At 38.5% G+C, this 56,452-nt stretch carries 66 protein-coding genes, 1 tRNA gene, 1 other RNA gene, 1 pseudogene and 1 riboswitch (1 of these 70 only partly in view); of the genes and pseudogenes, 6 read left to right on the top strand and 63 right to left on the bottom strand.

Annotation, left to right across the window (positions count from 1 at the left end):
- From RR45_RS00870 to RR45_RS00765, 27 genes and pseudogenes are all read right to left on the bottom strand, one after another.
- A protein-coding gene (locus tag RR45_RS00870; RefSeq protein WP_031366184.1) for a hypothetical protein crosses the window boundary here: on the bottom strand, positions 1-368 show its 5' portion. Its footprint begins 64 nt before the window's first position; 368 of the gene's 432 nt are visible here — the first part of the coding sequence; the start codon lies at positions 366-368; its stop codon lies off the left edge, out of view.
- A 760-nt stretch (positions 369-1,128) separates the two neighbouring features.
- A tRNA-Ser gene (locus tag RR45_RS11100) sits at positions 1,129-1,213 on the bottom strand.
- Between the two features lie 244 nt (positions 1,214-1,457).
- Complete coding sequence (locus tag RR45_RS00865; RefSeq protein WP_031366185.1) at positions 1,458-1,883, bottom strand: RinA family protein; 426 nt, start codon at positions 1,881-1,883, stop codon at positions 1,458-1,460.
- Between the two features lie 49 nt (positions 1,884-1,932).
- Complete coding sequence (locus tag RR45_RS00860) at positions 1,933-2,268, bottom strand: hypothetical protein (protein ID WP_072353541.1); 336 nt, start codon at positions 2,266-2,268, stop codon at positions 1,933-1,935.
- Positions 2,269-2,305: 37 nt separating this feature from the next.
- Complete coding sequence (locus tag RR45_RS00855; protein WP_072353540.1) at positions 2,306-2,686, bottom strand: hypothetical protein; 381 nt, start codon at positions 2,684-2,686, stop codon at positions 2,306-2,308.
- A gap of 56 nt (positions 2,687-2,742) precedes the next feature.
- The gene (locus tag RR45_RS11095; protein WP_167362582.1) at positions 2,743-2,916 is read right to left on the bottom strand and encodes a hypothetical protein; all 174 of its coding nucleotides are present in this window, start codon (positions 2,914-2,916) and stop codon (positions 2,743-2,745) included.
- Positions 2,916-3,191, bottom strand: coding sequence for a hypothetical protein (locus RR45_RS00850; RefSeq protein WP_031366187.1), 276 nt, complete (start codon positions 3,189-3,191; stop codon positions 2,916-2,918). The genes RR45_RS11095 and RR45_RS00850 overlap by 1 nt, the downstream gene beginning before the upstream one ends.
- A 109-nt stretch (positions 3,192-3,300) precedes the next feature.
- Positions 3,301-3,495 carry a hypothetical protein gene (locus tag RR45_RS00845; RefSeq protein ID WP_143188731.1) on the bottom strand — a complete coding sequence of 65 codons (195 nt, stop codon included), beginning with the start codon at positions 3,493-3,495 and terminating at the stop codon, positions 3,301-3,303.
- Positions 3,496-3,504: 9 nt separating this feature from the next.
- Positions 3,505-3,837 (bottom strand): hypothetical protein, encoded by a 333-nt coding sequence (locus RR45_RS00840; protein ID WP_031366189.1) that lies wholly within the window; start codon positions 3,835-3,837, stop codon positions 3,505-3,507.
- Positions 3,834-4,316, bottom strand: a complete 483-nt coding sequence (locus tag RR45_RS00835) for a hypothetical protein (RefSeq protein WP_031366190.1) — start codon at positions 4,314-4,316, stop codon at positions 3,834-3,836. Before RR45_RS00835 ends, RR45_RS00840 begins: the two co-directional genes overlap by 4 nt.
- A complete protein-coding gene (locus tag RR45_RS11480; RefSeq protein ID WP_279625291.1) occupies positions 4,313-4,441 on the bottom strand; it encodes a hypothetical protein in 129 nt (42 codons plus the stop codon). Before RR45_RS11480 ends, RR45_RS00835 begins: the two co-directional genes overlap by 4 nt.
- Entirely contained in the window at positions 4,438-4,713 is a 276-nt protein-coding gene (locus tag RR45_RS00830) for a hypothetical protein (protein ID WP_031366191.1), read from the bottom strand. The genes RR45_RS11480 and RR45_RS00830 overlap by 4 nt, the downstream gene beginning before the upstream one ends.
- Positions 4,710-5,108 carry a RusA family crossover junction endodeoxyribonuclease gene (locus RR45_RS00825; RefSeq protein ID WP_031366192.1) on the bottom strand — a complete coding sequence of 133 codons (399 nt, stop codon included), beginning with the start codon at positions 5,106-5,108 and terminating at the stop codon, positions 4,710-4,712. The genes RR45_RS00830 and RR45_RS00825 overlap by 4 nt, the downstream gene beginning before the upstream one ends.
- Before the next feature lie 27 nt (positions 5,109-5,135).
- A complete protein-coding gene (locus tag RR45_RS00820; protein WP_031366193.1) occupies positions 5,136-5,903 on the bottom strand; it encodes a hypothetical protein in 768 nt (255 codons plus the stop codon).
- Positions 5,900-6,733, bottom strand: coding sequence for a phage replisome organizer N-terminal domain-containing protein (locus RR45_RS11090; protein WP_072353539.1), 834 nt, complete (start codon positions 6,731-6,733; stop codon positions 5,900-5,902). Before RR45_RS11090 ends, RR45_RS00820 begins: the two co-directional genes overlap by 4 nt.
- Positions 6,723-6,896: a hypothetical protein gene (locus RR45_RS11085; RefSeq protein WP_167362581.1), complete on the bottom strand. Its 174-nt coding sequence runs from the start codon at positions 6,894-6,896 to the stop codon at positions 6,723-6,725. The genes RR45_RS11090 and RR45_RS11085 overlap by 11 nt, the downstream gene beginning before the upstream one ends.
- Before the next feature lie 10 nt (positions 6,897-6,906).
- Positions 6,907-7,362, bottom strand: a complete 456-nt coding sequence (gene ssb / locus RR45_RS00810; protein ID WP_031366195.1) for a single-stranded DNA-binding protein — start codon at positions 7,360-7,362, stop codon at positions 6,907-6,909.
- On the bottom strand, positions 7,359-8,360 hold the full coding sequence (locus RR45_RS00805) for a DUF1351 domain-containing protein (protein WP_031366196.1): 1,002 nt from the start codon (positions 8,358-8,360) through the stop codon (positions 7,359-7,361). Before RR45_RS00805 ends, ssb begins: the two co-directional genes overlap by 4 nt.
- Complete coding sequence (gene bet / locus RR45_RS00800; protein ID WP_031366197.1) at positions 8,360-9,133, bottom strand: phage recombination protein Bet; 774 nt, start codon at positions 9,131-9,133, stop codon at positions 8,360-8,362. Before bet ends, RR45_RS00805 begins: the two co-directional genes overlap by 1 nt.
- Positions 9,133-9,318, bottom strand: a complete 186-nt coding sequence (locus RR45_RS00795) for a hypothetical protein (RefSeq protein ID WP_031366198.1) — start codon at positions 9,316-9,318, stop codon at positions 9,133-9,135. Before RR45_RS00795 ends, bet begins: the two co-directional genes overlap by 1 nt.
- Positions 9,308-9,811, bottom strand: coding sequence for a hypothetical protein (locus RR45_RS00790; protein WP_031366199.1), 504 nt, complete (start codon positions 9,809-9,811; stop codon positions 9,308-9,310). The genes RR45_RS00795 and RR45_RS00790 overlap by 11 nt, the downstream gene beginning before the upstream one ends.
- Positions 9,805-10,149 carry a hypothetical protein gene (locus RR45_RS00785; protein ID WP_031366200.1) on the bottom strand — a complete coding sequence of 115 codons (345 nt, stop codon included), beginning with the start codon at positions 10,147-10,149 and terminating at the stop codon, positions 9,805-9,807. The genes RR45_RS00790 and RR45_RS00785 overlap by 7 nt, the downstream gene beginning before the upstream one ends.
- Complete coding sequence (locus tag RR45_RS00780; protein ID WP_031366201.1) at positions 10,146-10,406, bottom strand: hypothetical protein; 261 nt, start codon at positions 10,404-10,406, stop codon at positions 10,146-10,148. The genes RR45_RS00785 and RR45_RS00780 overlap by 4 nt, the downstream gene beginning before the upstream one ends.
- Positions 10,403-10,576 carry a hypothetical protein gene (locus RR45_RS11080; RefSeq protein ID WP_167362580.1) on the bottom strand — a complete coding sequence of 58 codons (174 nt, stop codon included), beginning with the start codon at positions 10,574-10,576 and terminating at the stop codon, positions 10,403-10,405. The genes RR45_RS00780 and RR45_RS11080 overlap by 4 nt, the downstream gene beginning before the upstream one ends.
- 87 nt (positions 10,577-10,663) lie before the next feature.
- Positions 10,664-10,942, bottom strand: coding sequence for a helix-turn-helix domain-containing protein (locus tag RR45_RS00775; protein WP_031366202.1), 279 nt, complete (start codon positions 10,940-10,942; stop codon positions 10,664-10,666).
- A 75-nt stretch (positions 10,943-11,017) separates the two neighbouring features.
- Positions 11,018-11,752 (bottom strand): annotated as a pseudogene (locus RR45_RS00770) (phage antirepressor KilAC domain-containing protein).
- 12 nt (positions 11,753-11,764) lie between these two features.
- Entirely contained in the window at positions 11,765-12,004 is a 240-nt protein-coding gene (locus tag RR45_RS00765; protein WP_031366203.1) for a helix-turn-helix domain-containing protein, read from the bottom strand.
- A gap of 171 nt (positions 12,005-12,175) precedes the next feature.
- Between RR45_RS00765 and RR45_RS00760 the strand changes: the two genes are divergently transcribed.
- The 3 genes from RR45_RS00760 (at position 12,176) to RR45_RS00750 (ending at position 14,753) form a co-directional block, all read left to right on the top strand.
- A complete protein-coding gene (locus RR45_RS00760; RefSeq protein ID WP_031366204.1) occupies positions 12,176-12,898 on the top strand; it encodes a LexA family transcriptional regulator in 723 nt (240 codons plus the stop codon).
- A 99-nt stretch (positions 12,899-12,997) separates the two neighbouring features.
- A complete protein-coding gene (locus RR45_RS00755; protein WP_031366205.1) occupies positions 12,998-13,549 on the top strand; it encodes an Ltp family lipoprotein in 552 nt (183 codons plus the stop codon).
- Positions 13,550-13,670: 121 nt separating this feature from the next.
- Positions 13,671-14,753, top strand: coding sequence for a tyrosine-type recombinase/integrase (locus tag RR45_RS00750; RefSeq protein ID WP_031366206.1), 1,083 nt, complete (start codon positions 13,671-13,673; stop codon positions 14,751-14,753).
- Between the two features lie 129 nt (positions 14,754-14,882).
- Here RR45_RS00750 and ssrA read toward each other — a convergent pair.
- Positions 14,883-15,235, bottom strand: a transfer-messenger RNA (tmRNA) gene (gene ssrA, locus RR45_RS00745).
- Between the two features lie 86 nt (positions 15,236-15,321).
- Positions 15,322-15,945, bottom strand: coding sequence for a YigZ family protein (locus tag RR45_RS00740; RefSeq protein ID WP_031366207.1), 624 nt, complete (start codon positions 15,943-15,945; stop codon positions 15,322-15,324).
- Between the two features lie 43 nt (positions 15,946-15,988).
- Between RR45_RS00740 and RR45_RS00735 the strand changes: the two genes are divergently transcribed.
- Positions 15,989-17,263: an ATP-dependent helicase ComFA gene (locus RR45_RS00735; RefSeq protein WP_031366208.1), complete on the top strand. Its 1,275-nt coding sequence runs from the start codon at positions 15,989-15,991 to the stop codon at positions 17,261-17,263.
- Positions 17,260-17,907: a ComF family protein gene (locus RR45_RS00730; protein WP_031366209.1), complete on the top strand. Its 648-nt coding sequence runs from the start codon at positions 17,260-17,262 to the stop codon at positions 17,905-17,907. Before RR45_RS00735 ends, RR45_RS00730 begins: the two co-directional genes overlap by 4 nt.
- Positions 17,908-17,909: 2 nt before the next feature.
- On the opposite strand, the gene RR45_RS00725 is transcribed toward RR45_RS00730, so the two are convergent.
- The 20 genes from RR45_RS00725 to RR45_RS00630 all read right to left on the bottom strand — a co-directional run bounded on the left by RR45_RS00725 (position 17,910) and on the right by RR45_RS00630 (position 39,720).
- Complete coding sequence (locus RR45_RS00725; protein WP_031366210.1) at positions 17,910-18,311, bottom strand: diacylglycerol kinase family protein; 402 nt, start codon at positions 18,309-18,311, stop codon at positions 17,910-17,912.
- Complete coding sequence (gene ybeY, locus RR45_RS00720; protein ID WP_072353538.1) at positions 18,295-18,786, bottom strand: rRNA maturation RNase YbeY; 492 nt, start codon at positions 18,784-18,786, stop codon at positions 18,295-18,297. The genes RR45_RS00725 and ybeY overlap by 17 nt, the downstream gene beginning before the upstream one ends.
- 42 nt (positions 18,787-18,828) lie before the next feature.
- The gene (locus RR45_RS00715; RefSeq protein WP_031366212.1) at positions 18,829-19,299 is read right to left on the bottom strand and encodes an HIT family protein; all 471 of its coding nucleotides are present in this window, start codon (positions 19,297-19,299) and stop codon (positions 18,829-18,831) included.
- Positions 19,292-20,278 (bottom strand): PhoH family protein, encoded by a 987-nt coding sequence (locus RR45_RS00710; protein ID WP_031366213.1) that lies wholly within the window; start codon positions 20,276-20,278, stop codon positions 19,292-19,294. Before RR45_RS00710 ends, RR45_RS00715 begins: the two co-directional genes overlap by 8 nt.
- Positions 20,275-20,451 carry a hypothetical protein gene (locus tag RR45_RS11075; protein WP_003137484.1) on the bottom strand — a complete coding sequence of 59 codons (177 nt, stop codon included), beginning with the start codon at positions 20,449-20,451 and terminating at the stop codon, positions 20,275-20,277. Before RR45_RS11075 ends, RR45_RS00710 begins: the two co-directional genes overlap by 4 nt.
- Positions 20,452-20,537: 86 nt before the next feature.
- The gene (obgE, locus tag RR45_RS00700) at positions 20,538-21,857 is read right to left on the bottom strand and encodes a GTPase ObgE (RefSeq protein ID WP_096823124.1); all 1,320 of its coding nucleotides are present in this window, start codon (positions 21,855-21,857) and stop codon (positions 20,538-20,540) included.
- Between the two features lie 192 nt (positions 21,858-22,049).
- Positions 22,050-22,973: an ATP-binding cassette domain-containing protein gene (locus tag RR45_RS00695; protein WP_031366215.1), complete on the bottom strand. Its 924-nt coding sequence runs from the start codon at positions 22,971-22,973 to the stop codon at positions 22,050-22,052.
- A 2-nt stretch (positions 22,974-22,975) separates the two neighbouring features.
- Positions 22,976-24,034, bottom strand: coding sequence for an ABC transporter ATP-binding protein (locus tag RR45_RS00690; protein WP_031366216.1), 1,059 nt, complete (start codon positions 24,032-24,034; stop codon positions 22,976-22,978).
- A gap of 16 nt (positions 24,035-24,050) precedes the next feature.
- A complete protein-coding gene (gene oppC, locus RR45_RS00685) occupies positions 24,051-24,971 on the bottom strand; it encodes an oligopeptide ABC transporter permease OppC (RefSeq protein WP_031366217.1) in 921 nt (306 codons plus the stop codon).
- A 1-nt stretch (position 24,972) separates the two neighbouring features.
- Positions 24,973-26,499 (bottom strand): ABC transporter permease, encoded by a 1,527-nt coding sequence (locus RR45_RS00680; RefSeq protein WP_072353537.1) that lies wholly within the window; start codon positions 26,497-26,499, stop codon positions 24,973-24,975.
- 317 nt (positions 26,500-26,816) lie between these two features.
- Positions 26,817-28,793: a peptide ABC transporter substrate-binding protein gene (locus RR45_RS00675; protein ID WP_031366219.1), complete on the bottom strand. Its 1,977-nt coding sequence runs from the start codon at positions 28,791-28,793 to the stop codon at positions 26,817-26,819.
- A gap of 226 nt (positions 28,794-29,019) precedes the next feature.
- Positions 29,020-30,090, bottom strand: a complete 1,071-nt coding sequence (locus RR45_RS00670) for a cell division protein FtsQ/DivIB (RefSeq protein ID WP_072353536.1) — start codon at positions 30,088-30,090, stop codon at positions 29,020-29,022.
- A complete protein-coding gene (gene murG, locus RR45_RS00665; RefSeq protein ID WP_031366221.1) occupies positions 30,080-31,186 on the bottom strand; it encodes an undecaprenyldiphospho-muramoylpentapeptide beta-N-acetylglucosaminyltransferase in 1,107 nt (368 codons plus the stop codon). Before murG ends, RR45_RS00670 begins: the two co-directional genes overlap by 11 nt.
- 2 nt (positions 31,187-31,188) lie before the next feature.
- A complete protein-coding gene (gene murD, locus RR45_RS00660; protein ID WP_031366222.1) occupies positions 31,189-32,547 on the bottom strand; it encodes a UDP-N-acetylmuramoyl-L-alanine--D-glutamate ligase in 1,359 nt (452 codons plus the stop codon).
- 308 nt (positions 32,548-32,855) lie between these two features.
- Positions 32,856-33,197 (bottom strand): P-II family nitrogen regulator, encoded by a 342-nt coding sequence (locus RR45_RS00655; protein ID WP_031366223.1) that lies wholly within the window; start codon positions 33,195-33,197, stop codon positions 32,856-32,858.
- A 139-nt stretch (positions 33,198-33,336) separates the two neighbouring features.
- A complete protein-coding gene (locus RR45_RS00650; protein ID WP_031366224.1) occupies positions 33,337-34,575 on the bottom strand; it encodes an ammonium transporter in 1,239 nt (412 codons plus the stop codon).
- A 358-nt stretch (positions 34,576-34,933) separates the two neighbouring features.
- Positions 34,934-36,430, bottom strand: coding sequence for a HAMP domain-containing sensor histidine kinase (locus RR45_RS00645; protein WP_031366225.1), 1,497 nt, complete (start codon positions 36,428-36,430; stop codon positions 34,934-34,936).
- Between the two features lie 354 nt (positions 36,431-36,784).
- Entirely contained in the window at positions 36,785-37,477 is a 693-nt protein-coding gene (locus tag RR45_RS00640; RefSeq protein WP_003139754.1) for a response regulator transcription factor, read from the bottom strand.
- A gap of 80 nt (positions 37,478-37,557) precedes the next feature.
- Positions 37,558-38,979, bottom strand: coding sequence for an NADP-dependent phosphogluconate dehydrogenase (gndA, locus tag RR45_RS00635; protein ID WP_031366226.1), 1,422 nt, complete (start codon positions 38,977-38,979; stop codon positions 37,558-37,560).
- A 201-nt stretch (positions 38,980-39,180) separates the two neighbouring features.
- Positions 39,181-39,720 (bottom strand): YceD family protein, encoded by a 540-nt coding sequence (locus RR45_RS00630; RefSeq protein WP_031366227.1) that lies wholly within the window; start codon positions 39,718-39,720, stop codon positions 39,181-39,183.
- Positions 39,721-40,045: 325 nt separating this feature from the next.
- Here RR45_RS00630 and RR45_RS00625 point away from each other — a divergent pair, with 325 nt between their 5' ends.
- Positions 40,046-40,828, top strand: coding sequence for an ABC transporter ATP-binding protein (locus RR45_RS00625; RefSeq protein WP_031366228.1), 783 nt, complete (start codon positions 40,046-40,048; stop codon positions 40,826-40,828).
- Positions 40,829-40,903: 75 nt separating this feature from the next.
- Here RR45_RS00625 and rpsN read toward each other — a convergent pair whose 3' ends face one another.
- The 14 genes from rpsN to RR45_RS00555 form a co-directional block, all read right to left on the bottom strand.
- Positions 40,904-41,173 carry a 30S ribosomal protein S14 gene (gene rpsN, locus RR45_RS00620; RefSeq protein ID WP_031366229.1) on the bottom strand — a complete coding sequence of 90 codons (270 nt, stop codon included), beginning with the start codon at positions 41,171-41,173 and terminating at the stop codon, positions 40,904-40,906.
- A 99-nt stretch (positions 41,174-41,272) separates the two neighbouring features.
- Positions 41,273-42,205, bottom strand: coding sequence for a manganese-dependent inorganic pyrophosphatase (locus RR45_RS00615; protein WP_031366230.1), 933 nt, complete (start codon positions 42,203-42,205; stop codon positions 41,273-41,275).
- 187 nt (positions 42,206-42,392) lie between these two features.
- Positions 42,393-43,418 (bottom strand): hypothetical protein, encoded by a 1,026-nt coding sequence (locus RR45_RS00610; RefSeq protein WP_031366231.1) that lies wholly within the window; start codon positions 43,416-43,418, stop codon positions 42,393-42,395.
- Positions 43,419-43,513: 95 nt separating this feature from the next.
- Positions 43,514-43,975, bottom strand: a complete 462-nt coding sequence (locus tag RR45_RS00605; protein WP_072353534.1) for a YiiX/YebB-like N1pC/P60 family cysteine hydrolase — start codon at positions 43,973-43,975, stop codon at positions 43,514-43,516.
- Positions 43,972-44,343 carry a hypothetical protein gene (locus tag RR45_RS00600; protein ID WP_143188730.1) on the bottom strand — a complete coding sequence of 124 codons (372 nt, stop codon included), beginning with the start codon at positions 44,341-44,343 and terminating at the stop codon, positions 43,972-43,974. The genes RR45_RS00605 and RR45_RS00600 overlap by 4 nt, the downstream gene beginning before the upstream one ends.
- Before the next feature lie 102 nt (positions 44,344-44,445).
- Positions 44,446-44,754, bottom strand: coding sequence for a hypothetical protein (locus RR45_RS00595; RefSeq protein WP_031366232.1), 309 nt, complete (start codon positions 44,752-44,754; stop codon positions 44,446-44,448).
- Between the two features lie 15 nt (positions 44,755-44,769).
- The gene (locus RR45_RS00590; RefSeq protein ID WP_031366233.1) at positions 44,770-45,288 is read right to left on the bottom strand and encodes a hypothetical protein; all 519 of its coding nucleotides are present in this window, start codon (positions 45,286-45,288) and stop codon (positions 44,770-44,772) included.
- 489 nt (positions 45,289-45,777) lie between these two features.
- A complete protein-coding gene (locus tag RR45_RS00585; RefSeq protein WP_031366234.1) occupies positions 45,778-46,644 on the bottom strand; it encodes an Rgg family transcriptional regulator in 867 nt (288 codons plus the stop codon).
- A 181-nt stretch (positions 46,645-46,825) separates the two neighbouring features.
- On the bottom strand, positions 46,826-49,402 hold the full coding sequence (gene mgtA, locus RR45_RS00580; protein ID WP_072353532.1) for a magnesium-translocating P-type ATPase: 2,577 nt from the start codon (positions 49,400-49,402) through the stop codon (positions 46,826-46,828).
- A gap of 318 nt (positions 49,403-49,720) precedes the next feature.
- Positions 49,721-49,887, bottom strand: a riboswitch (M-box (ykoK) riboswitch).
- A gap of 189 nt (positions 49,888-50,076) precedes the next feature.
- Complete coding sequence (locus RR45_RS00575; protein WP_072353531.1) at positions 50,077-50,835, bottom strand: tyrosine-protein phosphatase; 759 nt, start codon at positions 50,833-50,835, stop codon at positions 50,077-50,079.
- 193 nt (positions 50,836-51,028) lie between these two features.
- Positions 51,029-51,763: a response regulator transcription factor gene (locus RR45_RS00570; protein WP_072353561.1), complete on the bottom strand. Its 735-nt coding sequence runs from the start codon at positions 51,761-51,763 to the stop codon at positions 51,029-51,031.
- 415 nt (positions 51,764-52,178) lie between these two features.
- The gene (locus RR45_RS00565) at positions 52,179-54,044 is read right to left on the bottom strand and encodes an ABC transporter ATP-binding protein (RefSeq protein WP_031366238.1); all 1,866 of its coding nucleotides are present in this window, start codon (positions 54,042-54,044) and stop codon (positions 52,179-52,181) included.
- Positions 54,044-55,816, bottom strand: coding sequence for an ABC transporter ATP-binding protein (locus RR45_RS00560; RefSeq protein ID WP_031366239.1), 1,773 nt, complete (start codon positions 55,814-55,816; stop codon positions 54,044-54,046). Before RR45_RS00560 ends, RR45_RS00565 begins: the two co-directional genes overlap by 1 nt.
- 88 nt (positions 55,817-55,904) lie before the next feature.
- Positions 55,905-56,360: a MarR family winged helix-turn-helix transcriptional regulator gene (locus RR45_RS00555; RefSeq protein WP_031366240.1), complete on the bottom strand. Its 456-nt coding sequence runs from the start codon at positions 56,358-56,360 to the stop codon at positions 55,905-55,907.
- Positions 56,361-56,452 lie beyond the last annotated feature (92 nt).

The raw sequence follows: 56,452 nt of genomic DNA, 5'->3' as shown, positions 1-56,452 counted from the left end.
TATTTTTGTGGCACTTTGTAAAAAAACGAACGATATGAAATTAAAGGAGATTCATCTCTATCATCTTCTATAATATTTAACTGGCAATCATTCCACCAACTAACTGCCAAATGATGATATCCAAGAGCGATACCGACAGCATAGTGGAACCCGTTGGTTTCTTTTAAACGAATGTATTTTTTTAAATCTTTTTCATATCTAAAAACCATCACCGTTTTTATAGATGCTGAACTGTCTATATTTAAAATTTTATGTTTTATGCATTTAAATTGAGGAGAATTGATGTAGTTTTCTAACCCGATGAAAATGACATCCCTAGTCCCATTTAAAAATTCTTTTATTACAGAATCATCTACAATTGATACCATGCCTATCCTATATCCTTTCCTTATCGTTTATTCCTCTCGTGCCTAACTCCAACATAAAAACCTATAACATAAATAGCAGCTCTAAACACTATATCAACAATACGTTCCATACCTATCCCAAACCTTTCCACACAAAAAGCCACAGCGCATGCTATGACTTGATTATTTACTCACGCTTATACCAACTAAGCTACTGACAACACAGGAATCGAACCTGCACTTACAAACGCGTCTGCATTCATAAGCTACTGCCCAGCAATGTCAACGGCTACTGATGATCAATCAGAAACTTAGCTCCCGGACTTTTGGCCTTAAGTCACGTACGGAGTACCACGATAGACCAACAATGACAGCTATTGTGTCAAAGATGTTTTTAGAGGAGCTACCTCAAGGCATCACTATCATAACCTTAACTGACAATCTCCGAATCGAACGGATATCAGGTAATTTCAGCCTGAATGTACCAACTTGTCAACTGTGGACTAACCACAATGTAAGCAGTTTTAAATAACTATTAATCAGACCAAGATTAATAACTGACACCTCTGGACTAGAACCAGAACGAGCTACCTGCACACATATCCCGTGCGATGTCTACTGTGGACTAACCGCAATGATAAATGCCAACCTGAAAACATTTTAGCGACTAGAAACTTGTGTAGCTGTTAGGCTACTTTGAGTTCTTGTTTAGCAATTAATTTAAAGGCGACAAATAGTACTGCAAACCAAATACACAAACTTACGGCAATTACTGCCTACAAGGAAAGAAAGAGAATCGAACTCTTAAACGAAATTCGCCATTGACTTAGCAGGTCAATTAGTCTTACCAATAGACAAGTCTTTCCGTGCGCTAGTCTTTCCTAGCAGTCAAAAATCACAATAAACCTAGCTTTGCTTTTAGTGTGGTTCAAGATCGCACATATTATGTACGCAGGACATGCCTGCAAGAATCATGCGGTAATACGTGATTAATGTGTGTGATTGAATATCTATCCGCAATCATCATAATACTAGTATATCTTGATTTTTAGTGGTCAGTGCGTCGTTTTCATTCCTTTTTCGCATCGTTTTTATTACGATTTGACCCACTCAATTCAAGCAATGCAATATGAACGGCTCAATATCCCGCTTAAACTGATAAAATATCCGCTTAGCTTGTTTCTGTGATATGTCTATATCCTTTAAATCAAGCTCCATCATGACACGATACCAAGGTAATCCAGTATAACCACTCAGCTTTAGTTTGATAACTTCCTTTTCAACATCTCTAAGTGGCTCATACCACATACTGAAGATATAAGCCACTTCTTTAAGGCTGCTAAACTCTGCGTCGTTATCTAAATCTTCCTTGCTAATTACATGACTTTCTTGCTCTGAGCCACCAGAATAACTTGTCCTGATACCTAGATTATCCACCTTTTGACGATACAGATATCTGCTTTCGATAGATTTAATCTTGGCATCTATCCTACCATTTACATAGTCTGCTATCACTCTGTCTAACTTATCTGCCACGATACCCCTTTCTAACCATCTACAATCCCATTCTGTTCAGCCGTAAATGTCATTCAAACCCTCCAATCGCTGCGAGTGCATCAATAGCATCTTTATGAATATCATGGTTTCTTTCAACATGATACGTTTCTAGTTCATCACGTTCAGTTCTCCACTTAATGCTTATCAGTGCCATTTTCGCAGTGTTGAGCTGTTCTTGGAGTTTTTCAACCGAAAGTTCGTCGGTGTCTGAAGAACATCCATCCCCTCCAATCGCTGCGAGTGCTTTTTCTAAATCAGGCAAAATCCAGTCTGTTTGAATAGTTACTAAATGCCCATCATGTTTAATCGTTCCAATAACATGCTCGATATACTTTTTCGCTTTGATTAATTCTTCTGTTTTCATCTCTACTCACTTTCTAAACCCTTGCAATTCCACGGGTTTAAATATCAAATGGGTCATAATCTGGGTCGTTTTCGCTTGACCAACAATCCATAGCCTCCCACCCGTCAGTATGGCAAAATCCACACGTATCACAAGTTAAACTATGGTCACATTCATGACATTGCATACAATCGCAATCAATCAATTTACCGCACGTTTCACACTTGATGTCATCATCATCGTCACCAAAGGCTCTAGCAATTGCATCTCTGAACGTTTTGATTGCTATTCCAAGTCCATATCCGATATTATTAATATCTTCTAAAGAGATGTCTTTCGCTATTTTCTTCTTGACCATTTTCTTATGCCTAGATTTCGAGAATCCACAAGGCGCATCCCTTGTCACGATTTCATTTTTAATTTGATTTCTAAATACCATACCTTCTCACTTTCTAAACCTTGCTATTTCAATATTTCTTGATGTCACGAAAATAGTCATTCATCATGCTTACTTTTCTTAACCATTTCAAACGAAAACATCAGAGAAATTCCTACAATCGCCCAAATTAAACTAATTTTGTTATTGATAAAGTAGTCAATTCCTCCAACGATTACCATTCCTAAGATTATATAAAAAGCAAAATTAATAATAGAAAATTTCTTTTTCATTATCCACCCCACAATACATTCTGCTCAGAAATTAGTTTCTCTCTGTGGTCTCTAATCACTTTTAAGACTTCGCTAGTCAACTCTTTCGGTACTGTATAATCATAATTTACAGTACCGCCATAAGCTGGTATTCTGAAAATTATGCCCCTCTCAACTGAGATTTTACCCAAAATATTGATTCTACATCTACTAAATGTCATGAAATCTAAAAATTTTTCTATTTCAGAAATATCTTTATTAATTTCATTTACTCGCTTTAATTTTTCTTGGTTCATTATACTTAAATCCTCTCAAAACGCCACACACGCCACTTTAGTAATCAGGTACATATTTATACCAAAACAATCTTAAAGTGCCGTCAGCGTTAAATCTCGACCTTACAGACTATAATTTACGCATAATCTTTTTATTTACGTTGCGTTCTATGCCAATTGTCGTCTTAAAATCTTTTGCTGAAACTTTATCAGCTTCAACTAAATTTCTAATTTCATACAAGCAAAATTCTTCATATGTCAAATTTTTACCAGGTTGTAAGTTGTGCAGTCGTCTTTTTAACTCGATTTCCTCTGCTGTCATCATTCCACCTCGTCAACTTTCATCTATCGCTTCAAGCGCTTTTTCAGCAGAAATTTTCATGACACGAACGCAATTCCTTAGATGTCCAATGCTTTTTGGCATAATATTTGGGTCAACATCTAAGATATTTTTGAAATATGTTTTTGAGATTTCAATTTGATTTTTTAGTTTTAAAACTTCTTGATTTTCAGTTTTATATGTTTCTTTTAAACCATCGATTAAATCAAGTAAATCAAAAGTGTCGATTGTAATAGAATCTTTAGCTTTAATCGTGTTATCGCTGTAATCAAATCTCACAATGTCATACTTTTTATAGAGGATTTTATAAACTTCTTCAAATGTCATTTTCTATACCCGCCTTTCAAAATATGGTTTGTAAATTCGTCGATTTCTTTTCTTGAAATTACTACATTTTTGTTAAAAAACTTGCGAACTTCTTCTTCTAGTTCGTGGGACGGCAAACCAGTTTTAGAAATGCTTAATCTATCAGAACACATATGCACTATATCGTGTGGGTAAATACCGTCATTAGCATTTAATGCGTTATTAACGAGTTCCAAGTAATATCCGAAAGATATACCTTTTTTGAATTTAATATACTTTAAACATTTTTCGTAAAGTTCGACCTCTTTACATGTACCTTTCGTCCATAATTCATGTACATTATCTTCAGAAATTTTTTTTAAATCATCCAAAATATGGTACAAGCTTTTGACATACGCTAAATTATCAAGTGAGGAGCCACACATATCAAAACCGTTTAAAACTCTGACAAGGTACAATTCATTGCTAACTGCATATGTCGTTTCGCCAGTCAAAATCATCTATACTTTCCTTTCAATTTCTCCTCAATCTCAGCAATCCGCTTGCGTTTGTATTGCTCGTCTAAAATGTGAATCGTCATCAGCACTGCTGTCATAGCAGATGCGATTAGTAGTACTAGTTTCATATGTCCTCTTTCAACTCATCATACAGATATCCAACTGTCTGAAACTTATCAAACTGTTTGAAATAACTGTAAATTCCGCCTCCGATATTGTTACTTGGATTTGTTCGCTCTGATCTACTGCGATACATTCTGTGATATAGTGCTTCTGATTTTTTATCGTCACTTTCCATGAATCTAGCGACATCTTTCAATGTTTTCTTGTTTTCTTTCAGCTTCTCATCTACGTTATCCCAGAATAATTCTCCGAAAGTTTGTTGCAATTTAAATGTCATTTTTTAATATCCTCTATTTCGACTTGAATCAAATTCTTCTCGCTAAAGAATTTTTTGACAACTAAACAGCTAATCTGGCTATCGTCGACATAATATCCGAGTTTAGTCATGTAATCTTGTAAATTTTTAAGCAAGTTATCCAAATCAGGCTTAGTCGTTTTAGGCAATCCCCACTTTTTCTTTTGCTTTATCGCATAAAAGAAAGTGACTGATAATTTTAGCGGTATGTTTTTATCGATAAACGGTACCTTCGGCCTATTTTGCACTAGGTTCATGACCAATTCTTGGTTTTTAGTGCCTTTTCTATCGTATGTCACGAGTTTTCCGTTTATGTTTTTAACGCCCTTTTGCTGATTCGTTGTTGGCATTTTTGCCATTTCAAATTCAAATTTCAATCTCTCTCCTAAAACGGAAATAACCGCTTATAAAATAGCCATTCTATTGCCTTTTATCGCAAACTTGATAGATGCAGGCAATTTATTAAGTCTGTCGTCAGCGTCTGCAAAAGTGTATAAAATAAACTTTTTGCTTTGCAACATTCTCATCAGACTTAGAAACTGACCTTGTTCTTCTGTAGAGTAATCTCCAAGATTGTCAACAATAACCAGCTCTGCACGTTCGATAGAGCCTTTTTTATCAATTAGTCTCTGCTTATTTTCTGGACTCATATAAGCATTTTTAGACATCGATAAATACTCGTGTACCATAATTTTTTCAACATGTTTGTGTTCACCTCTGAATTTTTCGATGACCCATTTTTGAAATGCCTCTAGTTTTTTCAAAGATTCCATATCATAAGCAAATTCAATAACGCCTGATTTTTCTAAGTCATATCCTTTTTGGGCTTTAAACTTCGCTAAAATATCAGATAGACTGGTTTTAGTTTGCCTGAATTTTCCATCAGATATAATCTCTCCGTCAACCTCTTCGCTTTGTGGATTATATCTGACTACTTGTCCAGTTTTCTCATCTCGTATAGTCCAGTCAGGCAATCCGCCAAACTCCATAGTTTTAGAAATTTTTCTATCTTCAACGCATCGTTTACAAGCCTTCGTTTGAGGTCTCAGCTTATGACTTACTAAATGCTCTTCTGTGTGTATCCTGCAACACTCATCAAGTACTACTAAATCTTTAGCTAGACTAGCAAGTGGTTTTTCATTTACACTAAACTGCTCTAAATAATCAGTCATACTTCCCTAAAACCAGCTTTCTTCTCAGCCCAAGTCCAATCTGACTTGTCATCAGTTCCAGTTGTCTTGCTTCTGCTAAACTTGTTATCATCAGCTTCGACATCAGAAAGAGTTTTTATATTGTTCTTAGACCATGATTTCAATATCTGAACTGAATAAGCATATTGCTTTTGCCTGAAGATGGCACGCTTCATAGATTCGTAAACTAGATCATAGCCGTAATCTTTAAGATTAAACTTTATGTCTTCTGAGATAATTTGACTGATAACACCAAAATTTCCTTGGTAAAAATCAGTTAATTTTTTATACTCAGAATCAGCATCATGTTCTTTCTCTGATTCTGACTCTATCTTTATCTCTGACTCTATCTTTATCTCTGACTTTAACTCTATCTCTATCTCTGTTGGACAGTGGTTGGACAGTAGTTGGACATTGTCCAACTTTTTGACATCTTCTTTATTTCTAGTGTTCCTTTTGTATTTACTCCAGTTAGTCTCTTGGTCAATCAGTGCAGGGACTTGAAGCATTTCGATGTCGTTGCTATCATTCAATTGAATAAGACCTGACTTAGTAAATAGATCTAAAGTCATTGCTACATTTTCGATATCTTCATCAAGGTGCAATGATAACTCTTCTACAATATTTTCTAAAACACCTTCAAAATAAAGAACTCCATTATTTTGCAATGATTCAAGCATGAGTTTTTGGTAAATGATGACCATCGTGTCACCTCCCGCTAACCTCCTAGCTTTTTTAATAGCTAAATTCTTGTAAAAATTGTTATCTAGTTTAAGCCAAAAATATATTTTTGTTTTACTTTTACTTGACACTTGCACCTCCAAAATTCACGATAGCCGTTTGGCTTTTCAAGTGGATAAGTTTATCCACCAGATCGCCATAAGTAAGTTCTAACAACTTTTCCCTGTAAGGGTCGCCTTTTTCATACTTCCAGTTATTGACACCAAAAGCGTCAATTAATTCTTCTTTAGTCATTTTTCACCTCTTAGAATGGCAGGTCATCAGAATTCAAGTCCATTGGCGAATCACCAGAAAATGGGTCACTATCGCGTCCGAAATTAGGTGTAGATGATTGCTGCTTAGCTTGTTGCGGCTGCGCCTGCTGTTGACCCTGCTGTTGACTACGACTTTCTAGCATTTGGAAGTTCTCAGTGATTACCTCTGTGATATATACACGTTGTCCTTGTTGATTTTCGTAATTCCGTGTCTGGATGCGTCCTGTAATGCCGATCAAAGCACCCTTTTTAACCCAGTTTGCGAAATTTTCGGCAGATTTTCGCCAGATAACGCAATTGATGAAATCTGATTCACGCTCGCCGTTAGCGTTTTTAAAGGTACGGTTTACCGCTAGAGTGAACTGTGCTACAGCTTGATTAGCTGGTGTATATTTGAGTTCTACGTCTTTGGTCAACCGACCAATTAAAGTTACATTATTAATCATTTCACATCCTCATAGTTCGTAATTTTATATCTATAGCCGTTTTCATCAAGAAATGGTTTGAATGGCGGTAATGGGTTATCAGGGTCAATCAGAATTTCAAGTGTTAAAATTTTAAGCTTTTTAACTTCTTGTTTCTGCTCGTTTTCAGGCTCTGTAAGCGTTGGTTCTGATTGTTGATGAATTTGTTCAGCTACAATATTTACAGCTTGTTTTGGCTGTTCTGTGACATCCTCAGGCACATTAAAGCTGTTTTGCAATCGTTGAGCTTCAAATTCAGATGCACGTTGCGCCATTTCTGCATCTCGTTTTGCTTGTTCTGCTTCACGCTTTGCTCTCGCTTCGTCTTGCGCCTTGGCGTCTCTCAACATATCTTGCAGAATTTCGTTAAGCCCCTTGCCGTTGTCAAGTTCTCGGATATACGGCTCTGCTGTCAAACTGCGCTCTAATGCAATTTCTGAAATGCTTGCAATATCATTTTTTCGGCCCTGTTGTTTTTGAACTTCACGTTGAATAGACACGTCAATCTCGTCCAGGATGCCTTTTTTAAGCTTTTTATGAACTGTAAAGTTAGCCGCAAGACAGTACTTTTCATATTTTTCTGCAAAGATACGAGGGTCAAGCCCAGCATTTTCAGCTTTTTCGGTAAAGGCGACCTTAATCGCACTAAGTCTGATTTGCCGTTCGTTTTCTTCGATTTCTTTGATGCCTTTGTCAATCGCGTCAATTGCGCTATCTAGCGGTTTTAATGCTTTCTCGACCCAGTCCTCAAACTCTATGAGTGGTTCGTTATACTCAGTTTTAACGTTCTTGCGCTTGTCATCAATCGCTGTTCTTACTTTTCTAAGGTTTGCCCGCGTCGTTTTATCGCCTGTTAATGTGTCAGCAGTTGGTAGATACCCGCTGTACTTTTTAGCGATTTCGTTGATTTGTTGCTCAACTTTTTCACGATCTTCAATATTGATGATTGCGTTTTGTACGCTTACTTTAATTTCGTTCATTAAAATGCTATCCCTTCCAGTGTTTGTTGGTGTTCGGCTGGTTGATTGATAATCTCGCCAGTTTGTACATCCGCTACTTTAACCTCTTTAACTTGCGATAATTCAGCTTTTTTCTGCTCAATGTATGCTTGCTTATCGAAATCAGCGATTTCATCTTGCGTTGGTTCTTGAACTCCGTTAACTTCACGTGGTTTTGATTCGGTTTGTGGAAGTTCTTCCTCTGAATACGTGCCAGACATATCAGGAAAAGCCAGACGCAAGGCTTGTGATTCAGCAACCTTGACAAGCATCGTCATCGGCTTACTAGACCACATAGAATTTGGCTGTCCGTTTTTCATTTGAACATACTCGTCATAGCTCACAGCTACGTAAATTGGGAAGTCTAAGTTCTTCATTTGAACTTCACACCATGCTCCGATTAAAACCTGTGTTTTCTTTTTAAAAGCTCCGTCTAGCTTTTCGATTGAGCCGTCTTCGTTTTCAACAATCACGCCTGTTTTGATTCCGTTGAAATTAGGGTCTTTCTGCGCGCGTTTGCGGTATGCGTCACGACTGACGACAAATTGAGCTGGTGCAGTTCCGTATTTTATGAAATAGATTTCTTTTAAAAACGGATTTAAATTTTGATGTTTAGCCATTGTGACAAGCATTGCAAGCTCACTGTCAGATGCCTTGTTCCCGTTGTCAAGATACTGTCTGACAGTTCCTGCTGTGATATTTTTTGGATCGAAAATGTCGATGTTTTCAGTTTGGTTTGCTACTTGATTTGTCATTATCCTACCTCAATTTCTAAGTTATCCGCGATTCTATCTTGACATTGAGCTTTGATAAAATCTTCTAGTTCCTCATCGTCCGCAAATGTGTCTGGCAATTCTAAGCCAAATGTCGCTGTTGCTGTTATTGTCACGCTGTCTCCGATTCTGTAGATTGGCTTACCTTCGAATTCTTCATTTGTCATCGGAAGCACCTAACCATTCATCAATTTCTTCGGCTGTTTTTAGAAGTTTCCAATTACCATTTACAAAATTAATCTTCGAAAAAGTTTGCGGATACGATATAATTGTTTTTGTTCCACTTTTGCTCTCAATCAAATCACCCTCTTTAATTTCAAACGGCTCACGACTGTGTTTATAGAAATTTAAAACTGATTCATACTCTTTTATTTCTTCTGGTGTGGCGCGTCTAGTGTCGCCTTCGTCTACGAAATAAAAGGTTTCTATTAGGCTAGAATCTTCTTTGGAATACCAAACTCCGACAACGCCTTTGTCAAAATTCATCAAGTCTTCTTCCAACATTACAATTGCACTGCCATCGATGAAAATTTGACTAGATATAATATCCCCAACCTTAAACTCAGGCTCATCAATCAGTTTATTACCGCACATTGAGCAGTATTTTGCGTTATCGTGATGCCATTTTTTGTTACATTGTTTACATTCTGCGTTTAACATTTGTTTGTCTCCTTTTCTAAATAACTAATAATCTCCACGCTATTCTTAGCACTTGCGATGTAGTTGACCACATCTGTACTGAAACCTTTAGGATTGTAGTCCCCTGTAATCAACGGCATTTGATCGATAGGCACTAAATATTCCTTGTAGCCCTCAATATCACGATTAAGCTCGTCAATCTTCAAGTATTGATTGTTTCGAATGATTTCCAGTTGCTCCTTGTCACGCTTTAATCGTGCAATCTCAGCACGTAATGACGTTTCAACTAACTTGTTACGTGTCAGTTCATTCTGCAATTCTTGATAGTCAGTATTTTTGATAATTTTATAGTCAATCATTGCGTTTGCTCCTTAGAGTTGAATTTCGCTTCGTTTAAGATTAAAAATGTTGCATATTCTGTATAATTCTTAAAGAAATTAGGTTTAATAACTCTGGTTAATTCTTCCATGTCAGATATGCGATACATACTTTCCTCTATCGCTCCATGCTCTTCTTTTGTGTCACGGTGTTCAAACTCAAATTCCTTTTTCTCAGCGAAGTACTCTTTTGATAAGTTGCGGTGTTTGTCGTATTTCCTTGTTATTTTAATGATCATTTCATATCTCCAATCTTCAAAGCAATCAATGCGAGTGCTATAGTTTTAGCGGTTTCTGTATTATTTGGATTTCCCAAACTTCCAATATATCCAGAAACGTCAATTAACTTGTCTTCCAGTTCTTTGATTGTTTTCATTTTTCGTGAGTCGCTAGGAAAATTATTTTCCATGTCGCTTACTCCAATATTCTAAATTTCTATCATTATGCTTATCAAGCTGTGCTGCTAGTTTAGCGTGTTCACTTGGTTCGAATCGTGTCATGCCCTCTCCTTATTCCTTTGCATATAGTGATCTAGATCGTTAAGGTCATATAGAAACTTAGCGCCATTCCTGATGTAATATATTTCACCGTTATCTCTAAGTTTAGTTATGGCCGCTTTTCCGTACCCTGACATCTTCTGAGCTTCTGTGATATTGCCAAAGCCACGATTTTTAAGTGACTTCTTGCCATCTTTGACACCTTCCAGGTAAGCTTCCTTGGCTTGTTCTTTCAGCAGATTCATGAATTCTTCTCCGAAAATTTTACTGGATTCCATATTTTCCCTTTCTATGGTACAATCAAGTTATAAATGTTTAATTTGAGCCAGTTTGCCGACTGGCTTTTTTGCGTTTCAATTAAACTGTTCTCCGAGCGAACGATTCAAAAATTTACCAACAAAATAAGTTTTCCCTTTACCTGTGACTTTAGGAGTTTTTCTCAGAATAACGTCCCCGCTATTTCTGACGACTGTGTTTTCCGTAAATTCCATAACACCTAAATTCATAGAGCGTTGCGTTGGTGAATTGTAGTCGCTACCTAGCTTTTTGATGAGATAACCGTTATCCCTAAGCCAAGCGAATAAGCGCTTTTCTCAGATTTCGACATTATTCTGTTTCAGAATTTTAGCCAAGTCTCTAACGAGGATTGAACCTTTTGACGATTCTACCGCTTCAGCAAATAGCGCTTTTGGTTTGAGTTCGTCAACTTTCGTTTCAAGTTGAATAATCTTACGTGCCTGTAAGTCCATAGCACGCTTGATAATCATGTCTGGATTGTTCCACGCTTTTTCAACTTCCAAGAAATACTGGCGTGCTTGCTTGCCTTTTTCGTTGCGTTGAATCATGGATACTTCTTTTGCCATATCTAATTTCATTGCGTGGTCAATGTACTCGGTTTGATTGCCTTGAGCTGTTGTTCTTTTTTGGACAACAGCTGTATAGTCAATATCTTCTGTAAAGCCATATTCTGACATACGGTCAAACCATATCGAATAACGAGTTTTGACTTCTAAAAATTTGTGTAGTTCACGACCGCTAACGAGTTGCTCGTCATTTTCGTTTGTCGTGATTGTGATAAGTTGATTCATGTTAATTCCTTTCTAGCTAGCCGCGTGTTCTTTTTCGGGTACGTTATGATTAAAAAAAATTCCTAAATCATCTTTAGTGTATCCGAAAATCAAAGCGAGGTTAATCAATTCATCTGCACCAATTGCAACGATTCCGTTTTCGCGTTTAGCGTAAGGTGTTCGCGTTTTCCAACCCATTTTCTTAGCTACTTCGTCTTGCGTCATTCCTTTTGCAATTCGCTCTGCTCTGATTCTATTCAAATCAAGTGTCATGATAATTTCTCCTTTCGTTCTTTATCGGGAACAATTTAAGTATATCTCTTTCGTTCTCGTTTGTCAACACATAAATTTAAAAAAAATACAAAAAAGTTTTTTTGCAATACCTATTGTGCTTTTTTGGGAACGGTGCTATAATGTAAGTACATTAAAGAAAGGAGCGAAAAATTGAGAACTAACGAAGAAATAGTAAATATATTGAAAGAAGAAAAAGATAAAAAAGGTTTATCCATTTCGGAACTAGCTAGACGAGTAAACATGGCTAAATCAGCAGTATCAAGATATTTCAATTATACTCGTGAATTTCCTTTGAACAGAGCTGATGATTTCGCAAGGGTTTTGAACATAACTCCCGAATATTTGTTAGGAGTTAACGAGAATAAAAAAGATAATTCCGCTACTAAGCAGATTCTTGATAGAGTATTCGCTAAACTTGAATCTGAACGTCAAGAAAAAGTAGTTAGTTATGCCAAGTCGGAGTTAGATGAACAGAATAAAGAAAATTTAGTTCAATTATTTCCTTATAACGTTAAAGAAAAACTGTCTGCTGGTACTGGTTATGGATATTTTGATGATGGTAATTATGATACTGTTTATTATGATGAAGAATATGATTATGACTACGCTTCTTGGATATTTGGCGATTCAATGTTACCAGATTATCCAAATGGCGATGTGGCTTTGATTAAAGTTTGCCCATTTGAATATGACGGTTGCGTTTATGCTGTTGATTGGGACGGACAAAGCTATATCAAAAAAGTTTATAAAGAAGAAAAAGGCTTGCGACTTGTTTCTACTAATGAAAAGTATAGTGATAAGTTTGCACCTTATTCAGAAGAACCAAGAATTATCGGTAAAGTGGTAGCTAGTTTTACACCGCTTGAAAAGTGAATACTAAAAACCTAGCCTAAAAAAGGTTAGGTTTTGGTGTATAATAAATTTAATCGTGTAGATAGGATTCACGTTAAAAGCTATAGGAAGAATTGAAAAATGGGAAAAAGAGATGAAAAAGTTTCTAAGGCTAAAAAGCCTTTCTTTAAAAAATGGTGGTTTTGGTTAATTATTGTTATTGTGATTGCTGGTGCTGTTGGCGGTGGTGATAAAGATAAAACAAAAAAAGCAGATACCGAAAAAACTGCTAAAGTTGAAACGAAAGAATCTAAGTCAGAATCAAAGACAGAATCTAAAACAGAATCTAAACAGGATACTAAAAGTTCTGAAGAAACACCAAAAGTTCCGACTGAATACGAAACAGCGTTAAAAAAAGCAGAATCTTATTCTAAAACAATGAGTATGTCAAAAGTCGCTATATACGATCAATTAACCTCTGAGTACGCTGAAAAATATTCGCCTGAAGCAGCCCAATATGCTGTAGATAATTTGAAAGCTGATTATAATGCAAATGCTTTAAAAAAAGCTAAAAGCTACCAAGACACAATGGCTATGTCTCCAGAAGCCATTAGAGACCAACTTACATCTGAAAATGGAGAAAAATTCACTCCTGAAGAAGCAGAATACGCGATTCAGCATTTAAACGATTGATAAAATGTAAAATAAAAAAACGTCACTCACTCCCCTGCAAAGATTGTGAGTAACGATATAGAAACGTAGTAAAAAGGATGACTACCTTTTTATTTTACCACAAAATAAGGAGATTAGACGTATGGAAATAAAATCATACAAGAAAAAAGACGGTACGACCGCATATTCCTTTGAAATATACGTCGGAAAAGAGAATGGAAGAAGCAAGTTTACCAGAAAGCGTGGGTTTAAAACTAAATCAGATGCCAGAAAAGCGATATTTAAGCTACAAAGCGAGCTAGAAAAACCAGAAGAAAAAACGGATATTTCATTTGAAAACCTATACAAGAAATGGCTCTCTGAGTATGAAAAAAGTGTAATTGATTCCACTTACTACAAAACAGATAGGCAATTCAAAAATCATATTTTGCCAGATTTAGGGAATAAAAAAATAAAAGATATCACTCCAAGAATGATACAGGAATTTCAAAATGAATGGAGTAACAAACTCAAATTCGGAAGAAAGCTATTAGGATTTGTTCGAAGTGTGTTCAATTACGGTATAAGACTTGGGTATATTGACACCAACCCAGCTGACAGCGTATCAGCACCAAAAATAAAGCGAGAACGCAAAGAGGTTAAAAACTTCTACGATCACGAGGAGTTAAAAAAATTCATGTCTTTGGCTGAAAAGACTGGCGATATTCAAAAAATAGCTCTATTCCGAGTGCTTGCGTTCACTGGTATACGAAAAGGTGAGCTGCTTGCGCTAGAATGGTCTGATCTGCACGATAACACACTTGAAATAAATAAAGCGATATCTAGGTCAGAATCTGGTTTAGAGGTCAGCACGACTAAAAATAGAGCATCTGAACGTCTTATCAGCTTGGATAGAAAGACTATAGAAATACTGGATAATTTACGTGAAGAATATCCTGATAGAAAACTAATATTTGAATCTGAAAATGGCGGTGTTCTATCTCCAGCAAAACCTAGAAAGTGGCTGCTACAAATAATAAAAGATTCCGATTTAAAACAAATAACAATACACGGATTTAGACATACACATGCCAGCTTGATATTTGAATCAGGCATGACTTTAAAACAAGCCCAACATAGACTTGGTCACTCTGATTTACAAACAACTATGAACATCTATACTCACATTACGCAAAAAGCCATTGATGATATTGGCGAGAAGTTTTCTAAATACGTGGATTTCTAGGACACGATGAAAGTTGTGTCCTTTGTTGTGTCCTTTTTATGAAATGTTATGATTACATATGAATTAAACAAAAATAAAAACCCTTATTTTAAAGGCTTTTAGATAGTTATGAATATTTGTGAATAGTAATAATGGAGCCGGTGGGAGTCGAACCCACGTCCAAATGCCTTGCTATATCAGCGTCTACAATCATAGGGACTGTCTAAATTTAACAAGCTAACGAGACAATCCTCGAACAAAGTTAGCTTGCGAGTCTCTTAATCTCTTCTCTGATGTCAAGACACCATCAAATCGTATCCTACTAAATTAGGCCATCAAATCGCCATAGGCGAGCGAAAGTCAGGCACGCAGGCTGTGGTTTAGGCAGCTACTGCGTAAGTTTGTGTATTTTTAGCAGTTATATTTATCTGCGGCGGTTTAGAGTGGCGCCTCACTAATCGCAGCTCATACGCGACAACACCTGTCGAATCCAGAACGACCCCGAATTCTAAAGCAATGTGACAAGCACATTTTGTCTGATTTCTTCCAAGAAGTCTAGCAAGAGATCTCCTGGAAGTCTATTATAGCACTAAATAGCGACTTCTACAAGTTTTTTATCGCCTACAGTTAGGTCTAGCTTACCATGAAACTGCTCAATTAAGTCAAGTTTTAGTTGCTCAATATCTGCTGTATCCGCAAAGATAGAGATGACAACCCTATCCGTGAAAACTGAGTCGGCGATAGCCAGACCAGCAGTTGCTAGATACCTAGAAACATTGTCAAAAAGCCCGTAATCCATGTGTAGGTCTAGCTGCGTCTGCTCGACAATTTTGACAAGCCCAACGGCGTCAATGGCGTGATTGACACTACCTGCATAAGCACGAATCAGACCTCCCGCGCCGAGTTTAATACCGCCAAAATAACGTGTCACGACTGCCACAAGGTTGGTCAGTTCACGTTTTTTTAGGATGTCTAACATCGGTACACCTGCTGTCCCAGAAGGCTCGCCATCATCGGATGAGCGCTGAATTTCTTGATGTTCACCGATTGTGAATGCCGAAACATTATGATTGGCTTTATGGTGCTGTTTTTTGATTGAAGTGATAAACTCACGCGCCTCTTCTTCACTTGTCACGCGCTTGAGGTGACAAATAAAGCGTGATTTTTTAATCTCTTCTTCAAATATAAAATCATTTTTTATCGTAATCGTCATAAAAATATTGTAACATTTTCTGTTGGATTACGTATAAGAAAGTATGAATAACTTATTTGGTCGCTTGCTGACGCGACAAGAACTTGGCGATGACTTTGAACATCTACCTGCAAATACCGTAACTTTTCCAGGTATGACGCTCACTAACAAGTGTGCTATTTGTAATCGGTGTGGCACGAGTTCTCTTCTCCAAACTGTCAAGTTAGAGATTTCTGCTTATTTTTGTCCTGAGTGTTTGCAGCTCGGACGCGTTCGGTCTGATGAACTGCTTTATCATCTACCGCAGCAAAATTTTTCACCCCAAGATACCCTCCTCTGGAATGGCCAGCTCACACCTTATCAGGCAGAGGTTTCCAGAGCGCTCATCACTGCAATTGACCAAAAATCCCAGATTTTAGTCCATGCCGTCACTGGGGCTGGTAAAACTGAGATGATTTATGCAGCGGTGTCTAAGATCATATCAAGTGGTGGTACCGTTGGTATTGCAACACCCAGAACCGATGTCGCTCGTGAACTTCATACCAGACTATCTCGTGATTTTTCCATACCAATCTCTCTTTTGCACGCTGAATCAGAGCCTTACTTTCCAACACCACTAGTTATTTCTACAACCCACCAACTGCTGCGTTTTCGTCATGCCTTTGATTTGCTGATTATCGACGAAGTGGATGCCTTTCCCTTCGCTGATAATGATGCTCTTTACTTTGCAGCTGAGCAGTCTCGCAAAATGACTTCAACTTTGATTTATCTTACTGCAACTTCTACGGATAAATTAGACAAGCTAGTCAAACGGGGTCAATTAGAAAAAGTCTCTTTGTCTCGCCGATTTCATGATAACCCCCTCGTTGTCCCTAAAGTCATCTTCAGTGGCAGTGAAAAACTCATCTACCGTCACATCAAAAAACAGCGTGAAACAGGTTTCCCGCTCCTCATTTTTGCGCCCGTCATTACCTTTGGGAAATTATTCTCTGAGCATTTGTGCCGTCTTTTCCCAGATGAGAGAATAGGCTTTGTTGCCTCTACTAGTGAAGATCGTGTTGATAAAATTGAACGCTTTCGACAAGGCCAACTCACAATTTTAATCTCAACCACAATTTTGGAGCGTGGTGTGACTTTCCCTAAAGTCGATGTTTTTGTTGTCCACAGTGAGCATCGCCTGTTTACCAAATCTAGTCTGATTCAGATTGCTGGGCGTGCTGGGCGAAGTCCTGAGCGACCGACAGGTCTGGTCTACTTTTTTCATACTGGTTTGACTAGAGACATGACACGAGCGATATCCGAAATTCGCCAGATGAATCGATTGGGAGGCTTCACATGACCAATTGCTTGTTGTGTCACAATATACTGGCACCTCTATTTCAATTCTCGGATATTTTTTTGTCTCGAAAACCACGTGAAACTGTCTGTCGGAATTGCTGGACACAATTTGACGTCATTTCAGAAACACATTGTCAAATTTGTTATAAACCTGATATTACAGGTACTTGTAATGATTGTCAACAAGTCACCAATCCTATCCCACATCGTGCCATTTTCCACTATAATGAGTTTGCAAAATTTTACTTTCAGACCTATAAGTTTCAGGGTGATTTTAGACTGCGCTCTGCTTTTAATACTGTACTCACAAGCAGTCTAAAAAAACAACTCATCGTACCGATACCCGTATCACCTGAGCGTCTACAAACCCGTGGGTTCAATCAGGTTGCTGGCTTTTTAAGCAGCGCTAAGTTACCTTTTCTTGACCTATTAATCAAAAATGAAGCCAGCCACCAATCTCTTAAAACACGAACCGAGAGACTGACATCTGATAATCCATTCACTCTGAAAGACAAGGCGGAGATTCCTGATAAATTGGTAATTATTGATGATATTTACACCACCGGAGCAACTCTCAGACACGCTGCGAGCCTATTAAAAAACGCAGGCTGCGCCCACGTTTCAACTTTTTCGTTATTTCGCTGAATTTAAAAAATCAGCAACCAAATTTTAGGTAAAAAAATCATCATGCCAACGATAACAGCATATAGCGATATAAATAGGACCGCTCCTGCTGCCATATCTTTGGCATTTTTTGCTAACATAGAAAAGTGATACTCACTTGCTAAATCAACGACATTTTCAATCGCTGAATTGATGATTTCTCCAAAAATAACTAGAAAAATAGCCAAGAGTAAAAATAGCCACTCAACCCTTGAAATCCTAAAGACAAAACCAAAAATGATAGCTAAACTAGCACTCACGGCATGCTTACGTAAGTTACGTTCCTCGCGAAAAGCAGTGATAATCCCAGTTAAGGCAAATTCGAGCGAGGCATAAACCGTTCGGTTTTTCCACTTTTTCTCTGTATTTTTATCTCGTAAGGCCATAAGCAGTCAAAATCTCTTCCTGTAAGGCAAACATCACTTTCTCGTCTTCTGGTACCATGTGGTCGTAGCCATTGATATGGAGAAAGCCATGTACCGCTAAAAAGCCCATCTCACGCGCATAACTATGACCATAATTATCAGCCTGTTCTTGCGCTTTTTCAATAGAGATATAAAGCTCACCAATAAAACTATCAAAGTCTTCTAACTCTGCCTGAAGTTCTTCTGGCATTTCGAAATCTTCACCAAAAGCAATGTCTTCTGGTTCATATTCTAAACTGACCACATCCGTGGGGACATCTTTACCTCTATACTCACGGTTAATGACCTGAATCTCATCATTCAAGACATACGTAATGGCCATTTCTTTATTTTCAGGTAAATGGATAAAATTAGCTGCAAAATTTAGTAACTTAATCGTATCCTGTTGTAGCTCATCTGGTACTTGCCCTGTTTTGTCTAGCATCTCAATATACATGTTCAACCACTCCTTTCTCTGTCTGTTCTCTAACAAGTGAAATCAGATGCGCCCTTTGGTCTGTTCAAAATCTTTTAAATAAGCTGTTAATTTTGAGCGAAGTTCATCATGTTTATGCGCATCGTACGCATAAGCATCATCAAACCAATGTGATTCATCATAAAGCCAAACTGGCTTTTTCAAACGTTCTGGTGCTTCTGACTGATAACGTGGAAAAATGTGGGCATGAAGATAATTATCTGTATTCCCTAAAATATCGTAATTAATCCGAAAACTATCCGTCTCAGAAAGTAAAGCATCACCAATCAAGGACATGTCTGTCAAGAATTGACTACGCTCTGCTAAGGTCAAATCATTTAAACTAGATACTTCGCGCTTGGGTAAAAGCACACAATAACCCTCTAAAAATTGCGTATCCCCAATGCAAGCAAAGCCAGATGATAACTCTACCATCACCATTGGATTTTCACCACGTTGCGCCGCTGCAATACGATTATCCCGCCAGTCACTCATAATGGCTTCCTTCCGATTGTCCTTGTTCTTGTGCATCATCTTCATATGCTCGAATAATTTCAGCTACAACTGGGTGTCTGACAACATCTTTTGCAGAGAAATAGACAAAAGAAACTTGCTTAATTTTAGCGAGTTTATCTTTGGCATCAATCAAACCTGACTTAGCGTGTTTCGGTAAATCAATCTGACTAATATCACCATTGATAACCATTTTAGAGTTAAAGCCCAACCGGGTTAGAAACATTTTCATTTGCATAGTGGTGGTATTTTGTGCCTCATCTAAAATGACAAAGGCATCATCCAAAGTTCGACCCCGCATATAAGCTAAAGGAGCAATTTCTATCGTGCCACGTTCTAGCATGCGCTCAACTGTTACTTTACCTAAAACACTATACAAAGCATCATAAATTGGGCGCAAGTAGGGATCGACTTTTTCTTGTAAATCACCTGGTAAGAAACCAAGATTTTCTCCGGCTTCTACTGCTGGGCGTGTAACGATAATGCGTTTGACCTGCCCCCGACGGAGTGCAGTGGTCGCTAAAACAACAGCCAGATAAGTTTTTCCCGTTCCAGCTGGTCCAATGCCAAATGTAATATCATGGTGCAAGATATCTTCAACATAGATTTTTTGACCTAACGTTTTAACACGAATTGGTTTACCATTGCTATCCTTGGTAATTTCCTCTTCATAAAGGGCGATAAATTTATTGATTTCACCATTTCGTGCCATCGTCAGAGCTGTGACAACATCAGGTGTATTCACAGTCTGACCACGGCTAACTAGGACTAGTAGAGCTTGTAAAACTAGACGAGTTAGTTCATTTTTTTCGTCGGAGTCTGATACCACCTGAACTACTTCACTACGAAAATGTATGGTGACACCAATCGCCTCTTCCAGATATTTCAAGTGTTTTTCCTGAGCTCCGAAAAGATTTGCCCCATCGTCAGGGTGATTAAGTTTGATTTCAAGAGAGTTCAAATGGCTTTGTCTTCTTTCTTATCTTCTTTTTCTGCTGCTTCGCGCGCCAACCGCAATTTGCGATTGGGATTGTATTTATCAAATAGCTCAGCTATTTTTTCTGGTGGCCAAGCATCCGCAGAAGCGATAAAATTACCTTCTGCATCTCGATTTCCGATAATTTTAAATCCCATCTTGCTACCTCCAAATTATACTTATCTGTGTTTTATACACCTTCAAGCATTTAAACTGTTTCGTTTTTATACTTAAAGGTGTCTCATTAATCCACAAACTCAAATTCGAAATTACCAATTCTCACAATATCACCATCTTTGGCACCACGACCACGAAGATCCTCATCAATTCCCATCCCACGTAATTGGCGGGCAAATTTAAAGACAGACTCATCATGATCAAAGTTCGTCATGGTAAAGAGTTTTTCAAGTTTCTCACCAGATAAAATCCATGAGGCATCATCATCTCGCGTAATCTCGTAATCACGAGTGCCCTCATCAAAGCCATAGTAGGCTTCTTTGTTATCATCTGCAAAGTCTGCATCTTCGTACAATGGAAACTCAGGTGTTTCACTTAATAGTTCTGCTGTTGCCTCAAGCAAGTTCTGTAAGCCTTGGCGTGAAATACCAGAAACTGGAAAAACTTGTGGTTTATCTTCAAACTCTTCATAGTTTGCGAAAAGTTTTTCTTTAAACTCAGCTAGATTTTCTTCTGCATCAGGCATATCCATTTTATTGGCAACGATAATTTGTGGCCGTTCCATAAGTCGCAGGTTGTAACCTTCTAACTCATCATTAATGGCTACATAATCATCATATGGATCGCGTCCTTCCATACCACTCATATCAATGACGTGTAGCAAAACGCGCGTCCGCTCAATATGGCGCAAAAACTGTGTTCCTAAACCAATTCCTTGGCTAGCGCCTTCAATCAAACCTGGCATATCTGCAACGACAAAGCTTTCGCCGTCCCCAACACGTACCATCCCAATATTAGGGACTAGGGTCGTAAAATGATAGGCACCAATTTTTGGACGTGCGTTTGAAATCACACTCAATAAAGTTGATTTACCAACTGATGGAAAACCTACGAGACCAACATCTGCCAAAACACGAAGTTCTAGTAACAATGTCCGTTCTTCACCTGGTTCACCATTTTCAGCGATTTCAGGTGCAGGATTTCTTGCAGTCGCGAAGCGAATATTGCCACGACCACCGCGACCACCATGTGCCACGGTAAAGGTTTGCCCTGGTGCTAGTAAATCGACTAAAATCTTATCTGTTTCGAAATCTTTGACTGTTGTGCCTTGCGGTACTTTAACAATCAAATCCTCTGAACCGCGACCGTGCATCCCTTTATTCATGCCTTTTTCGCCTGGTTTCGCTTTGAAATGGCGGTTATAACGGAAATCCATAAGGGTACGCAAACCCTCGTCTACGACGAAGATAACATCGCCACCACGACCACCGTCACCACCTGCAGGTCCACCATCTGGTACATATTTTTCTCGACGGAAAGAAACGGCGCCATCGCCACCTTTTCCGGCTTTTACTTCAATTCGTGCTGTATCTAAAAACATTGACATTTTGTCACCTTGATTTTCTGTATTTTTCTCTATAGTTATTTTCTATTATAACAAAAAACGCGAGCTTTCGCTCACGTCTTCTATCATTAAGTTATGTTTCCTTATTATTTCTCTTGATATGAGGCATATACTTGAGATTTAAATGTGTTATCAAACAAAAAACAAGCCTCAGCTCGTTTTTGTTTTTGCTTATCATGCTTGTGCTTTATAGTTTTCTGCTTCAGCAGTATTAGCCCAAACAAAGTGACCTGGTTTGATTTCTTGGAAACTAGGTTTGTCTGTCTCATAATCATGAATTGAATCATCATAGACAATCAATTGTTTCTGACGTTCAAGCGCTGGGTCAGGAATTGGTACAGCAGATAAAAGTGATTTCGTGTAAGGATGGATTGGGTTGTTAAACAATTCCTCTGTCTCAGCCATTTCTACAATGTCTCCATGATAAATCACGGCAATTCTATTACTGATGAAATGAACAACTGACAAATCATGCGCAACAAAGAGGTAAGTCAGTCCTTTTTCTTCTTGCAAACGTTGCAAGAGATTAAGTACTTGGGCACGAATTGACACATCTAGGGCTGAGATTGGCTCATCTGCGATGACCAAACGTGGTTCCATAACAAGCGCACGTGCTATCCCGATACGTTGACGTTGACCACCTGAGAATTCATGCGGGTAGCGTGATAAATGCTCAGGCAGTAAACCAACTTCTTTCAGCATGGCTTCTACTTTTGCTTTTCTATCTGCTTCATCCTTGTACATATGATAGTTGTACAAGCCTTCTGAGATAACATAGTCCACGGTTGCCCGCTCATTAAGTGAGGCAGCAGGGTCTTGGAAAATCATCTGAATATCTTTGGTTAATTCTTCTTTTTCCGAACCAGACAATTTCGTATTAATTTTTTTGCCGTCAAAAATGATATCGCCGTTTTCAATATTGTTTAAGCCCATTATCGCACGGCCAATGGTTGTTTTGCCAGAGCCAGACTCTCCTACAAGGGCGAAAGTTTCACCTTTATAGATATCAAAGTTGGCATTTTTAACTGCGATATTTTTGTTCTTACCTTCACCAAAAGAAATCGAGAGGTCTTTAATTTCTAATAATTTTTCAGCCATCTTTAAGCCCCTCCTTCTTTTGCGTAAATTTTAACCATTTTATCGTGTAAATCTTGAATACCTTCTGGTTTCGTTAACTCTGGTGCACGTTCATCTAACAACCATGTTTTTGCCCAATGTGTGTCACTAACTGGGAATTTTGGTGGTATTTCAACAAAGTCAATTGCCATTGGTTTTGGATTACGAGGTGCAAAGGCATCACCTTTAATCTCAGAGTAAAGAGAAGGTGGTGTACCAGCAATCGAGTAAAGTTTTTCAGTTGTTGCAAGCTGTGGCAAGCTAGAGAGCAAAGCCCATGTATACGGATGACGGCTGTCATAGAAGATATCTTCAACCGTGCCATACTCAACGATTTCGCCAGAATACATCACTGCCACTTTATCAGCAATTGACGCCACCACACCTAAGTCATGTGTGATGAAAATCATGGCAAAGCCGTATTCTTCTTTTAATTCCTTCAACAAAGCGATGATTTGTGCTTGAATTGTCACATCAAGAGCTGTTGTTGGCTCATCACAAATCAAGACTTTTGGTCGTGATGATAAAGCAATTGCAATAACGATACGTTGACGCATACCACCAGAATATTGGAAAGGATACTCATCATAGCGTTTTTCAGCTTCTGGAATACCGACACGATTCATCAAATCAATGGCGATTGCCTTAGCTTCTTCAGATGATTTTCCTTGGTGTTTAATGATTGTTTCAGAGATTTGGCTACCGATTGTTTTAATCGGATTGAGTGATGTCATCGGGTCTTGAAAGACTGTCGAAATTTGTCCACCACGAATTTTTTCCCACTCGGCATTTGTTTTCAAATTTGTTAAATTCATATCACCATAGGTCACTGTTCCAGTCGAAACAGAACCATTTGTCTCTAACATCCCCGTGAAAACTTTAGTGAAAACTGATTTACCAGAGCCTGATTCACCTACGAGTGCTAAGGTTTCACCCTCATGTAAGTCAACTGAAATATTGCGAATTGCACGCAAAGTACGATTGCGGACTTGGAATTCAACACTAATATCCTTTGCAGAAAGGATAACTTTTTTATTTGACATAATAAACGGTTCCTTTCTACTGGTGCGTACGAGGGTCACTTGCATCAGCAAGTGTTTGACCAACGATATAAAGTGAGACAGTCACCAGTCCGAGAATCAATACTGGAATCCAGAAAAGATAAGCATGATTGGTAATATTATCTGTATAATCTGCGATGATACGACCAAGTGACGGTGTATCAGATGGCAAACCAACGCCTAAGAATCCAAGGAAAACTTCCAAAGAGATAAAGACTGGCATTTGGTTACTGATAATCGTTACAATAACTGAGATAAGATATGGCAAAATATTTTTACCAATCATTGTCGCAGGTTTTGTACCGAGTGTGCGAGAGGCAATATTGTACTCACGGTCACGATACATAATCACTTGGACACGAATTTGATAGGCGATACTGACCCATGATGTCACACACATGGCAAACAACAAATTCCAGAAGCCTGATCCAAACGCATAAGATAAAACGAGTAAAACCAAAACTTGTGGGACGTTGTTAACGACATTATAGACTTCAATCATGAACTTGTCGATAGATTTTGACAAGCCCCAAACTGCCCCTACAATGACACCGATAAAAGTTGAGATGAGTGTTGCAAGCATGGCAATTGAAATAGATGTCTTAGCACCTGCCCAAACAGCATCAAAGAGCGATTGACCCGTTGCATCCGTTCCAAACCAATCTCTAAAATTAGGATAGTTATAACGCAGGCTAAAGTCATCAATTTTCCCTGAATTAATAACTGTATAACCTGAAAAAATTGGTTGTATGAAACTCATCAAGAGTAAAGCAATCAATAAAACAAGCATGGCAATTGCGAGTTTTGAAGAAATGAACTTGCGTCCCACACTCTTCCAATAAGAGTAAAGTGGTGCACTGATGATTTCAGATTCGTCTCCTTTGGCAGGGACGAACGAAAATAATTCTTTATCTGACATCTTACTTTTCTCCTTTCGCAAGTTTTGTTTTAGATTTTGTTTTAGATTTCGTTGCAAATTGAATTCGTGGATCGATAATTTGCATGATGATATCACCTAACAAGACCGCAAAGACCGCTAGAGTTGTCAAAATGAAGGTAATCCCTACAACCATTGGACTGTTATTGGCAGCAATCGAATCTGGTAACATTTTACCAAGACCAGGGATAAGGAAAATAGTTTCAGTCATTGTCGCATTGGCGATTGCTGCGACAATCGCCGCAGGAATACCATTAACAACTGGAATCGCAGCATTTTTAAAGATATGCTTACGCGAAATTTCTTTTTCTGATAACCCTTTTGCACGTGCAAACTTGATATAGTCAGCCGACTGCTGGTCAACCATATAACGACGTGCCCACATAGTTAGTGGTGGCGTGGAAATCAACGCGATAATCAGTGTTGGCATGACATAAGTTCCCACATTTCCTGCGCCTAATGTTGTAAACGAACCTGGTAACCCAATCAACGAACCCAGGAATCTATCTGTATAGATAATCGCCAAACTTGGTAAGGCAATCAATGCAGTGATGAAAATCAGGCCAAAACGGTCAATGATACCACCTGCATGACGGCTAAGATAGACTGCAAGGAAAGTTGAAAAAAGATAAGCTAAAATTGTCCCTATAATTGAAATTCTAGCTGAGTTACCAATCATAGATGGATCTTGATAAAAATTCTTCACATTTGTGTAGTCATCTTTGAAAATTCGTTTCATACGTTCACTTTGGTTTTTAGGACTTTGGTAAGTCGCTGTATGAATGTTCATAGAAGTATTCATCTTCTTGCCATCTTCAAGTGTGATTTCACGTGTTACCGTTTCACCTTGACCGCTGGTTAAGACGTCAACAACTGAGCGACCACTAAAGGTTGGATAAGATTGTCCCAAATTAATCGTAATAAATTTTTGGTGGATGAACGGAAAAGTGCCATCAAAATACAGTAAGTATTTATGCTCAGTTCCTGAACCAATGATGGCTGGACCACCACCTTTTTCCCAAGTGAATTTGATGTAGCGCTTAAGATTAGGGTTGGATTCATCTTGAATTTTCCAAGGATGATCAATCTGAATCAGGTTAGCGTAAAACTTCCCGACACGTTGCCAAATTGGAATTTCACGCGTGGCGTAAATCTTTTTAGAAATTGGCAATTGCTCAATTTTCCAATCCCCCTTGGCAGATTTTGCCCATTTTTTAGCCGCTTGTAGATTGGCTTTGCTGTCAGTGCCGTCATAATTGGGATCAATTTTTTGGACTTTATTGACCAAACCTTTTTGGTTCAAGTAGTCAATATAACCCTGACGATCAAAGACTGCATTTTCGTACTCACGGCGTGCGTCAGCTTTACCGGCAACACGGGCATATTGCTCGTCTGATATAAAGATCTGACGACGTGGAATCAAACTAAAGACGAGTGCGTAAACAATTGTTGTCACAATAACGATGGACAGCAGCGCTCGCAACACTCTAAAAAAGATATATTTTTTCATCTATTTCAAACCGTTCTATATTAAGAATTAAGATACTTACGTTAAGTTGATTGTTAACTAGCTAGTCAAGAAGGACAATTCAGATAGTCTCTCTAAACGCAAAACTGAGACCAGAAATATCTAGTCTCACCTTTGCTTCATCCTATACTCACTCTATCCAATCAAGCATAAAATCAAACCACTTTCACTACCTCTCGTCAAGAGGCGACCGATTAAGTCTAAATCAAGAGTTCAATTGGTCGCCTCATCTCAGATGACAAGGTCTTCAAAAGTTCCTATTTACCATTTACTACGATAGGCGCTAGGCGTGGTTGCTATTATTTGGTAGCTGCTTTTGATTTTTCTTCAACTTTAGCTTTCCATTCTTTCAACGCTTTTTCATATTCTTTGGCTGTGACTGTTTTATCACTTACTTTTCTATATTTGTAAGAATAAGCAGTTGACCCAACCGTGTTAGAATCGATTTTTGTAAATGGTACTTCGTTTTGCATCATTGGAACAGCACCAAGTGAATAAATTGGTGTCACGATACCGTTATCAATCAACCAAGCCTCAGCCTTAGCAAATGCTTCATAACGAGCATCTGTGTTGTTCGTAATAGCATTCGCTTCATCCAAAAGTTTCTGATAAGCATCGATATCTACGGCAGCTTTGGCAGCAGCACCTTTATCTTCACCTTCAAGTGTTACACTTGGTTCAAGACCAATCTTAATGGTGATATCGCCTTGTTTTGGTGACAAGATATTAAGGTAAGTTGCTGGATCAGCGTAGTCTGGTCCCCATCCTGAAATGTTCCAGTCGTAATCTGCTTCAGCAGCTGTCTTGAATGAGAAGACTGCTTGGAGATATGGATCCATGGCAAGTTTGATTGAGTTCAATTTAACTTCACCATCGAAAGCTTTTTCAAGAGAGTTTTCCATTGATGCTGCAGCAGCAATGTTGATTGTACTTGTATCTAAAACTGGTGCATCCAAGATGATTGGGTTTTCTTTTGAAACTTCAATACCTTGTGCTTTCAAAGCTTCTTTAGCTTTAGCAAATGACGCTTTAGCTAAATCAACATTGTAAGTTGAGTTTTTACCTTGGTCAACTGAAAGTTTAGACCAAACATCACCATCAATCGCTTGAAGATCAGCTTGAACAGCAGTCCCGTAATCTTTACCAGCAATTGTCACAAAATCGTAAGGGACAAGCGTGTTACGAACAAGTTTTTCGCCACCTTCTTCGCCAACACGTTGTGCATTGTATTTTGCTTTATCAATCGCAAAGCCAATTGCTTGACGGAAGTCTTTGTTCAAAACAGCTTGTTTTGTTGCTGTTTTCTTAGCATCTGTATCATGTGCTGTATTCTTATAAGTTTGACGATTTAAGTTAAACATACCAAAGTAAGTTGTTGCTTCTTGGGCTGTCCAAATAACGTCAGATTTTTTAACATTTTTATAGTATGGCATTGTTGGGTAAAGTTGTGCTTGATTATATTTACCAGCCATATAGTTTTGGTAGAGATCTTCTGGTTTTTTACCATCGAAGAATGACAATTTAACATTTTTGATGTGTACATTTTTCTTATCCCAGTAAGTATCGTTGGCTTTATATTCAATCGCTGATTTATTATCAAATTTCGTTGCAATGAAAGCACCATTGTATAAGATACCATCTGTTGCGACTTTACCGAAATCTTTGCCTTTTTCTTTCAAGAACTCAGCATTAATTGGGTACAAGATACCATAAGTTGCTTTAGAATTCCAGAAAGATTCTGGCGCATTTAAAGTATAAGTTAATGTTCCAGCTTTATCGTCAGCTTTGATGCCAACTTTTGAGAAATCTTTATCTTTACCGCTGGCATAATCTGCAAGACCTGTAATTGAATCGCTAACTAGGTAAAGTGTTTCAGAGTTAGTATCTGCAGCGTGTTTCAAGCCCGTAACCCAGTCAGAAGGTTTGACTGTGTCATATTCGTTGCCATCGGCATCAACCCAAGGGACATTTTTACGGATATGATAAGTATATGTTTTTCCGTCTTCTGAGACATCCCAAGATTTAGCCAAGGCTGGCACGATTTGACGATATTGATCATAAGACACGAGACCATCAACAAAGTTGGCTGTATTTTCAGCAGTATATTTTTGACCTGAAAAAGTATAATCCAAAGTCTCTGGGTCTGTGAGATAATAGAATGAATAATCTTTACCGTCAGACTCACTAGAATCAGATTTGTTACCGCAGGCTGCAAAAATACCTAGAGCTGCTACAGACATCAAACCTATGCCCATTAATTTTGTCTTTTTTGTCATATTTTTCTCCCATGTTATATTGAACTAATAAAATGTAACCACTTTCTTAGTTTACTTAATTATATCTTAAATGTCAAGATATTCAGACTTTTCTTTTTTTCATTATAGCCCCTGCCTTTACTGCTCTCCATCTTCATTTTTTTAAAATAACACGTTATCAGTAAGTTAAACCTGATTTTTTGTTACTGTATCATCTTATTTTGAAGTATTTCGGGACCGTTTCTGACTATTCAGTACCCTGTGTGGTATCGGTACTTGCTGTTTCAGTACCATTATCAGATGCTTGTTGGTCTGACTCGTTTGCGGCAGCAGTTTCTTTAGCTTTCTGTTCTTTTTCTTTTTCGTCGTCTAAATCTTTCTGGTAGGCGTCCTTAGACTTGGCATAAACACCTGCCTCCATATCCACAACGCTAGGTTCGGTGAGATTTGAGGCGACACTAGTGAAATAAGGGAGTTTTTCAGCCATTTGACTTAGAGGCACTCTAACTTGGTGGCCGTCTTTCATTTCAAGCGCAATGAAGTCTGGTGTTACTTTCGTAGGCACCTTAGTAACGGTTGTGATTTGGGCTTTTAGTTCTGGCTTAAGTGTCTCGTAAGCTACGACAAATGACTTAACTTCTTTCGCACTAAAGCCATCTAAAACTGGTAGAGCAGCTCGTTTTTGTGCATCAACAGGCTCTTGTGTTGAAATGACACCATTTGACAACACTAACTGATACGTGTCTCCTGTTTTAAGGTAGACACTCTCACTGTATTCGACGATTTTAGCGCTAAAGTTGTTTGGAAATATCCATGAGATTTTCGCTGACTTGACACGCGGAAACTTTTGTTCGATTTTAGTCGAGATAGCAGTCGATTTTTGGATGACCTGCCAGACATGGTCATTAGTTTTAATTCCGGTTGCCTCAGCTATTTGCTCGGTTGACTCATGTGTGTTACCAATTGCAGTGAAACTTGCAATTTTACTGAGCGGCGAGATGACATAGATACTGCCCAGAAAAATGACGAGCGTTACTAGGATAAAAGGCCAGATTTCACCTAATACTTGAGCAATTTCTCCCTTTTCTTTTGGCGAGGCAAAAAAATTAAAGCGCTTGAGGAATGGTCGTTTCTCTTCTTTCATCGGTTGACTAGGTGTTGCCTCATATTTTTCAATGACTGATTCGACCTTAGCAGGCTGCTTCTTGCGCTTTTCTTCACGCGCCAATTTCGCTGCCTCTTCTTGCTTTTTCTTTTGAAACTCAGCATGCTCTTGCTGCCAAGGTGTCAGTTCAGGTTGTTTATCTTTATCTGCCATTTAATACATCCTTGAGCACTCGATACAAACGATTACTTGCGTCTGGTACACCCTCACGCAAAGCACTTTCAGCCATTTGACGATATCTCACGTCATCCAGCAAAAGACTATCAATCGCACCAACAACACGCTTACCAGTTAACTCGGTATTTTTAATCATGATTGCGGCGCCAGCATTTTCAAGTGCCTCAGCATTCTTTGTTTGATGATCAGCAGTGACATAAGGACTCGGTACTAAGATAGACGGCAAACCAAGTGCCGTAATCTCAGCTAAGGTCGTTGCCCCTGCCCTTGATAAAATCAAATTGGCATCATTTAAAACCTCAACCATGTTGTTAATATAAGGGACTATTTTGATATTTTCTTTTAGATTAAATGCTGTGAATATATCTAAAAATTCTGGATCATTGTAGTAAATTTCACCAGAGGCATAGAGAATCTGGTAATTTTTCTTCGCTAGCTCGGGCAAAGCTTCAACGACTGCAGTATTGATTTTGAGAGCCCCACGACTACCACCAAAAATGACGATTGTCTTTTTATCTGTTCTTAAACCATATCGACCAAGTACATTACTAGAATCTGTCAAATCAGCAACTTCCTGAGCTCTTGGGTTACCTGTAAAAACCGTTTTCTTAGACGGGAAAAACGATCCTGCCTCTTGAAAAGCAAGCGCGACACGCGTTGCATAACGACTCAAAAACTTGTTTGTCACACCTGGAATAGAGTTCTGCTCATGAACAATCGTTGGAATTTTCAGCTTGGCTGCGGCATAAATCACTGGACCAGCGACATAGCCACCCGTACCAATTACCACATCAGGTTTGAAATCCTTGATCATTTTTTTCGCATCCGACACAGATTTAATAAATTTATAGACCGTTCTGACATTTTCAGGTGACAGGGAGCGTTTAAAGCCTTGTATATCTATCGTTTTAAAGTCAATCCCATTTTCCGGAACAATTTTAGCTTCTAACCCTTTTTCTGTGCCAATGTAAAGCACTGATACATCTGGTTCAACCGTTTTGAGATAGTTGATAAAACTAAGTGCTGGATAGATATGACCACCCGTTCCTCCACCACTAACAATAATTTTCATGATTATTTTTCTTCCAATCCATTAAACGCGTCAATAAATAAGTCACCACGTTGTTCAAAAGTCTTATATTGGTCCCAGCTAGCATTGGCAGGGCTTAAAAGAACTGTATCGCCTGACTCAGCTTTGTCATAAGCAAGACGCGCTGCTGTCGCTACATTTTCGCTATCAAAGACCGGAATCTCAAGAGATTCTGCCAGCGCACGAAGTTTAGACGCTGTTTCTCCAAAGACAACCATCCCTTTCAAATCAGCAACATCTACCGCCAACTCATCAAAGCCATTGCCACGGTCTAAACCACCAGCTAAAAGCCAAAGCGTGTGATTGTCAAACCCAGATAGCGCTTTTTGGGTCGCTAAAATATTCGTCGCCTTGCTGTCATTATAAAACTTGATGTGACTTTTCTGACCCAGATACTGCAGGCGGTGTTTGACGCCTGAAAATGTCGTCAAAACACGTACAATTGCAGCATTTGACACGTCGGATAACTTGGCAACACAAATCGCAGCCAAGGCATTCTCGACATTATGTTCACCAGGTAAAGATAAATCCGCCACAGCCATGATTTTTTCAGTCTTGAAATAGATATTGCCATCTGCAACATAAGCACCTTTTTCAACAATTTCAGTTGTTGAAAAAGGCACAACTTGTGCTGCTGTTTCTCCAGCTTTACTCCGAAGTTTTGCTTGATTAAAGTTCAGTACTAAAAAATCATCAGCAGTCATATTTTCTTGAATTCGCCATTTAGCCGCCTCATAATTGTCTTGTGAGCCATGATAGTCTAAATGCGCTGAAAATACGTTAGTTATGACTGCAATCTTAGGTCTAAAAGTTTCAATTCCCATCAATTGAAAACTAGACAGCTCCATAATCAAAGTCTCATCAACTGTAGATTTCGATGCCACATCAGAAGCAGGAAAACCAATATTTCCCGACAATTTAGCAACCCTGCCATCTGCATTTAAGATATCCGCAATCAAGGTTGTTGTTGTCGTCTTACCATTAGTCCCTGTAATCCCAACAATCGGTGACTCAGAAATCAAATATGCCAGCTCAACTTCTGTAATAATCGGAATATTCAAAGCAGTCGCCCGTTCAACCATTGGATTATCATAAGGAATGCCAGGATTTTTGACCATGACCGCAAAATCTTCTTCCAACAAATCAAGTGGATGACCACCTGTCACAACTTTGATGCCTTCGGCTAATAAATCTTGGGCTGCCGGATTTTCGTCGAAAGGTTTACCGTCATTTACCGTGACAATTGCCCCTAGTTGATTAAGCACACGCGCCGCAGACTCCCCGGATTTAGCCAAACCCAGAACCAATACTTTTTTATTTTCAAAATTTGTGATTATTTTCATGATTGTTTTCCTTATTTAATCCGTTTTTTCATCCGAATCTTGTCTTCATATCCTTTAATTCTACCGTTTTTATCTCATTTTTTCAATACTCAGTCATGCGTCTATGATGCCAACAAAAAAACGCTTAAACTCTGAAACCTTTTAAATATACCTAGGTATACCTAAAAAGCCATCTTTTAAGTGTTTTATTTGCGTGGTTGTGTGTGGTTACTTCTATTATTAAGTTTTGTTTAAATTTTGATGACTCCTGCCACCATTTCATACTAAGTCTATAAGTACGCATAAGTATGATAGTATATCAAATCGCCTTAAATGGCATCTGCATCCTGCTCTCCCGTACGAATGCGAATGACATTTTCAACTGGCAGAACAAAGATTTTCCCATCTCCGACTTCACCTGTCTGGGTCGTTTCACGAATCACCTCAATTAATTTAGAGACACGTTCTTCAACCGTTACAATCTCGATTTTGAGTTTCGCTAATAGCGTCGTGTTCAATTTTTGCCCCCGGACATACTCCACAAAGCCCTTTTGATTACCATACCCCAAGACTTGGGTGACTGTCATGCCCTTTGCCAAATCATTTTTGACTAAGGCATCTTTTAGGTCTTCTAATTTTTCCGTGCGAATAATCGCCTCTACTTTTTTCATTGCTTTATTCTCCTACTCTAATTATACACTGGTATCTGTGGCTTAATTCTTTTGATGTTTCATCTGATTTATAAACGTTCAAAACAATCACCTAATACTATTTTGCATCAAAAATGCGAAATAGTATCATCTCAGAGTTTTAGCTATCCAAGCCCATAAATGTTGGATAAGCTGTTTCATCATGTTCACTGTCATCCAACCCAATAGCCTCCTCGCGGTCGCTAACGCGAATTGCCATAAAGAGTGAAATAACTTTAATGATGATGAAAGTCGCAAGGGCACTAAAGACAATCGTGAATAAGATGGCTTCAAGCTGGGCAAGGAACAACTTACCTGAGCCATAAACAAGCCCCGCATAACCTTTTTCTAAAGCAAGTGATGGTACAGTGAAAATACCTGTTACGATACCACCAAATATACCGCCTATACCATGCGCTCCAAAGGCATCCAAAGCGTCATCATAGCCGAATTTATGCTTGATAACTGAGATGAAGTAGTAAGAGATTGGGGATACCAACGCCCCAATCAAGATGGATGACCAGAGTGAGACAAAACCAGCCCCTGGTGTAATGGCAACAAGTCCTACAACCAAGCCAGTTGATGCACCAACCAAAGTAGGTTTACCAATCGTGATCTTTTCAACCAATAGCCATGATAACATAGCTGTTGCTGCTGCAGTGTTCGTTGTCATTAAAGCATGAACAGCAAGACCATTAGCAGCGAGTGCTGAACCAGCATTAAAACCAAACCAGCCAAACCAGAGTAGTCCAGCACCTAGCAAGACAAAAGGAATGTTATGTGGGCGATATTCTAATCTAGCGTAATCACGTCGTCTGCCCAAGACAAGTGCTAAGACTAAGGCACTGACACCTGATGAAATATGAACGACGTTACCACCTGCAAAGTCAATCGAATGGATTTTAGCTAAGAAACCGCCACCCCAAACCATATGTGCCAAAGGATAGTAAACAATGACTAACCAGAAAGCCATGAAAATTACGAGTGGTGTAAACCGCATCCGTCCAACCACAGAACCTGTTAGAATCGCTACCGTGATAATCGAAAACATCATTTGAAAACCACCAAATAGACCATCAGGAATTTCAAGACCATGCAAGGTATTGTTAGAAGAACTTACACCATTAAAAAAGACGTGGGATAAGTCACCAATCCAAGTACCATCACCTGAAAACGATAAACTATAACCAATCACTATCCAAAGAATAGAGGCTATTCCTAACGGTATAACAGCCATTAACATCGTGTTAATCACATTCTTACGTCGCTCCAAGCCACCGTAGAAAAAGGCAAGCGCTGGTGTCATAAGGAAAACCAGAGCTGCACAAATAATGATAAATGCAATACTTCCTGAGTTCATAGATATCTCCTAAAATCATATCAAAAGATGAGCATAGCTCAATAAGCGTTTTCGATGTCACGTTTTATGACATCTTCTATGATACATATTCTAGCACAGAATAAAGGAGTTGTAAATAGGGAATATTCAAAAAATTCAAATAAAATTTTAAAGCAAGAAAAAACGTTGCAACTGCAACGTCAGACTGAAGACAAAGTAAAAATCTAGTTAAGATTTTTACGAAATACGGAAATTTTTATTTAGAAAACCGACGGTTAAGCTATTTCTAAATTAGAAAATATCAAAACAAACCCCATTTTGATTTAAAAATGGGGTTTGTCTACAACCTGACGTTGCAACTGCAACGTTTCATTCTATTTTATAAGTTATAAAGCGACTCAGCTTTTGGCAAGACAAGCGTAAAGGTTGAGCCTTCACCAAGCTTCGATTTAACGGAGACAGAACCATGATATATTTGGGCGATATTCGCAATAATCGAAAGTCCTAAACCTGTTCCGCCAATCTCACGATTTCTAGCCTTATCAGCTCGGAAAAAGCGCTCAAACACATGGGCTTGATCTTCTTCACAAATTCCCATCCCTTTATCTGATACTGAGGTAATGATGTTTCTATCATCTTCAGACAAAGTAACTTTAACATAACTTTGTTCCGCACCAGAATACTTAATCGCATTATCGATTAAAATAGTTAATGCTTGAATATAGTGATTCTTGTAGATTTGAGCTTTGGCATGTGGTTCTAAATTTGCCTCAAAATCAAAACTGCAGGTTTGATGAATCATTTCCATATTATTCATCAAATCAGTTACGCTGCCAACAACTTCTGTTTCTTCTGTTTGAAATTCATCCGATTGTTTTAAGCGGGTAATGTCAAGCATATCCTGGATCATACTTGACATTTTTTTAATTTCTTGCCTAGATGCCTCTAGGGACTCTTTTAACTGTTCTGGATCATCCTTACCCCAACGCAATAAGAGGTTGACATGACCATCTAGTACAGCAAGCGGGGTCCGCAACTCATGACTCACATCAGAAACAAATCTTTCTTGCCCTTCAATATAGTCATGTGTTTTATACATCATTTTATTGAAGACGTCTGCAAGTTCTTCAATTTCATCTCCAGAGTGAATTTCAACCTTCTTAAATTCACTTGAAGGTGAGTGTGTCACACGTCTCATAGCGGCGTGTAATTTAGACAAGGGTTTTAAGAAGTGATTTGAGACAAAGTAGCCGATAAAATTGGCAAGGAACATGGCGACAATCTCAAGTGCTATCAAGATAAACAGAAGTTTATTGCGAATATTATAGTAAAATCCTAGATTATTAAAGGATTGCAAATACCCTACAACTTTGCCTGTTTTTTTAGACTTGATTTCTCGTGTTATGATATAGCCAGACTTACCACCTATTGTCACAATAACTGGTGCAGTTGATTTTTTATTGGCTAGTGGTAAACTTGAAGTTTGTGTGGTAAAAATCATTTGTCCTGTGATATCATATATTTGAAATGAGCGCCAGCCAACAACTGGAATGCCGACTTCTTCAGCAGACTTAATCACATGTCCGTCTTCATCATAGAGAGTATCCAGAACACCAGGCTCTTGATACCCTAGATATTGATAGATATTATCTGGTGTCAAAGCATCATCGCTATTTTCTAGCTTCTCTACAAGGTCATCAACAACATTGACAAGACCGTCTTTCTCACCGTCCAAAAAGTAGAGAACTGAGGTTTGATAAGATATGGTCACAAATGTTGTGAAAACCAAGAAACAAAAAAGCATATTTGCAAAGGACCACTTGAGCATTATACTACGTTTTTTCGGTTGCTTTTTTTTAGATGGCAAAGTCTCCATTACCTTCTCCTAAATTTTTATGGCATTTTTCATCATAGTTAAAATATTCCACTAGTACATTATCTCAAAACATTAAAGTCAACTACATTATATCCCTAACCATTTCGACATCCTTAATCTTTCAGATAATGGTTTTAAAAACTACCTTGAAGTAAGACACACTTCTCACCCAAGATTAATTGACACACCTTGCATTTGTTCAGAGTTATCTATGTAAATTGATAAGCTGACAGGTGTTAGCTTATCAATGATATAGGCATTCAAGCACTAAATCAAAACAGATTTTGGCTAGTTCAAGCCAAAATCTTGTGTTTTGTTTGTCAACTTAAAAACTATAAAACTATGACATTTTGCTTAGTTATTTTCACGTAACATATAACCCAAACCACGAACAGTTTGAATGTATGAATCTTTCCCTTTTTGGTCAAGTTTGTTACGAAGGTAACGAATGTAAACATCCACAACATTTGTTTCTGTTCCTTCCTCGTATCCCCAAACATTTTGAACCAATTGTTCACGTGTCACAACGTCATTAACGTTTTTCATCAATGTTGTTAACAAATCGTATTCACGTTTTGTCAAATCGATGATTTCTTCACCACGTTGTACTTGACGGTTCTTCTTGTTGATGATTAAATCACGGAAAGTTGTACCGTCAGTCTTCTTACGCTTTTGGACTTCGCGATCTTGACGACGGAAGTTGGCACGAAGACGCGCTAGTAACTCTTCAATTGCGAAAGGTTTTGTAATGTAGTCATCAGCACCAATATCAAGACCAGCGACTTTATCCATTGTACTATCACGGGCTGTCATGATAGTAATAGGTGTTTGTTTTTCATTGCGCAAGCGACGGGCTACTTCGAAACCGTCTAATTCGGGCAACATTAAATCCAAAAGAATCATGTCCCATTCTTGGGTCATGGCTGCTTCAAGACCGCTACGGCCATCATGGCGTGTTTCAACGCTGTATCCTTCATGTTCAAGCTCAAGTGATACGAAACGCGCAAGTTGTTTTTCATCTTCAATGATTAGAATTTTTTTTCCCATTTTAAATTTTCTCTTTTCTATTTGAATTCAGATTTAAGTTAGTTAGAAAGCAAGGCTTTTTGCCTAGTTAGATAATTGACTTATTTTTCGTCATACCATGAATAGTGGAAAATACCAGGTTTATCTTTTCGTTCATAAGTGTGCGCACCAAAGTAATCGCGTTGCGCTTGGATTAGATTGGCAGGCAAGTTTTCAGAGCGATAGCTGTCAAAGTAAGCAATCGCACTTGAGAAGGTTGGCACAGGTACACCTGCTTGAACAGCAAGTGCCACAACATCACGTACCGCATTTTGATATTTAGCAGTAATGTCAATGAAGTATTCGTCTAACAAAAGGTTAGCTAAATCTTCATCACGACCATAAGCATCTGTAATTTTTTGTAAGAAACGAGCACGGATGATACATCCAGCACGCCAGATAGCAGCAATTTCACCAAATGGTAAATCCCAGTTATTTTCTTTAGAGGCGACACGCAATTGTGCGAATCCTTGGGCATAAGACATGATTTTCGAGAAGTAAAGCGCTTGACGAATTTTTTCAATCAACTCTGCTTTATCACCTTCAAACTTGAAGTCTGGTGCTGATAAGATTTTACTTGCTGCAACGCGCTCTTCTTTGTAAGCTGAGATATAACGTGCAAAAACTGACTCTGTAATCAACGGTAATGGCACACCTGAATCAAGCGCTGATTGGCTTGTCCATTTACCAGTTCCTTTGTTACCGGCAGCATCTAAGATGTAATCAACAATTGGGCCATCTTGACCTTGGTCATCTTGATGTGTCAAGATGTCTGTTGTAATTTCAATGAGGTAGCTGTCTAGCTCGCCTTTGTTCCATTCAGCAAAAACTGATTGCATCTCAGTTGCGCTGAGGCCTAGCAATCTTTGCATGAGGTCATAAGATTCAGCAATTAGTTGCATATCACCATATTCAATGCCGTTATGCACCATTTTCACATAGTGACCTGCACCCGCAGGGCCAATGTAAGTCACACATGGCTTGCCATCTTCTGGCGCTTTAGCTGAAATTTCTTCTAAAACGTCTTTGACAAGTTCATAGGCCTCTTTTTGGCCACCAGGCATGATTGAAGGTCCTTCAAGCGCACCCTTTTCACCACCTGAAACACCCGTACCGATAAAATTAATACCTGAATTTGCTAATTCAGCATTACGACGTTCTGTATCTTTGTAGAAGGTATTCCCACCATCAATCAGAATATCACCCTTGTCCAAATGTGGCAAGAGATTTTGAATCGTTGCATCTGTCCCTGGTCCAGCTTGAACCATCAACATAATGCGACGTGGTTTCTCAATTGAGTTTACAAATGACGCAATATCATAGCTCGGCACAAATTTTTTGTCTGGATGTGAAGCAATCACATCTTCCGTTTTTTCTTTCGAGCGATTGAAAATTGCGACTGTATAGCCACGTGACTCAATGTTGAGCGCTAGGTTGCGACCCATCACTGCCATGCCGACCACACCAAAGTTTGCTTGTGTCATTGAATATTCTCCTATCAAATCTTACAATTTTTATACTTTATAATAATTAATTATAATATAATTTTAATATATTTTCAACCCTAAAAGTCTGAAATTCTAACTTTTTATCCCGAAAAATTTTTAACGCTTATAAAATGCTATTTATACACCAAAAAAGCCCTGAGTATCGGGCTTATTTTTTACTTTTAAATACAATGTTGCTTATTCAAATAGACCATTGAGTTGAGAAAAAGGTGATTTTTTCTCAACTTCTGTATCTTCTTGTGCTTGCATTGCCAAATAGTCTTCTTCAGAGAGAACTTGCCAAGACGATCCAGAGGGCATATCTTCTGAGCTTTTTTCTTCTTCCGTCAGGACACGCATAGGGATTTCTAGCAGAATATTATCCGCGACGGACTCGTCCAGATCAATGATATCTCTGTCGAGCACAAAGAACATATCCGCATCTAAATCTGATTTATGTGTATCAAAATACTCTTGTGTCGTGAAAATTTCCGACACATTACAGGTCATCGGTACTTCAACGGGTGTCAAACTTCGACACGACGGCATGGTTAAAGTATAGTCTGCAGCAAAATTCAAGCAGTATATACCGCCATCTGCATCGACACGTCCTCTAACCGCCACGGTAGACACATCTAAAATTTCTGGCTCACGCGCGGTCAATTCTTGCGTTAAGTCAAAAGCTACATCAAATTCCACTGAGTGTTTTTTGTTTAATTCTTGTAACGACCATTTCATCTAGTTATTCTCCTTGATAATATTGTATCTCTTCATTCTCGAAAATGCTATCAATTACTCTATCTTTTTCTCCGTTTTTAAACGGCCATATTCATGCTTTTTTCCGACTTTTCTTCCTACTTATTATATCATACCTTATGCGCTGATGATTCACCATATTTTTCTCCAATTTTAAGGAAAAAAATACTTCTCATTTACGTGCGCCATCTTGACAAACTAAAGCCCATAAAACAATAGACTTTTAAACTCAGTTCACAACATCTTTTTCAGAATAATTATTGTATAATAATAAAAAAGACTGATAAAACTCAGGAGTGGATAAGCTATGGCGATAATTAACATGAAAAACGTTGATTTTGTTAGAAATCAGCAATACATCTTAAAAAATATCAACTGGACTGTCGATAAAAATGAACACTGGGCAATCCTAGGACTCAACGGCTCAGGCAAATCTAGCCTTTTAAAACTCATTATGGCTGAAAACTGGAAAACAACCGGTGATCTGACCGTTCTAGGCACACGTTTTGGCATCGACCGCATCCCAGAACTCCGCGCCAAAATCGGCATCGTCGGCTCTTTCATTGCGGAACGGTTCAGGCCTGACATCATCGCAGAAAACCTCGTTCTAACTGGGCGCTATAACTCCTCTATGCTCTATCGTGCCTTCTCCGAAACTGACCTAGACGACGCAAGATCACTCATGCATCAAATCGGGGCGGCACCCTTAATCGGCCGTATTTACGGCACCCTATCTCAGGGCGAAAAGCAATTACTCCTCATCGCCCGCAGCCTAATCCTTCAACCCCAAATTTTAATCCTAGATGAGGCAACAAGCGGTCTTGACCTATTCGCCAAAGCACGCCTACTTGAACAACTCCACCACATCACCCAACTCGAAAACGGCCCGACCCTACTCTACATCACTCATCATCCCGACGAAATTACACCAGATTTTCAGAAAGTCATGCTCCTACGCCAAGGACAAATCGTGCGTAGCGGCACACCACATGAGCTCCTAACCGAAACCGTCCTGAGCGACTTCTACCAGATGCCAGTCACCGTCAACATCGTCAACAACAGCTATTTCGTCCTACCAAAAAAATCCTGATACATTCAGGATTTTTTAATACCTTAGCCCACTTGTGTCAATACGTGTGCATACAGTCGACGACTCTTTTGATACTCACCAGCTGGCTTTCTTTACTCCAGGGATTTGGCCGAGATAAGCCAACCTTCGGAAATTAATCCGACTCATCCCAAATTTCCGCATGTAAGCATGTGGGCGACCATCAAGTAAATCACGGTTCTTCAAGCGATTGGGATGACTATCAAGGGGGAGTTTACTCAACCCCTCAACATCTCCTGCTGCTTTTAATTCTTGACGGCGCTGGGCATATTTCACCACTAAGGCTTGTTGTTTGTTGAATTTTGCGATTTTTGATTTTTTTGCCATTTTTCTCCTCTAAAATTGTTTACACTTGTAAACATATTCTAACAAAAGTTTTGAAAAATAGCAAAAAAGTGGTTCTGCACCACTTTTTATACGATTCGATTATTGATTAAATGACTCTGTTAATTGTGGCACGACCTGTTTCTTACGTGATACAGCACCTGCTAGGAAGGCATGGTTATTTTTAAGTTCGAAGTCAAAGGCTACCTCAATTTTACCAATGTTTTGACCCAATGCTAGGATTTCTGAGTTTGAGTTAACGATGTCTGTTATCATGAAAACAAAGTCAGAGTAGCCATTTGCTGTGATAGCTGCATTGATAGCTGATTCAATCTCGTCTTGACGTTCCAAAACTTCTGCAATATCAACTGTGTTGACTTGCGCCACACGAACAGCGTTGCCATTGAGTTCGAATGTTTTCGCATCAATATCAATGAGTTCTACTGCTGATTTAGTTGCCAAATTTGTCCCTGCTTTAAGTAAAGCAAGACCGTAAGTTTCAAGGTTAACACCTGCAATTTCAGCCAATTCTTCAGCGACTTTAAAATCAGTTGGATGTGTCGTTGGTGATTTAAGAAGTAACGTATCTGAAATCAAACCTGACAAGAGCAAGCCAGCAGTTGCTTTTGACAACTCACGACCTTCTGATTTAAACTGACGGTAAACGATAGATGATGCTGAACCGACTGGCTCCAAAGTCATGAACAATGGTGCCTCTGTTTCAAAGTTTGCCACACGATGGTGGTCAACAACGCCCATGATTGTGACGTCTCGAATATCTGAGATAGATTGTTGGAATTCGTTATGGTCAGTTAAAATAACTGTGTCAACACCTTCTGATTTAGCAGATGTGACCACGCGTGGTGCTGTCACACCAAAGTAGTCCAAGGCAAAGGCTGTTTCTTCATTGACTTCGCCAAGTGCGACAACTTCGGCATCAAGACCACGCAAGCGTGATAATTCAGCGAAGGCATAAGATGAGCCGATAGCATCTGTATCAGGATTTTGGTGACCAAAAACTAAAATTTTAGACATGATAAAATTTCCTTTTCAAAATTTATTTTCATTGCTAATTATATCATATTTCAAACATTATGCTAACTGAATGTTTGAAAATAGAAAAAAACAAACTAGCTTATCAAATTTTGAAAAGCATGTTTGCTTTTGGTTTGAGTATAAACTTAAAAAATATTGAGTTTGAAGATTGCCCTTATATTTTTTACTATGATAAATAGCTCAACTTAACAAGCATATCAGCTTCATCTTCTTTTTTCTTTAACTTTATGTCATCTAAAAACGTTCCAGTCAATAAATCATAAAGTCCCAAATGATTTTTTCCAGCAACAACAACATATTGATTATTTATCACATCAATCTGACTGCTTTGGCCAATCAATTCATCAGCAGGAAGGATATATTCATCTCCTGTTGTCATATTGACAAGTCGTAAACTACTTTTAGTTTCCTCATCTGCCAATACATATATCAGATAAGCACTAGACTTTGACAGCCATTTGACTGGCGTACCCGTCAGAGATATTTCTTTCATCTCTCCCGTCGCAAATTCATAGCTTAAAAGCGTATTATCAGGTTCCATTGGTGTAGTGTCATGACGCTTTCTTTTAACATCGCTGAAACAATAACCTACCCCATTAATAACCTGCATACTTGAATAGTTCTTTCTATAGGGAGCATCATCTGTCTCTAAATCAACATATCGTTTATAGGCTAGGTTTTTTGTATCAAAAATGTGCAGTCGCCCTCGATAATAAGTTTCATCGTAGCCAAGGTCTTCTGTTCCAGCCATGACAAATGTCTCATCACCATATTCAAATACTTGCGTACCGACACTTGGTGCATCAATCACAGCTTCTTTTAAAAACTTGCCTGTTTTAGAAAATTGCTGAACCGTCGTCTTTAGTCCTGCTTCGCTGGTCAAGGTATAAAAATGCTGACTATCTTTGACCTCCCCAGTTGTTGGAAAGGCTTGGCGTTTATTTTTATGAAGATTTCCATTATCTAAATCAAGGGTATAGATATAAAAATCCTTAGTCGATGATGTCACATGACCTGTTGAAAATAAAAGTGTCTTGTCAATTAAAAGACTATCATTAACCACATCAGCTGTCTTAATAGGTACACTGCCATTTCTAACTAATTTTTTATCTATCACTTGATAACTTTGCAATGCTTCACGTGTTAAAACGGCTATTGTTTGTGACTTGTCACGCGCTGAAAATGTATTCATTTGCTTTGTATTGGATTTTAAACGCAACCAAATGACTATCATTAAAACTAGTAGGACAAGTGGCTATAGACTGATTAAATATCGTTTTCTCTTCATCATTTTTTACGATAAATCAAAGCTGTATCTGCATCATAAATTTCCTTAGGATGAATACGCCAAGTACCAAAAGTATTATATCTTGTTAAGTCCAAATCAAATCCACATGAATAGTAGTAAGCCGCCCAAACAAGTTGGGAACAGTAAAACTTATCTGTTCTTCTAATATCGCCTGCAAAATCATTATTATAAGGTTTACCAACCTGTCTACCAACCCAACGCCCTGCCTCTAAGTCCTGCGAGACAGAGGTTGTTCTTGGGGCAACTTGCCAAACTTGATTATTAGGATAGCGCCTTTCAAAATTATTAGTTGTTGCAGAACTATAGGTTACAAATACACCATTACCAGGTCCTGCTTCGACTACCGCATAGAGCCACTGGGGCGCAACAATTGCTGCGTGCCAAGATGACCACTCCAAACCAAGAACTGGAACTTGAATCCCTGAACCACCATCTGTCAATGCAATAACCCCATCTCGCCAAGACCACGAACATATCGTGCCCTAACAGCTCTTGATGGTTTATCAGCCTCAAGAGGTTTGTTATCCACAAAGTTTGATAAATCTTCCTGAACTCCTTCTTCAAGATTAATTAATGTTTCTAAATCTTTTTCTGATGCAATAGAAACTTCACCCTTTTCTTCTGCTACTTTAAGTTTAGCTTCAATTTCATCTTTAGTTTCAACCTTGACAGTATTTTGATTGCCTGTTTCTGATGCGACCTGTTCTTGCTTAGAACTAGTCACCTCATTTGCCTTGACATTTATTGTTGCCGTCAGTGACAACAAAGCTACTGCTGAGGTAACAACCAAAGTTTTCTTAAATATCATTTTTTTCACTTTTTCATATCTTCTTATATTCCTTACACTTCTTTACCCTCTGTAACGATGGCAAATTAACTTAATAGCCCGTTTTCCGTTTTTGACTGTATCCTAATTTAACATACTCTTTGGAAATACTAAGTTATCATTTAATTCTTGAGTATTGTGATAAGTTAGTAAGTTATGCTCACGAATATCCGCCATGGTTGGATGTTCAATGATTTCACCATCAGTCAAAACCATTTGAGAAATTTTTAAACTAGTAGCCTTATCATGTTCAACAGTTTTAACACCATAAATCGTGATACTAGTATCCGTCTGAGGATGCCCCTTAATCACAACCGCAGTACATATAACAAAGACAATGGGAATAAGGGTATAGACGATATACCATTTGTTCTTGGTTAGCCATTTTTTCATTATTTTTCCTCATTCTCATGCAGGCGACAAAGCAATCACTGGGCAATTACCGCCATAATATGCTGCTACGCCTCCTCCTGTCCCTTGTGACCCACCAGTTCTAGGTATGCTGCCTCCAAAGATAGCTTGAACTTTTCCACCATATCTAGAATCATTGTACGTATACACTCCACTCTGTACTGACATTCTAGATGGGGGCGTTCCATAGCCAAACCACGATGTCGTTAAATATTTACTTGACGGCACACCACGCAGTCTTGAAGGCGTAGTTTGCGATGTAAATTCAAAATCACCAAATTTCCCTTCATAATCTTCTAATACCCAATTTTCCCCATTTTTAAGTGACACATGAGTATCTTTCCCATCGAAAAAGACACTTAAAATATTGCTTGTATCAAATTCGTTTTGTTCAACTGAAACAATTTGCTCCTGAGCTACTACTTCACTTACTGTTTCATCTGCCGAAACACCAACACTTACACCAATTGAGAAGAGTGCAACTGCTGAAATGAGCGCTAATTTTGTTTTGTTCATATATATGTATTCCTTCCATTTCTAAAATGATTAGATGACTTATCATCTAATCACCAGTGTTCCATAAGCTTTCGCTCACTACAATAATCTCAAATTTCATAAGCCAAACTTGTTTACATCATCAACGAAACAAATTCTGAACTAATCAATCCGAGTCAAGATAACTGACGGCGCCATATCAGCAATAAGATTATCAAGAAACAATTTTCCCTCACCCTCACGAAACCTTTTCATCACAATTTTATAAATTCTCGATAGGCGTTGACAGATTTTATGATATTTAGGAAAATGCTTTCTATCAACCTTACAAATTCATTTTACCACTAAATTGAGACTATTCCGAAAACTTGCAAAAATGGGCAATTGTTAGACAATTGCCCATTTTTGCAAGTTTTCTATATTCTCCTAATTTTAGGCTATCATAAATCATAAAGAAAATCTCTTTACATATTAAATAAGAAAGTAGGTATTAGTATGTCTTTATTAGCATTAATTCGTAACTGGCTTAGACTCTAATTTCTTAAGCCACTCCCGATAAAATTTAACTAAAACCGTCACACCTATTGTCTCAATCTTATTCAGATAATCTTCTATCTGAGTAAGATTTTTTTTCGTTCTATCCAGTAGATAATCATGAGCAAGTTTTTCAATATTAAAACATATGAACACTTCCAACTCTTTTTGTGTCACTTTCTCTTCCAAAAAAGCTCTGAAATAACTCGCCTCTCTAAACGCTTGCCTTTCAACCAGTACACCATAGAGAGAACTGAGTGTCGCTAAAAACAAACGTTTAATCTCACCTTGATAGAAATGTTGTGTTCGCTTAATCAGTAATTCCCCAAAGTCGCATAAATCTCCTGTATCTAATATAAAGCGAGTATAATAAAGCACCCTCATCTCAAATTCTGACCAATATTCAATATTAAAGAGATAATCTCCTACTAGTTGCTTGTCTACAGGCGAAATATAAGATTTTCCTGTGACATCTTCTAAAACAGCTTTTATCAAAATGTTTGATAGTTTTTCAAACCTATCTTTGGGTGATGTGATTATAAATTTTTCAGATTCAGCTAGACTTTCCTTACCTAAAAACATGATATGATTTAAATTATCATAAAGTTTATCCATACGATTTAACTGATAGTGACGACGGGCATTATCATATTCACTAGCTGTCATACCGATTTTTTCAATGAGATGAAAAAGTGTCTCAGCTTTTAATTGGGTGTTACCGTTTTCAAAACGTGACAAGGTGGATGCTGTTATCGTATTATCAAGGATATCTACTTGATGAAATCCTCGTGCCACTCGCTTATCCCTATAAAAGCTACCTTCTTGAATTTCTTCTATTTTCAAATATTTCCCTCCTTTTTGATATAAAAACAAATTCGAAAGCATGATACCTATTCTTACTCCCTTAAGTATATCACAATGTTATAATGAATTATAGTATTCCCTTAATCGACATCAAAAATGACTAAACAGATAGTCTATCTAGTCATTTTATATTTAAAAGAGCTTTGCTATCGTTTCTACATTACTCACTACTTTTTTGATAAATCATCTTAGCAAATTGCAAGGTAATGAGATAGCCGATGATAATAAACGGGAAAATCAACCAGTAAGTCACTGGCAGCAAGTGAAGGTCAAAGAAATGACCGATAGATGTCAAACTCAACACGCCTCCGATGACAAAGACACCGATGGTTGCTACCCAAACTGTGATGCTGGCACTACTCTTGATAAAGGGTACTTTTTTCGTCCTTAAAATATGCAAGGCTAGTGTTTGTGTAATCAAACCGACGATAAACCAACCACTTTGGAAAGTCCCTTGACTTGCGATGGTATTGTAATGGAAACCGAAGTATAAGAGGATGAAAGTCAGAATATCAAAGATTGAACTGACTGGTCCAATTAAGAAAGTAAAATTCAGTAAGTTCTTCATGTTCCAAGTAACAGGTTTCTCAATTTCTTCTTGATCAACATTATCCCAAGGAATTGCGAGCTGCGCCACATCATAGATAAGATTTTGCACGAGAAGTTGCATTGATAACATTGGCAGAAATGGTAGAAAGGCGCTAGCGATCAAAATCGAAAAGACATTACCGAAGTTAGAGCTGAGGGTGATTTTGATGTATTTCATCATGTTAATAAAGACGCTACGACCTTCTTGGACACCGATTTCTAGGACTTGGAGACTCTTTTCTAGTAAGATAATCGTGCTGGCATCTTTTGTGATATCCGCTGCCGTGTCGACTGAGATACCAACGTCTGCCGTTCTTAAAGAAGGGGCGTCATTAATGCCATCCCCCATGAACCCGACGATGTGATCTTTTTGTTTGAGTAAGCCAATGACGCGCTCTTTTTGCATGGGGTTGAGTTTGGCAAAGAGGTTCAGTTTTTCTGCTTGTTCGGTCAGTTCAGCGTCGCTCATGCCATCAATGTCGCTACCAAGCAGGTAGTGCTCAGCATCAATACCGACGTCTGCGCAGACTTTTTGGGCGACAATGGCATTGTCGCCGGTCAAGACTTTAACTGTCACACCATGTGCTTGAAGAGAGGAAATCGCAGTAATGGCTGATGCTTTGGCTGGGTCAAGAAAGCCGATAAAGCCTAGAATGGTCAGGTTATTTTCATCGGCGATGTGAATGACATCACTGTCAATCGTTTTTTGCGCGACGGTAATCACGCGCATACCATCCTGATTCATCTTGACATTGACGGCTTTCATTTGCTCAATGAGGTCAGGCGTTAGGGCGACTTTTTCGCCATTGATAAGGACAGAAGAACAAACCTCTGCCATTTCTTCAACGGCACCTTTGGTAATCATCACACGCTCACCAGCCAGAGATAAAGCAACAGATAGTCTCCGACGTGAAAAGTCGAAGGGAATTTCGTCAATCTTGCTGACATTGGCAAAAGGTAAGGTCTTTTTCTTGCTATCAAAGTAATCTAGTACAGCGACATCCATGAGGTTGCGCCAACCGGTTTGGTATTTAGAATTGAGGTAGGCATAGTTGAGAACGTCTTCGTTTTCATTGCCAAAAGGGTCAACATAGTGCATGAGCACGACACGGTCCTCGGTGATTGTCCCTGTCTTATCGGTACACAAGATATCCATGGCTCCCAGATTTTGGATAGCAGACAGTTTCTTGACAATCACTTTTTCCTTAGCAAGTTTTTGCGCCCCTTTTGCCAGATTTGAATTGACAATCATTGGTAGCATTTCAGGCGTTAAACCAACCGCGACGGCAATGGCGAAGAAAAAAGCACTATTGACATCATGCTTAGTCAAGACGTTGAGGATAAAGACAATCGGAAATAAGATCGCGATCATCTTCAAGAGTAGGGAACTAACGCGTTTTAGACCAATTTCAAATGCCGTCTCAGCTTTGCTGCCTGTCGCACTCTTTGCAATATCTCCGAAGAATGTATCTTTCCCAGTTTTCAAGATGAGAATGGTGCCTTGTCCACTCAGAACGTCTGTCCCCATAAAGAGAAGATTGGGTAAATCAACTGCTGGTTTATCGGCATTATCTGCACGATTGTCAGCTGTCAAAGGTAGTTTTTCGACAGGAAGTGATTCACCTGTGAGCGAGCTTTGGTTGATAAACAAGTCGTTGGAATCGAGCAGAACACCGTCTGCTGGAATCATGTCACCAGTATGGAGTTTGACGATATCGCCAGGGACAATTTCATCCATCGGGATTTCTTGACGTTCGCCTTCACGAATGACAGCTGCTGTATTTTCAATCATTTCACGAAGATTGATACTGGTTTTTTGGCTCGTATATTCTTGGTAGAAACTAATAGAGACTGAGCAGATAACCATCAAACTCATGACGACAACCGCCTCAATATCATTGGTGATGAAAGAGACGATTGCTAGCAAAATCAAGACGATAACAAAGGGATCTTTAAGGGCATTGAGCCAGATTTTCCATGCAGGTAACGGTTTTTGCGATGCCACGATATTCATGCCATAAGTTTCCAGACGATCTTTAGCATCTGCTGTACCAAGACCTTCTCGCGTCGTTTGGTAGTCACCAAATAACTGTTCTGGTGCTTGTAGGGCAAGTTTTTGTAATTCAAACGCTTTTGTCTTTTTTTCCATTTTTAGACCTCTAATCCGGTTTATGATGAGCAGCACCTAGCAAACTAGAGAAAAGTACGCAGACGATAAAGCGTCTTTGCGTCTTTTCCTAAGTTTGTACAGCGCTGACCGCTCATCAACACCTTTTCTCTTTCGTTGAATCATTGTATTAAATTAAGTTTCATAAACGGCTTTGATGGTAGGTATTTTTGTTTGATCTGATTATTTTGTCTTGTCTAGCTAGCCAGGCTTAGCGTAACGAAATAGTCAGGTCAAACAAAAAGGAATCCGCACATCAACAATAAGTTGATGCACAAGATTCCTCAATCATTTATCTGCACACATAGCCTATCGTTGAACTTTAGCACTATACGGCGTAAGAAAATTTTCTAGCTACATTGAAATAAACCTTCACGATTTATTTTGTTTAACCAGCTTGGCGTCTCTCGACATTTCGCGGCAGTAGCATATTTCCAGTATAGGAGCCTCATCTAACAATGATTATATTTTGTTATTTTTATTACAGATTTATTGTAACTCAAAATTTAACAGTTGTAAAGTCGCTTTACAATTTTTTTTACATTATTTTTTTATTGATCATGTCTATCATGATCAATTAGGGCTAGTTTTTCTCTTTCAAACTCTTTTTAAAATCAAATACTGTCCGCTAACATGATTTTATTGCTGAGAGCGAGTCAGTCTGTTAATAATAGCTTGTGCAGATAGGCTTGCTTGTCTTGCTCAAAATTTAGAGCCTCGGTTGCATACGTTTGAATCGTTCCATAGTTCTCCTTTATGTTAGAAAAGGCATGCCCTAGGTAGGTTTCATCAACCGATAATAATCTGTCTAAGGCTAGCAGTTGTTCCCTTGTCATGCCTTGTGACGCTGCGAAGGTTGTCATTTTATGATTCGTCTCTTGTCTCTGGGTATTGGTCAGCAAATAGTCATACACGATGTCAGCTTGGCGGACACCCAAAAGACTTAGTATGAGTGCAGCACCAACACCGGTGCGGTCTTTTCCAGCAAAACAATGAAAGAGTATGGCACCTTCTTCTTGCATAATAATCTGCTCAAGAAAGTTTGCGTAGCCTTTTTGGCTGGTCTTATCCAAGACGAGTTCACCGTAAATGGTTTGCATGGCTTTATCAACTTCTGAAACTGATGCGCTTTTTGCCAAATCTGCTAAGCCTGATGTCCCCGACTGTATGTCTTTCATGAGATCAATATTGAGATAGGCCACGCCTGATAAGGTGTCAACAGGTTTTTCAACGACTTCTTGTTGAGATCGAAAATCAATGATTTTTTTGAGATGATAATCTTTTAATAAGGTATTTTTATCCGACTCTGATAGCCCAATGGGTTGGGCAGCTCTTAAAACTTTGCCATGTGTGACTTTTTTTCCTTCTTGTGCTTGGTAGCCACCTAAATCTCTGAAATTCACTAAATCTTGCATATCTATGATACCGCCACTTTCTCATTTTGGCCTATGAATCAACTTTCTCTAAACACCTTCATCATCAATTGCTACGGCTTATCACCCTAGCTTGCATTATAACAAACCTGATGTCGTCTGTCTGTCTGTTTATAAAATATCATTGGTTCAAAAAATCGTCCAGACTAGCATTTTCAAGTACTCTATTCTAGTCTTACCATTTATTTATTTCTCTTAAATTTTTTCGACCAGACCTTGAAACATAAAATGTTGTCTCATCTTCAAGTACTATTTTTTTATCTTTTTTTAGACATCTTTTTATTTTATTTTTATTAACAACAGTGTTACGATGGATACGTATTAAACACTCAGAAGTTTTTTCAATGTCTGTTAGAGAACCATAAAAAGGAATAACCTCACTTTTCATACTGAGTAATATTTGATGGGATAAATTACCTGTTTCAAAAAAATAAATATCCGAATAAAGGGCAGTAATCACTTTACCAGTTCTTGTTAAATAGGTGAAAACTTCACTCAAAGGTAGCTGCTCATTAAAGGTTAAAAAATCTTCAATGTTAGCGATAATCCTGTCGTAGAAGGCTATTTCTGACATTTTTTTATCAATAACATCATGCGCATTAACTCTATATTCATAAGTCAGTGTCGCAAATTCACTGTGTCTTGTGACAAAGGTAATCTGACCCAGTGGATCAAACTTTCGAATTTTCTGTGCGACTTTAAGCCCAGCATCAAGATCACCTTTTATCGCCGTCTCTAAAAAATATATATTATTTTGAGAGATATTCTCTAGCTCTTCTAAAAGTTGTCTTGTTTTACCACAAACAATCATACGCCCAATCGAATGTTTCTTCTGACTTAAATAAGCTAGAATAAATTTTTTTAAACGCTCTTGTTGCAACAAATCATCCTCAAGAATAATTAAATTCATTTCTGCTCTTCTCCAATCTACAACAGTCACCTTCTGCATCAACATCTTCATATCTCTTATTAGGACAAAGCAATCAGCACTTTATTACTATACGTAAACTATGCTCAAATATTTCTCTTAAGTCCAAGTCGTTATTATAAATACCAAATACCGCTATAACACTGTGCATTGTGTCTCGTAATGTCGATAATGCCATGCCTATTAAACTTTTCTGCACGCTAGTTGTCAGATTCGTCCTTTATTGATTTATCACGAAAAGATATGCTATATTCACTCTACCTTATTATTGATTAAAAAAAACACCGTATACCCTAAACGACTTTATATATGCCATTAGTGACCCTTTTTAGTCGATTTTTTTTGACAAAAAAAGATAGTTTAGACAATTGTCTAAACTACTTTTTCATTTTATCAATTAAGCAACGCTTTCAAACTGTGAATTATACAAATCAGCGTAGAAACCACCTTGCTCAAGTAAGGTTTCATGATTACCACTTTCAATGATGTCACCGTCTTTCATGACGAGAATCAAATCAGCATTTTTAATAGTCGACAATCTATGCGCAATGACAAAGCTTGTCCGACCCTCCATGAGTTTATCCATGGCTTTTTGAATTAATTCTTCTGTCCGTGTATCAACAGATGATGTCGCCTCATCAAGAATCAACATTGGCGCATCTTTCAAAAGTGCACGCGCAATAGTCAAGAGTTGACGCTCACCAACTGATAATTCTTCCGCGTCTTTCAATACAGAGTCATAACCATTCGGCAGGGTATTAATGAAGTGGTCGACGCCAACCGCTTTAGCAGCAGCAATGACTTGTTCATCTGTGATATTCGTTTGATTGTAAATCAAGTTTTCTTTTACTGTGCCCTCAAACAACCACGTGTCTTGCAAGACCATTGAAAACTGGTCATGAACAGCCTCACGCGTGATAGCCATAATTGGCGTACCATCAATGATGATCTGACCAGAATTGATGTCATAGAAACGCATCAGCAAGTTAACCATGGTCGATTTACCCGCACCTGTTGGACCCACGATAGCAATCTTTTGCCCTGGTTCAGCTTTAGCTGAGAAATCATTGATAATCACACGTTCATCAGTGTAACCAAAGCGTACATTTTTAAATTCAACAGCCCCTTTAGGGTTGACCAATGTCGTTGCTTTACCAGTTTCGTCTTCTAATTCAGGCTCCGCGAAGAATGTGAAAATCCGCTCTGAGGCTGCCCCTGCTGATTGCATAGACGTTACCGCTTGTGCAATTTGTGTTAAGGGTTGGGTGAACAGACGAATATAAATCATGAAGGCAACAATCACGCCAAATTCTATTTTACCGTCAATGGCTAAAATCGCCCCAACCAAACAGACCGCACCATAACCAAAGTTACCAATAAATTGCATGATTGGCATCATCAAGCCAGACAGAAATTGAGATTTCCAAACTGAATTATACAATCGTTCATTGATTTCATCAAACTCATCTTGTTTGGCTTTGTCTGCATTAGAGACTTTGACAATGTTATGACCTGTGTAAACTTCTTCCACAAAACCATTGACCTCGCCGAGCCCATTTTGTTGGGCGTTAAAGAATTTTTGTGATTTAGTCATGATCAACATCATTAAACCAAAACCGATAGCTGTTGTCGCAATGGCAGTCAGACTCATTTCAACGTTGGTTTTAAACATCATAATGATTGTACCAAAGAACAAAGTCAATGCTGAGACTAAGCTACCAACAGATTGGTTAAGCGCTTGACTAATGGCATCCACGTCATTTGTCACGCGCGATAACGTATCACCATAAGGGTGACTATCAAAGTAACGCAATGGTAATTTATTGATTTTAGTCGAAATATCCTGACGTAATTTTTTAGATGCCCGCTGCGTCACGGTTGCCATGATAAATCCTTGGGCATAACTCAGAATCGCTGAACCTAAATAGAAAGCAATTAACGTTATCCCAATTGATGTGATAGCTTTCAGGTCAATATCGCCATGACCTGGCATCCCTTTCGGGATAAAGCTGGCTTTCAACCCTTCCATAATCTTATTGGTAATTTCTGATAAGCGGTCAGGCCCGATAATCGTCAAATAAGCACCACCACATGCTGCTGCTGCTGCGACTAGAATTGCTGCATACCAGGGTTTGACATATCTCACTAAATCGCCTAGGGCTTTTTTGACGTCTTTGGGTTTTTCACCGCCGGAAGCGAGACCACGACCTGGTCCAAAGCCACCGCTATGAGATTTTTTAGGGGTATTTTTTATTGTCGGCATTAGGCTAATTCCTCCTTAGACAGTTGTGAATAGGCAATTTCTTGATAGACTTCATTACTTGCCATCAACTCGTCATGCGTTCCGTGACCCACGACTTTACCTTTATCCAGAACAATAATTTGGTCAGCATCGATGATCGTGCCAATCCGTTGCGCAACGATGAGTTTCGTCGTGTCAGCTGTTTCACGTTTCAAAGTATCCCTTAAAATGCGGTCAGTTCTATAGTCCAAGGCTGAAAAACTATCATCAAAGACTAAAATTTCAGGCTTGCGGGCAATGGCACGAGCAATGGCGAGCCGTTGTTTTTGACCACCTGATAGGTTAAGACCACCCTGAGAAACTTCGGCGTTAAGACCATCAGGATTTTTCTTAATGAATTCTTCTGCTTGTGCAATACGTGCAGCTTTCATCAAGTCTTCATCTGTCAATTCACCATGTGCATTGGTACCAAATGCCAAGTTTGACCGAATGGTACCGTTAAACATGACTGGTTTTTGTGGAATGAAGCCCATCTTATCATGCAATGCCTCTTCTCTGTATGCTTTAACGTTGACACCATCAACTAGGACTTGACCAGCAGTCACATCATAATAACGCGGAATCAAGTTAATCAGTGTTGATTTACCAGAACCGGTCGAGCCTATGAAAGCAACTGTTTCACCTTTATTCGCCTTAAATGACACTCCCTCAATGACGTGTTCAGAAGCATCAGCGTATTGGAAATAAACGTTCTTAAATTCGACCGTTCCAACTTCTTTAGCTGCTGAACCATCTTTTGTCCCATTTTTAATGGTTGATGCTGTTTCAATCACTTCATTAATACGTCCAGCAGAAACATTGGCACGTGGAAACATAATGAAAATCATCGTCAACATCATAAATGCCATCACGACTTGCATCCCATAAGAAGTAAACACAACCATGTCTGAAAAGAGATTGATACGTGGTGAATTAGCTGGAGTTCCAATGCTTGCGGCTTTAATAATGGTCGCACCAATCAAATAAACGGCAACTGACAAACCAGATGAAACAAGTGACATCATCGGCATCATGAAAGCCATTGAGCGTTGAATAAAAAGGTTAGTCGATGTGATATCATTGTTGGCTTTTTCGAATTTATCTGATTGATATTTTTGCGCATTATAAGCACGGACGACACGAATACCTGTTAAGTTTTCACGGGTCACTGAGTTCAGTTTATCCGTTAATTTTTGAATAATTTTAAAGCGCGGCATGGCAAGTGTCACAATGATACTAATCATGACTAAAAGAAACAGCACCGCAACGCCTAAGGCTGTCGTCCATTCCCATGATTTATTGGCGATTTTCATGATAGCCCAAACAGCTGTGATTGGTGCTTTAATACTGAGTTGCAGCCCCATCGCCACAATCATTTGAACTTGCGTGATATCGTTGGTTGAGCGGGTAATCAAGCTGGCAGTTGAAAATTGGTTGATTTCAGCCATTGAATACTCTGAGACTTGATGGTAAACATCATGACGTAGCGTTCTTGATAAACCGGCAGCGACTTTGGCAGCAAAGAATCCAACGATGACTGCGGCGACGAGTGAGCCGAAGGCACAAAGTATCATCCAGCGACCTTCATCAAAGATTTGTGACACGGTTGTGCCTTTTTCTTGGATTAACTTAGTTACTTTACTCATGTAATCCGGTAATTTAAGGTCTAAATAAACCTGAATAACAATGAAAATCAAGCTGATACCTGCATATCTAAGCTCTTTTCCAGTGATTTTTTTTAAGATATTAAGCATACTTACTTCCTTTATTTTATTGAGATGACGATTTTGATTGTAACCATATCTGATGGTCTAAAGACATAGTTGGTCTCAGATTAAAAACTTATTGCTCATGCAAGTTGTGTTTGATTTTTTGAATCGTTGCGATGAATTGTTTGATTTCTTGCTCAGATAAATCACCACGCAAAAGTGTTTCGAATTCCTTTTTTTTCGCCATCATCCCAGCCTGTAATTCGAAAGCTTTGTCAGTTAGGATGATTTTCTTTAGCCTGGCATCATAGGCAACAGGTTTGCGTCTGATTAGTCCTGCTTGCTCCATTTTTTTTACAAAGTTAGTTGCCGTCGATCTTCGCATGACAAATTCTTTTTCCAGATCTCTCTGAAAAATATCTTCATCTTGGTGTTTAATCAGATAATCAATAACCCAGATTTGTAAACCTCGTGTTTCATCTGGATAGTCAGACTTCTCCTTGTTCGTTCTCACTTTATGTTTTGCTAGGTAGCGTAACAGTGAAATATTGAGCGCACGTAATTCTGCACCTATATTTTCTTCCTTCATTTGTCCTCTTTCTACACTCGTTTAACTAAAAAAGTGATACGCAACTTTCTAACTATTTTCAGTCAATTAGTCAACGGCTAAGCGGTAAAACC

This window comes from Pseudolactococcus chungangensis CAU 28 = DSM 22330 (assembly GCF_002441885.1).
Lineage (GTDB): Bacteria > Bacillota > Bacilli > Lactobacillales > Streptococcaceae > Pseudolactococcus > Pseudolactococcus chungangensis.
The sequence above is the reverse complement of the archived record's forward strand: the minus strand, read 5'-3'. Positions and strand labels throughout refer to the sequence as shown.

Excerpts from the sequence above, each read along its gene's own strand:
- RR45_RS00860 (WP_072353541.1), bottom strand. The coding sequence starts at position 2,268 with ATGAAAACAGAAGAATTAATCAAAGCGAAAAAGTATATCGAGCATGTT.
- RR45_RS00855 (WP_072353540.1), bottom strand. The coding sequence starts at position 2,686 with ATGGTATTTAGAAATCAAATTAAAAATGAAATCGTGACAAGGGATGCG.
- RR45_RS11095 (WP_167362582.1), bottom strand. The coding sequence starts at position 2,916 with ATGAAAAAGAAATTTTCTATTATTAATTTTGCTTTTTATATAATCTTA.
- RR45_RS00850 (WP_031366187.1), bottom strand. The coding sequence starts at position 3,191 with ATGAACCAAGAAAAATTAAAGCGAGTAAATGAAATTAATAAAGATATT.
- RR45_RS00845 (WP_143188731.1), bottom strand. The coding sequence starts at position 3,495 with ATGATGACAGCAGAGGAAATCGAGTTAAAAAGACGACTGCACAACTTA.
- RR45_RS00840 (WP_031366189.1), bottom strand. The coding sequence starts at position 3,837 with ATGACATTTGAAGAAGTTTATAAAATCCTCTATAAAAAGTATGACATT.
- RR45_RS00835 (WP_031366190.1), bottom strand. The coding sequence starts at position 4,316 with ATGATTTTGACTGGCGAAACGACATATGCAGTTAGCAATGAATTGTAC.
- RR45_RS11480 (WP_279625291.1), bottom strand. The coding sequence starts at position 4,441 with ATGAAACTAGTACTACTAATCGCATCTGCTATGACAGCAGTGCTGATG.
- RR45_RS00830 (WP_031366191.1), bottom strand. The coding sequence starts at position 4,713 with ATGACATTTAAATTGCAACAAACTTTCGGAGAATTATTCTGGGATAAC.
- RR45_RS00820 (WP_031366193.1), bottom strand. The coding sequence starts at position 5,903 with ATGACTGATTATTTAGAGCAGTTTAGTGTAAATGAAAAACCACTTGCT.
- RR45_RS11085 (WP_167362581.1), bottom strand. The coding sequence starts at position 6,896 with ATGACTAAAGAAGAATTAATTGACGCTTTTGGTGTCAATAACTGGAAG.
- ssb (WP_031366195.1), bottom strand. The coding sequence starts at position 7,362 with ATGATTAATAATGTAACTTTAATTGGTCGGTTGACCAAAGACGTAGAA.
- RR45_RS00805 (WP_031366196.1), bottom strand. The coding sequence starts at position 8,360 with ATGAACGAAATTAAAGTAAGCGTACAAAACGCAATCATCAATATTGAA.
- bet (WP_031366197.1), bottom strand. The coding sequence starts at position 9,133 with ATGACAAATCAAGTAGCAAACCAAACTGAAAACATCGACATTTTCGAT.
- RR45_RS00795 (WP_031366198.1), bottom strand. The coding sequence starts at position 9,318 with ATGACAAATGAAGAATTCGAAGGTAAGCCAATCTACAGAATCGGAGAC.
- RR45_RS00790 (WP_031366199.1), bottom strand. The coding sequence starts at position 9,811 with ATGTTAAACGCAGAATGTAAACAATGTAACAAAAAATGGCATCACGAT.
- RR45_RS00785 (WP_031366200.1), bottom strand. The coding sequence starts at position 10,149 with ATGATTGACTATAAAATTATCAAAAATACTGACTATCAAGAATTGCAG.
- RR45_RS00780 (WP_031366201.1), bottom strand. The coding sequence starts at position 10,406 with ATGATCATTAAAATAACAAGGAAATACGACAAACACCGCAACTTATCA.
- RR45_RS11080 (WP_167362580.1), bottom strand. The coding sequence starts at position 10,576 with ATGGAAAATAATTTTCCTAGCGACTCACGAAAAATGAAAACAATCAAA.
- RR45_RS00775 (WP_031366202.1), bottom strand. The coding sequence starts at position 10,942 with ATGGAATCCAGTAAAATTTTCGGAGAAGAATTCATGAATCTGCTGAAA.
- RR45_RS00765 (WP_031366203.1), bottom strand. The coding sequence starts at position 12,004 with ATGACACTTGATTTGAATAGAATCAGAGCAGAGCGAATTGCAAAAGGA.
- RR45_RS00755 (WP_031366205.1), top strand. The coding sequence starts at position 12,998 with ATGGGAAAAAGAGATGAAAAAGTTTCTAAGGCTAAAAAGCCTTTCTTT.
- RR45_RS00750 (WP_031366206.1), top strand. The coding sequence starts at position 13,671 with ATGGAAATAAAATCATACAAGAAAAAAGACGGTACGACCGCATATTCC.
- RR45_RS00740 (WP_031366207.1), bottom strand. The coding sequence starts at position 15,945 with ATGACGATTACGATAAAAAATGATTTTATATTTGAAGAAGAGATTAAA.
- RR45_RS00735 (WP_031366208.1), top strand. The coding sequence starts at position 15,989 with ATGAATAACTTATTTGGTCGCTTGCTGACGCGACAAGAACTTGGCGAT.
- RR45_RS00730 (WP_031366209.1), top strand. The coding sequence starts at position 17,260 with ATGACCAATTGCTTGTTGTGTCACAATATACTGGCACCTCTATTTCAA.
- RR45_RS00725 (WP_031366210.1), bottom strand. The coding sequence starts at position 18,311 with ATGGCCTTACGAGATAAAAATACAGAGAAAAAGTGGAAAAACCGAACG.
- ybeY (WP_072353538.1), bottom strand. The coding sequence starts at position 18,786 with ATGTATATTGAGATGCTAGACAAAACAGGGCAAGTACCAGATGAGCTA.
- RR45_RS00715 (WP_031366212.1), bottom strand. The coding sequence starts at position 19,299 with ATGAGTGACTGGCGGGATAATCGTATTGCAGCGGCGCAACGTGGTGAA.
- RR45_RS11075 (WP_003137484.1), bottom strand. The coding sequence starts at position 20,451 with ATGGGATTTAAAATTATCGGAAATCGAGATGCAGAAGGTAATTTTATC.
- obgE (WP_096823124.1), bottom strand. The coding sequence starts at position 21,857 with ATGTCAATGTTTTTAGATACAGCACGAATTGAAGTAAAAGCCGGAAAA.
- RR45_RS00695 (WP_031366215.1), bottom strand. The coding sequence starts at position 22,973 with ATGGCTGAAAAATTATTAGAAATTAAAGACCTCTCGATTTCTTTTGGT.
- RR45_RS00690 (WP_031366216.1), bottom strand. The coding sequence starts at position 24,034 with ATGTCAAATAAAAAAGTTATCCTTTCTGCAAAGGATATTAGTGTTGAA.
- oppC (WP_031366217.1), bottom strand. The coding sequence starts at position 24,971 with ATGTCAGATAAAGAATTATTTTCGTTCGTCCCTGCCAAAGGAGACGAA.
- RR45_RS00680 (WP_072353537.1), bottom strand. The coding sequence starts at position 26,499 with ATGAAAAAATATATCTTTTTTAGAGTGTTGCGAGCGCTGCTGTCCATC.
- RR45_RS00675 (WP_031366219.1), bottom strand. The coding sequence starts at position 28,793 with ATGACAAAAAAGACAAAATTAATGGGCATAGGTTTGATGTCTGTAGCA.
- RR45_RS00670 (WP_072353536.1), bottom strand. The coding sequence starts at position 30,090 with ATGGCAGATAAAGATAAACAACCTGAACTGACACCTTGGCAGCAAGAG.
- murG (WP_031366221.1), bottom strand. The coding sequence starts at position 31,186 with ATGAAAATTATTGTTAGTGGTGGAGGAACGGGTGGTCATATCTATCCA.
- murD (WP_031366222.1), bottom strand. The coding sequence starts at position 32,547 with ATGAAAATAATCACAAATTTTGAAAATAAAAAAGTATTGGTTCTGGGT.
- RR45_RS00655 (WP_031366223.1), bottom strand. The coding sequence starts at position 33,197 with ATGAAAAAAGTAGAGGCGATTATTCGCACGGAAAAATTAGAAGACCTA.
- RR45_RS00650 (WP_031366224.1), bottom strand. The coding sequence starts at position 34,575 with ATGAACTCAGGAAGTATTGCATTTATCATTATTTGTGCAGCTCTGGTT.
- RR45_RS00645 (WP_031366225.1), bottom strand. The coding sequence starts at position 36,430 with ATGGAGACTTTGCCATCTAAAAAAAAGCAACCGAAAAAACGTAGTATA.
- RR45_RS00640 (WP_003139754.1), bottom strand. The coding sequence starts at position 37,477 with ATGGGAAAAAAAATTCTAATCATTGAAGATGAAAAACAACTTGCGCGT.
- gndA (WP_031366226.1), bottom strand. The coding sequence starts at position 38,979 with ATGACACAAGCAAACTTTGGTGTGGTCGGCATGGCAGTGATGGGTCGC.
- RR45_RS00630 (WP_031366227.1), bottom strand. The coding sequence starts at position 39,720 with ATGAAATGGTCGTTACAAGAATTAAACAAAAAACACTCAGTGGAATTT.
- RR45_RS00625 (WP_031366228.1), top strand. The coding sequence starts at position 40,046 with ATGGCGATAATTAACATGAAAAACGTTGATTTTGTTAGAAATCAGCAA.
- rpsN (WP_031366229.1), bottom strand. The coding sequence starts at position 41,173 with ATGGCAAAAAAATCAAAAATCGCAAAATTCAACAAACAACAAGCCTTA.
- RR45_RS00615 (WP_031366230.1), bottom strand. The coding sequence starts at position 42,205 with ATGTCTAAAATTTTAGTTTTTGGTCACCAAAATCCTGATACAGATGCT.
- RR45_RS00610 (WP_031366231.1), bottom strand. The coding sequence starts at position 43,418 with ATGAATACATTTTCAGCGCGTGACAAGTCACAAACAATAGCCGTTTTA.
- RR45_RS00600 (WP_143188730.1), bottom strand. The coding sequence starts at position 44,343 with ATGATATTTAAGAAAACTTTGGTTGTTACCTCAGCAGTAGCTTTGTTG.
- RR45_RS00595 (WP_031366232.1), bottom strand. The coding sequence starts at position 44,754 with ATGAAAAAATGGCTAACCAAGAACAAATGGTATATCGTCTATACCCTT.
- RR45_RS00590 (WP_031366233.1), bottom strand. The coding sequence starts at position 45,288 with ATGAACAAAACAAAATTAGCGCTCATTTCAGCAGTTGCACTCTTCTCA.
- mgtA (WP_072353532.1), bottom strand. The coding sequence starts at position 49,402 with ATGGAAAAAAAGACAAAAGCGTTTGAATTACAAAAACTTGCCCTACAA.
- RR45_RS00575 (WP_072353531.1), bottom strand. The coding sequence starts at position 50,835 with ATGCAAGATTTAGTGAATTTCAGAGATTTAGGTGGCTACCAAGCACAA.
- RR45_RS00570 (WP_072353561.1), bottom strand. The coding sequence starts at position 51,763 with ATGAATTTAATTATTCTTGAGGATGATTTGTTGCAACAAGAGCGTTTA.
- RR45_RS00565 (WP_031366238.1), bottom strand. The coding sequence starts at position 54,044 with ATGCCGACAATAAAAAATACCCCTAAAAAATCTCATAGCGGTGGCTTT.
- RR45_RS00560 (WP_031366239.1), bottom strand. The coding sequence starts at position 55,816 with ATGCTTAATATCTTAAAAAAAATCACTGGAAAAGAGCTTAGATATGCA.
- RR45_RS00555 (WP_031366240.1), bottom strand. The coding sequence starts at position 56,360 with ATGAAGGAAGAAAATATAGGTGCAGAATTACGTGCGCTCAATATTTCA.